We start from the raw sequence: 57671 nt of genomic DNA, 5'->3' as shown, positions 1-57671 counted from the left end.
CGGCCCGACTTCGCCGAGCCACCCGCGGAGTCGCCCTCCACGATGTAGACCTCGGACTTCGACGGGTCGGTTGACCGGCAGTCGGCCAGCTTGCCCGGCAGGCCGCCGATGTCGCCCGCGCTCTTGCGCCGCACCAGCTCCCTGGCCTTGCGCGCCGCAGCCCGCGCCTGCGCCGACTGAACCGCCTTGTTGACGATCAGCTTGGCCTCGGCGGGGTTGCGCTCGAACCAGTCGGCCAGCCACTCGTTGCTGACCCGCTGCACGAACGACTTGACCTCGGTGTTGCCGAGCTTCGTCTTGGTCTGCCCCTCGAACTGGGGCTCCTTGACCTTCACCGACACGATCGCTGCGAGACCCTCACGGATGTCGTCGCCGGACAGGGCCGGGTCCTTCTCCTTGAGCAGCTTCTTGTCGCGCGCATAGCGGTTGACCGTGGTGGTGAGCGCCGAGCGGAAGCCCTCCTCGTGGGTGCCGCCCTCGTGGGTGTTGATCGTGTTGGCGAACGTGTAGACGGACTCCGTGTAGCCGGAGTTCCACTGCATCGCCACCTCGACGGCGTGGCCCTCACCCTCGGCGGTGTAGGCGACGAGCTTCTTGTGGATCGGGTCCTTCGACTTGTTCAGGTGCGCGACGAAGTCCTCGAGCCCGTTCGGGTAGCAGAACGTGTACTCCTTGACCTTCGCCACGTAGCCCTCGGCGTCGGGCTCCTCCGCCTCGCCGTTGTCGCCGTTGCGCTCGTCCCGCAGGACGATCGTGAGGCCCTTGTTGAGGAAGGCCATCTCCTGCAGGCGGCGGCGGATCGTCTCGATGTTGAACGTGAGCGTCTCGAAGATGTCGCCGTCCGGCCAGAACGTGACCGAGCTACCGGTGCGCTTCGTGGGCTCGCCCTTGCGCAGCGGACCGGGCACCGAACGCGCGTAGTGCTGGCGCCAGACGAACCCGTCGGTGTTGATCTCGACGTCGAGCGCCACGGACAGCGCGTTGACGACGGAGACACCGACGCCGTGCAGGCCACCCGACACGGCGTAGGACTCGCCGTCGAACTTGCCGCCGGCATGCAGCATCGTGAGGACCATCTCGACGGCGGGCCGCTTCTCCACCGGGTGCATGCCGACCGGGATGCCGCGCCCGTCGTCGACGACGCGCACGCCGCCGTCATCCTGCAGCGTGACCTCGACGCGCGTGGCGTAGCCGGCCATCGCCTCGTCGACGGCGTTGTCCACGACCTCCCAGATCAGGTGGTGCAGACCGCGTTCGCCCGTGGACCCGATGTACATGCCGGGGCGCTTGCGAACCGCCTCCAGCCCCTCGAGCACAGTGATGGATGACGCGCTGTAGGCGTTGTTCTTCTTCTCCGGCACGGGCTGCCTGTCTCCTCGCCACGAGGGCCCGTCCACCGGGAACGCGCGGGGAAGCGCCGTCCGGCGTCGGGGCCTTTCGACCGGGCGATCGGGGAGCGCCCGGAACACGTCTCCCATCATACCGGTGCGCCAGCACAGAAACGCGCCTAGGAGACCCCTCAAATCGTCTCAGACAGCCGATCGTGGACTTCGACGGGTCATGAGCGCGGCCCGGGGGTTACGAACGGGCTCCGGCGCAGTCACGCGGCGCTGAGTGGCCGCGTGCCGCTCGTACGCCTCCGGTCCGCCTCGCGCGCAGGTCAGCCGTACGTGTCGCGCGGTCCGCGTCCCCGCACGTGCCGGGGGCCGTGCCGCCAGCTGGGTCCCGACGGCGCCACGACGCGGATCCGGCGGACGACGTCCTTACCCACCGCGCCCGCGAGACGGACCAGCAGCTGGCGTTGCAACGTGCGCAGCTGAGTGGCCCACGCCGTCGACTCCGCCTGGAGCACCAACTCACCGTCGCGCAGCGACAACGGCGTGCAGTGGTCGGCTATCTCCGCGCCCACGAGGTGCGGCCAGCGGCCCAGGACGGTGGCATCCGTGAGCCGGGGCGACCACCCACGGTCCAGGGCCACCCGGGACACCAACCGGCCGAACGGCTGCGGGTCGCGGTCGTCGGGGCCCGGGCCCGACCACCGCCTGCGCCTGCCCCGGGACGCGACCGGTTTGCGCCCCTGCCGCTCCGTCGCGCGCTGCGCCGCCCGTTCCGCCGATGCTGCACGCGCGGCACGCAGGGCCTCACGGGCGATGTCGGCCCCGTGCCCCGCCTCTCCCGAGCGCCCAACGGTTTTCCCCGATTCATCCCCAGGGCTGGGGACAACTGACCTCGAAGGGGGCGCGGCGGGCGGTTCCCGATGCACGCCGGGCGGTCGTTTCCGCTCGTCATCACCAGTGGAGGCAGAGTTATCCACAGTATCCACAACCTTGTTCACAGGTGTTGGAGATCACACGGACGGCGCTGACGTGGCCTCTTGCGGAAGGCGATCGACAGTACCGCCGCCCACCGCAAAGCGAACGCCCGACAGACCGGTAGGAACGTCCTCCGGAACGGCGGCCGTGATGAGCACCTGCTCGGCCCGGAGCGCCACATCGGCGAGCGCGCTGCGGCGGCGCGAATCCAGCTCGGCGAACACGTCGTCGAGCACGAGGACCGGCTCGACGTCGTCGTCGCGGAGCAGGCGGTAGGAGGCGAGCCGCAGGGCGAGCGCGATCGCCCACGACTCCCCGTGGCTGGCGTACCCCTTCGCCGGCCCGTCGCCCAGGCGCAACTCCAGGTCGTCGCGATGGGGGCCGACCAGGCAGACGCCGCGCTCCACCTCCTGCCGGCGCACCGCGGCGAGCGCGTCGAGGAGCCGGATCTCGAGCTCGGCAGCCGAACCCGGCAGGTCCCCGTCGAGGCTCGAGCGGTACACCAGGTCGATCGGGTCCGACGTCGGGGCGACGTCGGCGAACGCCTCGACGGCGAGGGGGGCGATCGCGGCCACCAGCTCCAGCCGGCCGGCCAGCAACGCCGACCCGTTCCGGGCGAGGTGCCCGTCCCAGACGTCGAGCGTGCTGAGGTCGGCCCGCCCGTTGCGCGCGGTCTTGAGCAGCGCCGACCGCTGGCGCAGCACCCGGTCGTAGTCGCCACGCACGGCGGCGTACCGGGGATACCGCGACACGAGCAGGTCGTCGAGGAAACGCCTGCGCTCCCCGGGATCGCCGCGCACCAGTGCGAGGTCCTCCGGCGCGAACAGCACGGTTCGCAGGATCCCCAGCACGTCACGCGGCCTGGGCACCGGTGCCCGATTCACCCGCGCGCGGTTGGCCTTACCTGCCGTGATCTCCAGCTCGACGCTCAACTCGCGCCCGTGGTGCACCACCAACCCGCGCACCACGGCACGATCCGCGCCGCGGCGGATCAACGGCGCATCGGTGGCGACACGGTGCGAACCGAGGGTGGCCAGATACCCCGCGGCCTCGACGAGGTTCGTCTTGCCCACCCCGTTGGGGCCGATGAGCACCGTGACGCCGGGCTCCAGCTCGAGCTCGGCCGTCTCCCACGACCGGAAGTCGGCGACGGCTAGTCGCCGCAGGTGCATCAGCTCTGGGTCGAGCCCGGGCCCGAGCTCGGACCCGCGTGCTCGCCCGGCGTGCCGGACGGCCCGGCGGCCGACTTCACGGCGTGCCCACCGAACTGGTGGCGGAGCGCGGCGACTGCCTTGAGGGCGGGCGAGACCTCCTGGCGTGAGGCGAACCGGGCGAACAGCGCCGCGGAGATCACCGGCAGCGGCACCGCGTGCCGGATCGCTTCCTCGATCGTCCAGCGACCTTCACCCGAGTCCTCGACATAGTCGTCGAGCTCGGCGAGGGTGGGATCGTCCTTGAGCGCGTTGACCAGCAGGTCGAGCAGCCACGAGCGCACGACCGTGCCGCGCGACCACGCCTGCAACACTCCCGGCACGTTCGTGACCAGCGGAGTGGCCGACAGCAGTTCGAAACCCTCGGCGTAGGCCTGCATCAGGCCGTACTCGATGCCGTTGTGCACCATCTTCGAGAAGTGCCCGGCCCCGACGGGACCCGCATGCACGAAGCCCTCCTCGCGTGGCCCCTCCGGCCGAAGGGCGTCGAAGATCGGCATCGCGCGCTCGACGTCCTCCGCCGACCCGCCGGCCATCAGCCCGTAGCCGTTGGCCTTGCCCCATACGCCACCGGACACCCCGACGTCGAGGTAGCCGATCTGCTCGGCGCCGAGCAGTTCGGCGTTCGGCCCGTCGTCGGTGTAGCGGGAGTTGCCGCCGTCGATCACCAGGTCACCTGGTTCGAGGACCTCGGCGAGTGCGCGCACGGTGCTCCGTGTCGGTTCGCCGGAGGGGACCATCACCCACACCACGCGGGGGGCTTGCAGCGTCTTGACCAGCGCGGCGAGCGATTCGACGTCGCTGACATCCGGCCGGGGGTCGTACCCGACGACCTCGTGGCCGGAGGCCCGAAGCCGGTCGCGCATGTTGCCACCCATCCGGCCCAGACCGATCAGTCCGAGTTGCACGGTTCCACTCCTGGTGTCGGTGTCGGGGAGCTCGCCCGCGCTCGGACCGGTCAGCCGGGGAGGCGGACGGGCATCAGGAGGTGCAGATAGCCGGGCAGGGGCTCTGCAGTCTCCTGCCCTGCATTGTCCTCCGCAGGCGGGGCAGGCACAGGGCGGACCAGCGCGGGTCGGTTGGGAGTGGTGAACGTCAACTGGGCGCGGGCCGTGTGCAGAGCGCCGAGCGAGTCGAGCAGGTAGCCGGGGTTGAACGCGATCGTGAGCGGTGCCCCGTCGAGCTCACAGGGCAGCTCTTCCTCGGCGCTGCCCACGTCGTCGCCACCTGCGGCGAGACGCAGTCCGTCCTCGCCGAACTCCATCCGGACCTGGGCCACGCGGTCGGTGACGAGAGCCACGCGCTTGATCGCCTCGACCAGGGAGGCCACCTCGATGACGGCGGCGCTCGTGTGCTCGGCCGGGATCAGCTGGCGGAACCGCGGGAACTCCGCGTCGAGCAACCTGGTGGTGGCGCGCCGGCCCGCACCGGTGATGCCGAGCATTCCGTCGCCCGCCGACAGGGCCAGCTCGACCGTGCCCGCCCCGGCGAGTGTCTTGGCGACCTCCGCGAGCGTGCGTGCCGGGATCAGCACGGCGCTGGACTGCGCCTCGTCCTCCGGAGTCCAGTCCAGCTCGCGGACGGCCAGCCGGAACCGGTCGGTGGCGGCGAGTGTGAGCCGGGATCCCTCGATCTCCAGCCGGATGCCGGTGAGCATCGGGAGCGTGTCGTCCCGGCCGGCCGCAACCGCGACCTGAGCAACGGCCTCGGCGAGCTCGCCCGCCGCCACGCTTCCCGCGAGCTGCGGCATGGCCGGCAGCTGCGGATAGTCCTCGACCGGCATCGTCGGCAGGCTGAACCTGCTGTTCCCGCACGTGATCGTGGCGCGCGCCCCGTCGATCACCAGGTCGACCGGCTTGGACGGCAGCGCACGAGTGATGTCGGCCAGAAGCCGCCCGGACACGAGCACGCGGCCGGGGTCACCGATCGTCGCGTCCAGCTCGACGCGAGCCGACGTCTCGTAGTCGAACCCGGAGACCGTCAGCCGCTCACCGTCGGCGCCACCGGACGCCTCGACCAGGACGCCACCCAGCACCGGGACCGGTGGCCGCGCCGGAAGGCTGCGAGCCACCCAGGCGGCAGCATCGGCCAGGACGTCGCGTTCGACCCGGAACTTCATGAGGGGACCTCTCGCACTGGCGGTGTGGGAACGAGCTCACGTGGACCCGACGGCTGGGGAGCCGAGGGGGTCATGCCGGGTCGGAACGCCGGGCACCGATCTGGTTCAGCCCGGAACTGTCTGAGCCGGAAGACAACCGTAGAGCCTCCGGACCGCGGGTGTCATCCCGGCCAGGCGGGACCCGATCCGGGCCGCGGTCGGCTCCATCCACGCCGTTGTTCTTTTTGAAGTTCTTCATGAAGAGATCCACAGCAGTAGTACTAGGGCCTGTGCACAGTGTGGATGGACGCCGTTGTCGCAGGTCAGACGGCGTGGCGGGGTGTGGAGCGATCTGAGGGGCCAGCGGTGGGTGCTTTGGCGGTCCGGTGGATGGCGGTTGACGAACCCCATCTGTCCCCGAGATGAACACCGGTTGTCCACCGTTGCGGGCCGATCCGTCCACGGCCGCTGAACGGACCATCCACAGAGTTATCCCCAGATGTGGGTGAAGAGTGGTCGGGTGGGGACGCAGTGCGACGGGTTTTCCTGCGAGAACACAGCTCTCGTGGATGGGCGGAACTCACAGAGTTCCCTCGCGACACAAGACTGAGAACTCTCCGTCACGGTCTTGGCCAGTTTGAACACGGCGCGTCATCAGACGGAACGCTGACCGACTGCCGTCGCGCGCCGAACGGCTGTGGATGAGCGGACGACGGTCGCGCCGCAAGGCCCGAATCTCGGCGCGCCTCCACCGCCAGTACGACTCTCCGCACCCGCCGGCGCCCTGCGGCGTGCACCTTCATCACCTGCCGAGGGGTCGATGGGCACGACCGGTGGCGGGGACGAACGCGTCCGCACCGCCGGGAGCGCACCCCGAGACGGCCGACGAAGTCGACGGAGAGGCATCCGTCGTCGGCAGACGGCACCTCATGACGATGAATCGCGCCGGGCCCCGGGTTCGTTTCGAGCCCGTGGTCGCGGTCGGTCACAGCGGTGACGCCGACAGCAGTTCTCTCTCCGCTGTCCTCTGTCGGCGGCAGCACCTACTTCTCTGCCGCGGGCCGGCGCCGTCGCGGCCTCGGTCGGCCACTCGCGCCCCCGGCGCAGCCATCACCCGTGACGCGTGCCCGCGGGCCGGGAACAGTCGACTCCGGCGATGGACGCAGCGGCTCCCGGCGAACTGGTGGCGTCGTACGGCCTCGTTAACGCGGCGCGAGTCGTCCCCGTCCGGGGTGGGAGCTCAAGCCCTACTGCTTCGTACGCCGTCCGCGGCCGTAGGCCGTGTTACTGCCGGGCGCGCTGCTTGATCCGCGCCGTCAGCTCCTGGACCTGTTCGAAGGTCTTGCGCCGCTGTGCGATCTCGTTGCGGATCTTCTTGTCCGCGTGCATGACAGTGGTGTGGTCGCGGCCGCCGAAGGTCTGGCCGATGCGCGGCAGCGAGAGGTCGGTCAGCTCACGACACAGATACATGGCGATCTGACGGGACTGGGCGAGCGCCTTCGTCTTCCCCGGCCCACACAGCTCGTCCATGGAGACACCGAAGAACTCGGCGGTGACCGCCATGATCGTCGGCGCCGTGATCTCGGACGCCGCCGAGTCGGGGATCAGGTCGCGCAGCACGATCTCGGCCAGCTGCGTGTCGACCGGTTGCCTGTTGAGCGACGCGAACGCCGTGACCCGGATGAGCGCGCCCTCGAGCTCGCGGATGTTGCGCTCGATGCGCTCGGCGATGAACTCCAGGACGTCCCCGGGTACCGCGAGCCGGTCCTGCGCGGCCTTCTTCCTGAGGATGGCGATGCGCGTCTCGAGCTCGGGCGGCTGGATGTCGGTGATCAGGCCCCACTCGAACCGCGTGCGCATCCGGTCCTCGAGCGTCTCCAGCCGCTTGGGCGGCCGGTCCGAGGACACGACGATCTGCTTGTTCGCGTTGTGCAACGTATTGAAGGTGTGGAAGAACTCCTCCTGGGTGCCTTCCTTGCCCTCCAGGAACTGGATGTCGTCCACCAGCAGCACGTCGACGTCGCGGTAGCGGCGCTGGAAGGCCACCTTGCGGTCGTCGCGCAGCGAGTTGATGAAGTCGTTCGTGAACTCCTCGGTGGACACGTACCGCACGCGCATGCCGGGGAACAGGCGCTGGGCGTAGTGCCCGACGGCATGCAGCAGGTGGGTCTTGCCCAACCCGGAGTCGCCCCAGATGAACAGGGGGTTGTACGCACGAGCCGGCGCCTCGGCCACAGCGACCGCGGCGGCGTGGCTGAACCGGTTGGACGCACCGATGACAAAGGTGTCGAAGGTGTACTTCTCGTTCAGCCGTGTCTGCGACCGCGGAGTGACCTGCTCGCCCGCGGGTGGACCCGAATAGGTCGGCCACACCTCGGGCGCGCGGCCGTCGATGCCGGAGCCGCCGTTCGGCATCGCCATGTGTGCGCTGCTCGGGTCGCGAAGCGCGAGCGGTCCGGTGATCGGCAGCACCGACCCGTCCGATCCGTTGACCTCGTCACGAGGCTGCTCGTTGATCCGCGGATCCGTCGGCGGCCCGTCGATGGAGGCCGGGCTGCGCACCATCGCTCCCGGAGGATCCGGCACCTCCGTGCCGCCGGACGCCGCCGAGGCGTCGACGACGACCGCGAGGTTCACAGCGACCCCGAGGTGCCGGCCGAGCGCATCGCTGATGGGACGGCGCAGTATTCGCTCGATCGCGTCCTTTGCGAATTCACTCGGGGCGGCGAGGAGCGCGGTGCCGTCGATCAGACCCAACGGGCGGGTGAGTCGCAGGAACGCCCGCTGCTGCGGGGAGAGCGTGTGGATGCCGGAGCCGGACGAGGCTCCCGAGAGGTCGGCGATCACACGGTTCCAGACCTGACCAAGGTCTCCTGGCTGGTCGGGCACCGGTCCGGGCTCCCCTCCGGTCGTCGCTCCGGACGTGCTCGCGCCCGATCGATCGATCATCCCCAGGCTTGTCCACACCTGTGAGCAAGACGCTACGCGGACACGCAGCGACGAATGCGCGCGGGCCCGCGAAGGTGGTGGTGGCCGTGTTTCGGCGATCCCCCCGGATCGAACTTTGAAGGGCGCACGCTAACAATCAGAGCGGCTTGCCACAAGCCGCCTGATCGCGCAAGGCTGCATCGGGATGACGAGGCGTGACCTGGTTTGACCCTCTGTGCGGCGGCTGCGTACCCTGGAATCAACCGCGCCCGCGCAGGTGAGCCGCGTGCTGTCCTAGGACCGCCGTCGGTTCGTGCGGGTGTCGCAGCACCACCGCACCACCAGTCCGAACCCGATGCACGATGATCACCGACGGTCGGCTTTGCCGCGCCGTCGACCAGGAGAGCCGACCGTGAGCAAGGGCAAGCGCACCTTCCAGCCGAACAACCGCCGCCGGGCCCGTACCCACGGCTTCCGGTTGCGCATGCGTACCCGCGCCGGCCGAGCCATCATCGCGGCCCGCCGCGGCAAGGGCCGCGAGCGGCTCTCGGCCTGATTCGGCCGTCCCGGTGTTGCCGGCCGGATCCCGGCTAACTCGCCGGGACGAGTTCGCTTCCGTCGTTCGGCGGGGCCGGCGCAGCGGACGGTCACGGCTTGTCGTCCACATCTGTGGCGGGGCCGGAGACGGTGGGCCGCGGGCGGGGTTCGTCGTGAGCAGAGCAGTGGGAAACGCCGTCGTCCGGCACCGGGTGACGCGCAGGCTCCGCCATCTCGTCGCACCCCGGCTCACACAGCTCCCGTCGGATGCCCTCCTCGTCGTCAGGGCGCTGCCACCGGCTGCTGACGCCTCGTCGGCCGAGCTCGCCGAGGACCTCGACGCCGGTCTGCGGAGTGCAATGCGAAAGCTTTCCGGGAGCCCACGATGACTGACGGCGCGCGCCGCTCCGTCGTGACGCGGGCGCTCATCGGCCTGTTGCACTTCTACCAGCACTGGATCTCTCCGGCGCTGCCCCCGACGTGCCGCTTCTACCCCTCCTGCAGTGCCTATGCGATCGAGGCGCTGCAGGTGCACGGCGTACTGCGTGGATCGTGGCTCACGCTTCGTCGGCTGCTGCGGTGTGCGCCGTGGCACCCTGGCGGTATCGACCCGGTGCCACCGCGCCGTTCCCGCTCGGCCCGGAACCACCTCGAGGAGCAAGCGCCGTGCTGAACTTCATCTACTACCCGGTCTCGTTCATCCTCTGGGTATGGCACAAGGCGTTCGGCTACCTGTTCGGTGAGTCCAGCGGCATCGCGTGGGCCCTGGCGGTGGTGTTCCTCGTCTTCACGTTGCGCGCGATCCTGTACAAGCCGTTCGTCGGCCAGGTGCGCTCGATGCGCAAGATGCAGGAGTTCCAGCCGGAGATCGCGAAGCTCCGCAAGAAATATGCGAACGACCGGCAGAAGCAGGCCGAGGAGATGCAGAAGCTCCAGAAGGAGCACGGCGTCAACCCGGTGGCCGGCTGTCTTCCCGTTCTCGTCCAGGTGCCGGTCTTCATCGGCCTCTTCCACGTGCTGCGCGAGTTCGGCCCCGTCCTGCCCAACGGCGCACCGCGCACCGAGAACTACTACTTCGACGCGAGCGGCGTTCAGTCGTTCAACGACGCCAACCTCTTCGGCGCCAAGCTGGGCGCCTGGGTGACACAGGGCGAAGCGGCGTTGCGTGCGCTCCCCGGCGGCGGCACCACCATCGCCAACATGCTCATCGTGATGATCCCGTTGATGATCGCGGCGGGCATCTTCACCCACATCACGGCACGGCACTCGGTGGCCCGCCAGACCGCGGCGCAGGGTGAGAACCCGCAGACCGCGATCATGAACAAGTTGATGCTGTACGTCTTCCCGATCGGCGTCGTGGTCGGTGCGCCGTTCCTGCCGCTCGCGGTGCTCCTCTACTGGGTATCCAACAACCTGTGGACGCTCGGCCAGCAGTACGTGGTGTACCGGCGTATCGACGCCGAGGAGAGCACGAAGCGCGAGCAGGCGGTCGCCAACAGGCAGGCGCTGGCACCGCGCCCCGGCCAGAAGCCGGTGCGGCCCGAGACCCAGCCCGAGGATGAGCCGACGAAGCGGCCCGGCGCGAAGCCGGTCACCCGCAAGCCGAGCACGTCCTCCACCAACGGCACCGCGAACGGCACCGCGAACGGCACGGCCAACGGTTCCGCGACGCCGGCCGCCACCGGGGAATCCTCCGCCAATGGCGCCACCAAGAGCACGAACAGCACAGCAGGCGACTCCGCGAGAAGCGCGCGCAGCGGTGGTGGCTCTCGGCCGCCCGCGCGGCGCCCGCGCAAGCGCCGCTGACGACGAGCCATCCGCGGTCGCCCTCGCCGGCGACCGCAGCGGTGTGCCGGGGTGCCCCGGTGTCATCGCAACCGTTTGGGAGAGGAGACGCATCGTGCCGAAGACTGCGCAGGACGGGGCCACCGAGAGCGTCGCTGCGAGCAGCGCCGAGGACCAGCTGGTGCGCGAGGGCGATATCGCTGGTGACTACCTCGAGCGGTTGCTCGACGTGCTGGACTACGACGGGGACATCGACCTCGACGTCGAGGCCGGCCGGGCGATTGTGAGCATCGACGGCGGCGAAGACCTGGACAAGCTGGTGGGCGAGCGCGGCGCGGTGCTCGAGGCCCTGCAGGAACTCACCCGGCTCGCTGTACAGCAGGCGTCGGGAAACCGCAGCCGGTTGATGCTCGACATCGCCGGCTGGCGAGAGGCGCGGCGCGACGAGCTCACCAAGCTCGGCACCCGCACGGCGAAGGACGTGCTCTCGTCCGGGGAGTCCGTGCGGCTGCGCCCGATGACACCCTTCGAGCGCAAGGTCGTCCACGACGCCGTCGCTCGCGTCAAGGGAGTGTCCAGCGAGAGCGAGGGCGAGGAGCCGCGGCGGCAGGTCGTCGTCTTCCGCGGTGCCTGACGTTCCGGCCACCCCCGTCTCCAGCGAGGGGGTGGCCGGTTCCGTTTTCGGGGATCGGTTACCCCTCGCCCAGCGGTTCGCCGAACACCTCGTCACGTCCGGTGTGGAGCGAGGTCTGATCGGGCCGCGAGAAGCCCCGCGCGTCTGGGATCGGCACGTTCTGAACTGCGCCCTCGTCGCGGAACTTGTGCCGAATGGCGCGCGTCTTGTGGATGTGGGTTCGGGAGCGGGGCTTCCCGGGATACCGTTGGCGCTGGCCCGGCCGGATCTCCGCATCGTCCTCATTGAACCCCTCGCGCGTCGTGTCGAGTGGCTCCACGAGGTCATCGCGGATCTCGGCCTGTCGATAGCGGTTGAACGCGGTCGGGCCGAGGAGACTGTGGTCCGGCGGCGATGGGAGGGAGCCGACGTGGTGACCGCTCGCGCCGTTGCGCCCTTGGCACGGCTCGCTGGTTGGAGCCTCCCATTGCTGCGGCCGGGCGGGTTGATGCTCGCCATGAAGGGCGAGAGCGCCCCGGCCGAGGTCGAGCGGGATGCGGCGGCAGTCCGCAAGCTCGGCGGCGGGATCCCACGAATCGAGCGGGCCGGGGTCGGAGTCATCGATCCCCCGAGCACGGTGGTCGTCGTGGAGCGGGTACGGGGAGCCGGCAGCCCCGAGCGCTCGCGGCGCAGGAGAGGGCAGGCGTGACGTTCCAGGTGTCCCAGCACGAGATGTCCCAGCGCGAGATGCTCCATAACGTTTCACGTGAAACACCGGGATGGACCCCCATCGCGGAGGAGGCGGAGCGAGCGGCTCGGGTACTCCATCCCGACCGGCACCGCATGCCGCGGCCGACGCACCGGCGCGTCCTGACCGTGGCCAACCAGAAGGGTGGGGTCGGCAAGACCACCAGCACTGTCAACATTGCCGCGGCGCTTGCGATGCACGGTGTTCGCGCGATGGTGATCGACCTCGACCCACAGGGCAATGCCAGCACCGCCCTCGGCGTCGAGCATCGGCTGGGCACGCCGTCGGTGTACGAAGCGCTGCTCGGCGAGATCCGTCTCGCCGATGCGGCGGTGCGGAGCACTGCTTCGCCCGACCTCCTGTGCGTTCCGGCCACCATCGACCTCGCCGGGGCGGAGATCGAGCTCGTCAGCATGGTGGCGAGGGAGAACCGGCTGAAGCAGGCGCTGTACGACGGATCGCTCGCCGAGTTGGGGGTGGACTACGTCTTCGTCGACTGCCCGCCCTCACTCGGGCTCCTCACCGTCAACGCGCTGGTGGCCGCCAGCGAGGTGCTGATCCCCATCCAGTGCGAGTACTACGCGCTCGAGGGTCTCGGCCAGTTGCTGAGCAACATCGACCTCGTGCGGTCGCACCTCAACACGGCACTGCACGTATCGACGATTTTGCTGACGATGTACGACGGCCGCACTAAGCTGGCCGACCAGGTCACGAACGAGGTGCGCAGCCACTTCGGCCCCACCGTGCTGCGTACAGTCATTCCCCGCAGTGTCAAGGTCTCCGAGGCACCCGGGTACAGCCAGACCGTGCTCGCCTACGACCCCGGCTCGCGTGGAGCGATGAGCTACGTCGACGCGGCCCGTGAGATCGCCGAGCGCGGAGCGCGCATGGACGTACCCATCGACCGAGACGGGCGGTAAAGGATGAGCGAGCGGGCAGGTCCAGCGGAGCGGGTGGCAACCCAGCGCAAGGGCGGGCTGGGACGTGGCCTGGCGGCTCTCATCCCCACCGCACCGCCTGGTGGCGCCCCGGTGGCGTCGGCACCCACGGCAGTCCTCACCGCCGCACCCGCCCCCTCGGCAGGCTCATCATCCACGCCGCGTCCGACCCACTCGGTCGAGCTCTCGTCCGTACCGGTGCCCACCTCTGTCGCCGGCGCCGTTTATCGCGAGATCGACCTAGCCGCGATTCGGCCCAACCCGCAGCAGCCGCGCACCCAGTTCGACGACGAGAGCCTCGCCGAACTGGAGCACTCGATCCGTGAGTTCGGGCTCCTGCAGCCGATCGTGGTTCGCGAAGCCTCCCCCGGTTCGTATGAGCTCGTGATGGGCGAGCGCCGGTGGCGCGCCGCGCAGCGAGCCGGTCTCGTTCGGCTGCCTGCGATCGTCCGGCGTACGAGCGACGACGCGATGCTGCGTGACGCCCTGCTCGAGAACATCCACCGGGTACAGCTCAACCCGCTCGACGAGGCGGCCGCCTACGAGCAGCTGCTGGCGGAGTTCGGCGTCACGCAGACCGAGCTCGCCGACCGGTTGGGCCGTAGCCGTCCGGTCGTCACCAACACGATCCGACTCCTGAAGCTGCCGGTGTCGGTGCAGCGCCGCGTCGCGGCAGGAGTGCTCTCCGCCGGCCACGCTCGCGCGCTGCTCGGGCTGGACGACGTCGAGCGGCAGGAGGAGCTCGCGGCGCGGATCGTCGCCGAGGGCATGTCCGTCCGCGCCACGGAGGAAGCCGTCGTGCTCCTGCGGCGGGAGGCTCCCGCGTCCGCCAAGTCGGTGCGCCGCAAGACGATGCAGGCGCCCGGAATCCAGGATCTGGCGGATCGCCTGTCCGACACGTTCGACACCCGTGTGAAGGTCGAGCTCGGCCAGCGCAAGGGGCGGATCGTCGTGGAGTTCGGGTCCGTCGAGGACCTGGAACGCATCGCGAAGCTCATGGACCGCCCCACCGAGGAGTGAGCCTGCCGTCGTGTTTCACGTGAAACACGACGGGGCTGCGTTTCACGTGAAACGCCTCAGCGTCGCGCCACCGCCCGCTCCACCAGAGCGGCGTACAGGTCGCCGAGCTTCATCCCGGCTGCCCGCACGGCGGTAGGCAGCAGCGAGGTCTCCGTCAGGCCGGGCGAGACGTTCACCTCGAGGATCTGCACCCGCCCGTCGCCGTCGACCACGGCATCCATCCGGGAGACGTCCCGCAGCCCCAGGAGTTGGTGCGCGGCCAGAGCGTTCTCCGCCAAGGCAGCGAGCGTCATGTCGTCGAGCCGTGCCGGGCAGTGGAACGTCGCGGCGCCGGGCGTGTAGCGCGCCGTGTAGTCGTAGACGCCGCCGGCGTCGACCTCGACCGGCGGCAGCGCGCGTGGCTCGTCGCCGTCGTGAACGACGGACACGGCTACCTCGGTGCCCGCGACGAAGCGCTCGGCGAGCACGGTGTCGGCGTACGCGAGGCAGCTGACCATCGCGGCGGGAAGCTCCGCCCGCTCCGTCACCACCTGGGAGCCGAGCGCGGAGCCTCCCTGGTCGGGCTTGAGCATCAGCGGGAGACCGAGGCGATCGACCATCGCGTCGAGCACCGCCTGCGCGCCGAGCGCACGGAACGTCGTGTGCGGGAGCGCCACCCAGTCCGGGGTGTCGAGCCCCGCACGGGCGAGCTCCGCCTTCGCGGTCGGCTTGTCCCAGGCACGTCGGCACGCCTGCGCCGGCGTGCCGACGAACGGAACCCCGAGAAGCTCGAGCACGGCCTGGACCGAACCGTTCTCCCCTTCGCCGCCGTGCAGCGCGATCGCGACGGCGTCCGGCGGGTCGGTGCGGAGTCGCTCGACAAGGGCGGCGTCGACGTCCCACTCCCGGACCGAGGCGCCCGCCTCCGAGAGAGCGGTCGCGAGTCGCCGCCCGGACCGCAGGGACACCTCGCGCTCGTGGGAGAGGCCTCCGGCCAACACAGCCACAGTTCGTTCGCTCACGGCCGCATTCTGCGGCACGACGATCTCAGGCGCCGTCTCGGCTCAATTCCCTCGCCGGCGTGGGCGGCATGCCGGTGGGCACGGGGTGCAGCAGGACCTCGGCTGGGCGAGGCTGGTCCGGCGTTCAACGGCGTGCACGGCACGAGCCCTCCGGCAGCGCGGCTGAACAAGCGACCGCAACCGCCGGCACCGGCGAGCCACCGCGAGCGGCGGCGGGCGGTGATGGGACCGCGGTCCGGCTCGCGGCCGCCGTCGCCTGTTCCCTCCGCTCGGCTCCGCCCCGCAGCGTGCTGCAGAGCGAGCCACCTGGTTGGAGGCGATGCCCGATCGTTCACGCAGGAGCGGTCCAGCGCAGACGGAGTACCGCGAGGAGCAACGAACGCTGCCGGGAGTCCCCCGCCTGCGATGACCCGCCGTGTGCCACGGCCGGACGGGGCCAACGCCTGCCGAGCAGCCTGCATCCGACTGCGACGAGAACCTGGCTCGATACGTGGGTGCGTCGCCGACGCCCTCCGCGATCTCGGCGCTGGGCGAGCGCACGTTCTCCGCCGGGATGCACCTCGACGCCGTGACCTCACGCCGATCACTGTGCGGCGGCTGATCGCGAGAGTGGCCGACTTCCTGCGCGCCGTCCGGCTCAGTCCGGTGCTGACAGTGGCGATGCTCAACGGGGCGTGCCTGGGCGCCGGATCGCGCACCCGGCTGTCCGGCTCGGGCTTCCCGAGGTGAAGCTCGGAGCGCGGCTCCGGTCGTAGGCCGCCGGCTCACTCCTTGATAGCGGGGTGCGTTGCGGTCGCGGCGCAGCTGCCGCTCGCGCCGGAAGCCACCGCGCTCTGGCGCACTCGTAGGCCGGCTCACGCATGGAGTTCCTTCGAGAACCGGGTGCGGGCCGACGCGGTGCGGATGTTCCGGCTGGACCTGCGGCGGCTCCGGCCAACCCGCCGCTCTGGCGAATATCGCCGCGGCGTCCGCCGGACCGAGCGGAGACGGCAGAGCTGACGAACCGGTGGCGTGCGCCTGGGCGAGTCCCAGAACCGGAGCGCGAAGCACGGGCCAGGTCGGCGGCCGACCGGGATCGTGTTTCACGTGAAACGGCATAGCGCCAGCTCTGCGATGAGCACGGCCGGCACGCAGATGACCACCCATTCCTCGCGTCCCGCCACAGACGTAGTGCAGGCGCCGAGTCTGCGCGCCGGGCCACCGGTATCTGGGAGGACCACGAGAAGCGCCTGAAGTGAATCAGCCCCACTCCCGCACGAACATGGGGGCAGGTATCCGGTCCGCGCACCGGCTCCGTTCCGCGGAGGAGTCCCACGGCGGCGGTGCCACGAACACCGACGGCGGCGCCGAGGCGGACACGACCGCCTGGATCGTCGGCGCGGGATCCGCGAGCCAAGCCAGCAGGACGGTCGGTCGCCGCGATAGCGGCCGTCGACCGCCGTGAGGCGCCGGCTTCGGCAAGCGCGCGAAGCGGCAGACGACCAGGACGGCAGGAGGAAGCCGACGATGATCGCCTCGTCGATCCGCAACCGCGCAGGGGACTCGATCGCCGCGTACCCGGCGACGCCCTGGAACGGCGACGCCATGCGGCGTCCCGGGCAACTGGGATCCGATAACCCGGCTCGCCCGGCATTTCGCTGACGGGCGACTCCCTGACTCGCGGAATGGGAAAGCGGGTCGCGGACCGGTGGCGGGAAGGACGACGTGTCTGCCGGCGGCGCGAGCTAGTCGGCGGCAATAGGAGCGCTGACCGTGCGAGCGGACCGCGCCGATGCAGATCCGCCGGCGATGTCAGTTGCCCGTGGACTGCCCGACGGCGCTGTGAAGGTGGAACCCGGATGGCGACCGCGTGACGGAGCCGTCGACGGCGTTCCGAGCGAGCGACTGTTGCGACGGAACGGGGTCGGGGTGCCTAGCGAGCGCCCAGGCGAGGGAGCCATTGACGGCGCGCCCATTGAGCGAGCGCGCCCGCTGATGACGTGCCCGATGGACGCCGTGCGAGCGAACCGCCGTCGGGCCGGTCGGTATCGGGCCGGCTCGCGCTAGCGAACTGTGACCGCGTTAGCGCCGCCGACTGAGTCCCGACAGTCCCGGCGGCGGTGGCGACAGGCGGCGAACCGTGCGTGGGAGCGGCGGTCGACCGGTTCGGCCGATCGCGCAGATGTTCGCGGGTTCCCGCGACCGGCTCAGCCGCCACTCGCTCGCCGCGAACTTTGCCCCAGCAGCGGTGGGGGCGCGGAGCGAGGCGACAGAGCTGGGGCGGGCAGGCGCAGGATCGAGGTTTCACGTGAAACACCGCGCCTCAACCTCTGGGCTCGGACTGAACAACGTGGGGCGGATCAGACGGATCACCCTGTCAACGGTCGACTCGTGCCGGCCGCGCCACCAACCACCCGGGAACAAGTGGCGGCTCCGCGGCGGCGGTTCGCTCGCCCCCGAACGACGACGGTGCGATCAGCAGCCAGCCGGTCTCGCTGCGTCGTACCGCCGGAACGGATGACGCGTCTGGCGCGCTGCTGACTGTCTCGCGCCGCTCCACGCTCGCAGGTCGAACCGACGCAGGAGGTTGGCGCGCCCAGTGCTGTTCGTTGCCGAGAAGCTCCGGCGAGAAGTCGGCTCCGCCGCGCAGGGCGCCCGCCCCGCCTCTCCCGACGAGGCGGGGGCGGCTGGCGGGTGACACATGTTGCGGGGTCAGCTGAATCATCCCGGCCGCCAGTCTGATGTCCTCGGACCGATTGCGCGCTTTCCCATGCTCGCGGGACGCGGGCGTGGGAACCCTCCGGCTCGGCCAACAGCGGACGGCCCACGTCCACCCTCTGCAGCGGAACGTCCGAACCACGACGCCGGCGAAAGCGTCGCCGCCCCTGCCGCCCTCACCGGCGCATCCTTCCCAGCGCCTGCGGACCTCGCGCGGTTCTCGTGCTGGTCGAGACCGAGACGCCTCAGCCGTGCCGGATCGATGATTCATGCCTGGGACGAGCGGCAGCGCGCGGAGCGACTGCCGACCGGGTGCCGCGGAGTTTCGAGCCGCGGTCCGGGGGCTGGTCCGCTCGGTCCTCGGACGGACAAGCCGCGAGCTGGGCTGCCCGGGATCGAGTCGCGGCTGTGGTTTCACGTGAAACAGGCGTGGGAGCGCCAGTGTCGGCCTGGGTGCACGTCACCCCGCTCGGCATCGTCCAGTCCGTGCGCCAGCGGATGAGGGGAGCCGCCGAGTCGGCCGATTCGTTCTGGGTCTGGTCGACCCGGCGGGACCGCGGGCGCTGGCGCCGTGTCGAGTATGTAGGACCGCCGATTGGCGCTGTGGCATATCGAGCGCGGCGTGGTTTCACGTGAAACAGGCGTTGGAGGCTGTCGCCGGGCGGAACCCGTCGCGCTGCGCGGCACCGTCCTGTCCGTGCGTCGGGGATGAGGGGCCGCTGAGTCGGCCGTTTCGTTCCGGGGTTGGCCGACCGCGGCGAGACCGCGGGCGTTGGCCTCCGGTCGAGTGTGTAGGGACTGCCGAGTGGCGCTGTGCCTTATCGAGCGCGGCGCAGTTTCACGTGAAACGAGGCGTCTGGAGTGCGGGCACCGGGGCCGGGTCCCTCGTCCTGCGCGGCACCGTCCAGTCCGTGCGCCGGTGGACGAGGGGCCGCCGAGTCGGCGGATTCGTGGCGGACTCTGGTCGACCGGCGGGACCGCGGGCGCTGGCCTCGTGTCGAGTATGTAGGACCGCCGAGTGGTGCTCATTTCACGTGAAACAGGCGCGGGAGCGTCGGTGTCGGCCTGGTTGCGCATCGCCTTGCGCGGCACCGTCCGGTCCGGCCGCCGGCGGACGAGGGGCGCCAACCGTGTCGGGCCGTTCGCCGCGGGGCTGACCGACCGCGCCGGGGTCGCGACTCGCCTCGGGTCGTGCGTGTGTACGACGGCCGACTGGTGCTGTGGATTGCCCTGCGTGGCGCGGTTTCACGTGAAACAAGGCGTCCGGCGTGCCGACGCCGGGGCGGAACCCATCGCCGTACGCCGCACCGTCGAGTCCGGCCACCCTGCGGGCGGAGGTGCGCCCGCCGAGCTGACCCACTCGTTCCGAGGCTTGGCCGCCCGTGCTGGACGCCGGCGCCGGCACCGGGTCGATCCGTGCGTGTGGGGCTGCCGACTGGTGCCGTGGGGGGCGATCGGGCGTGGCGGGGGTTTCACGTGAAACAGGTCTTCGGAATGCCTCGCGCTGGGGGTGGGAGCAGGTCGCCTGCGCGGCACCGTCCAGTCCGTGTGCCGCCGGGACGAGCGGAGCCGGTCGAACCGACCGACTCATGCCGAGGGCTAGCCGACCGGTGGATGGCGGGCCGCCGCGCCGCGCAAACGATGCGTTCGAACCGCTCACCTTCGTGGGCGGGGCTGGCCAGCGGCCGCAGAAGGTGACCGACGCCAGGGTCGTCGGCGGCACCTCCGCCCGCCCCGTAGCCATTCGTTGCTGCCACGCGGTTCTCCCCTACGACGGTCCGCGCGACTCCGACCGGCGTCGGGCGTTCTCGGAAGCCAGAAGCGCGACGCCAGAACGAACGCTCAGCGGTTGCGGCGCGGTGTTTCACGTGAAACACCGCCCAGCCGATCCTGGCCAACCCGCCGGGCAGAGAAGGATCTCTTCCCGAGGCGCCACCCACGGCTCGCGCTAGTCGAAATGGGCGTGCGTAAGGCGCCTGCTGCCAGGCGCCTGCGTCGCCCTGAACGGTCGACACGAGATAGGAGCACCAGGGCCGGGCGAGCGGTGGGCGGTCCGGGGTAAACGTGCGGCGGGGCGCGGAGCCGAGTCACGGCTACTTCGTCTGCGCGTGTCGGAGCCCGCCGGGCGAGGTGTGCGAAGGGGCCGAGTGAGCAGCGGGAAGGATCGGGCCGCCGGTCACCACCGGGTCGAGCGGCCATCGCCGACCGCTCGTTTTCGTCGCCGAGGACGAGGGGCATCACCGCCGGCGGGTTCACGCAGCGGCTCGGGCCGCAGGCCGTCGGTTCGACGGCGTTCGCGTACTGCCCGAGCCAGTCGCCGACGATCTCCTCGGCATGCGGGAAACGGGGAGCAGTTCCCCCCGGCAACCGACGACGGTGGCAGGGGGCGCGCAACGTCGCGAGCTACGGGCGAGCAGAACGAGCTGCGTGGGCAGTGTCGCAGCGCCCGCGGGGCCACCGACAACCCGAGTCCCGCACCGGTGGAGCCGTCGCGGTAGTTCGGCCAGGCTCCGCCCAGTTGCGCGCGAGCGTGCGGGACGGGTGAAGGTGGATGGGGCTGGGCGACTGTGGGATAAGCCGAGCAGGCAGTGTGTCGCGGGACCGGCTGATCCGCGCTCCAGTACTGGCTCCCTCATGACGCGAAACCTGGCCCGGGTACTCGCAGCCGCTGGCCGGTGGATCGCATCGCAGGAGCGCCCACGGACCAGCAGGAGGCGCTCGGCGACCGCCCCATGCCCGAGGTGACCGACCTCTACTGCGTCGAGGCCGACGTCCTCGGGGTCGGCGACGAGCCGGCGGACGATCTCCGCGCTCGTGCCCGGATGCTGCTGGACGGCGGAGCCCGTTTCGGCCCGGGGCCGGTTGGGTCACGCCGCCGAACCGCTCGGGACCTCCGTTGCGGGTCGGCTCGTCGTTTCACGTGATCGGCTTACTCATGCCGCGGGGCGACCGTGTGAGATCGCCGAAGCGCGGATCCGCCCATCGCCTACCGCTGTGCGGGCAGCCGGGCCACGGGACTGACAAGCTCGCGGGGCGGCGCGAAACGTGGCCACGCAGGAGCCTCCTGACTCCCGCCGTTGGAGAAACCGCGGACAGCCACTGGAGTGCTGGCCACCCGCGAGATCTCGAGCCGGCCGTCACCTGCAGGGCGGGTCCACGCCTTCCGCAGGCGCGCCAGCGACCCGCTGACTCGGCGGCTTGGTTCAGGGAGTGTGGGGGCTGGGTGACTGGGGGCCGTTGCGAGCCGGCGCCGGGCCGAGCGCCGGGCGGGTGGGCGTGCCGAACGTGCGCATGACGTCGAGCTCCGCCTCGAGCACTCCTGCGAGCCGCCGCACGCCCTCCGTGATGCGCTCGGGCGTCGGGTAGCAGTACGACAGTCGCAACTGTCGGCTGCCGAACCCGTCGGCGTAGAAGCCGGTGCCGGACGCGTAGGCGACGCGTGCGGTGACCGCGCGCGGCAGCATCGCCTTCGTGTCGACTCCCTCGGGCACCGTCAGCCAGACGTAGAAGCCGCCGTCGGGCACGTTCCACGTGCAACCGTCGGGGAGATAGGTCTCGAGGGCGTCCAGCAGGGCGTCCCGGCGGTCGCGGTAAGCCTCGGCGAACGTCTTGATCTGGCTGTGCCAGTCGTGGCCGGAGAGGTAGCGCGACACGAGCATCTGCGTGAAGCTCGGCGGGCAGAGGGTGGCCGACTCCGCGGCCAGGACGAGCCGGTCGCGCACCGCGGGTGGCACCAGCGCCCACCCGACGCGCAGCCCGGACGCGAACGTCTTGGAGAACGACCCGAGGTAGACCACCGACGAGTCGAGGGAGCGCAGGGCCGGGTAGGTGCGGCCGCTGAAGCCGAGGAGGCCGTACGGGTTGTCCTCCACGACGCCGACGCCGTAGGCGGCGCAGATCTCCAGTACTTCGGCCCGGCGCTCGACGGCGAGCGTGACGCCGGCCGGGTTGTGGAAGTTCGGGATCGTGTACAGGAACTTGGGGGTGATGCCCTGCGCGGCAAGCGTGCGGAGGGCATCGCGCAGCAGGTCGGGCACCAGGCCGTGCTCGTCCATCGCAATGTGCACCACGCGGGCTTGGTAGGCCGCGAAGCTGCCCAACGCGCCGACGTAGGACGGGCCTTCGGCGAGCACGACGTCGCCGGGGTCGCAGAAGATGCGCGTGACGAGGTCGAGCGCCATCTGCGACCCGACGGTGACGACCACGTCGTCCGGGTCGGCGCGGATGCCCTCGAGCGCCATCACCTCGCAGATCTGCTCTCGCAGGGCGGGCACTCCCTGCGCCGAGCCGTACTGCAGCGCCACCTCGCCCTCTCGCTGTACGAGGTCGGCCACCTCGGCCGCCAGTGCGCCGAGCGGCAGCGCGGCGAGGTTCGGCATACCGCCCGCGAGGGAGACGACCTCCGGCCTGCTGGCGACGGCGAACAGGGCGCGGATCTCCGACGCCGTCATGCCCGCTGTGCGAGCCGCGAACCGCTCGGTAGGTGCTGCCGCTGCTGCCGCGTGGATGCCGGAGGGTCGAAGAGACGGGGGCGTGTCCGACTGCGGCACGGTGGATCCTCCCGGAAATTCCTCGGCAGTGGGGATGTCGTTCAACCAAGCAGGCTGGCCGAGTGTAACCGGGAAGGGGGAACATTCTTCAGTTCGTCGTGGGTGAGACACCGGTCGCAGTACTTGGGGTGTCCTTCCATGCTGGATCGATCTATCGTCGAGAAGTCGGCGCGAGGGGCGGCGGCATCCCGATGATGATCTTGGCGCCGGAGGTTGCTCTTGTCCTGGCATGTGGCGCCCCTCACCCTGGACAATCTCGACGATTTGCCCAAGCGGTGCCGTAGGTGCGTGTTCTGGGAGCTGTCGGAGCACCTGGGTAAGCAGGCGGCCGACTTCGGTTCCACTGAGCTCGAGAAGGAAGCCTGGGTCTCCGAGGTACTCCTCGAGTGGGGCTCGTGCGGACGCATCCTGCACATGGACGGCGTGCCCGCCGGCTACGTGATCTACGCACCACCCTCGGCGGTGCCGCGCGCCGCGGAGATGCCCACCGGCCCGGTCAGTGCCGACGCCGTGTTGCTCACCACCATGCAGGTGATGCCGGAGTTCGCCGGCGAGGGTCTGGGCCGGATGCTCGCTCAGGCCGTCGTCCGTGATCTCACTCGTCGTGGCGTCAAGGCCATCGAGGTGTTCGGCGAGCAGCGTCCCGGCAACGAGCCCGCCTGCCTCATCCCCGCCGACTTCCTCCGCCGTGTCGGTTTCAAGACCATCCGGCCGCATCCGCGCTACCCGCGGCTGCGGATGGAGCTGCGTTCGGCGATGACGTGGAAAGAGGACGTGGAGGCCGCGCTGGAGCAACTGCTCGGCACGATCACGATCCCGATGCAGGCCAGCAGTGTGACCCAGGAGTCCTACCGTCAGGTACCCAGCCGCTCGTGATCGCCGCTCACAGCGGCGTACAGGGCGCGCTGTACGCAACGCTGGCGGCCTGTGACGACCACCCTGGGGCGATGGGCCGATGGTGGGTATTGCACGCCCCAGGTTGGCGTACGTCGTGATTTTCCGTTCCGGAAGCCCGGATCAGATGGCTTGTGCGCCGCGTTCCAGCTCGCGAGCCAGCACATCCGAGAATGTGAACGTGCCGGTGGGCTGATCGTCCTGGCCCAGTAGGTAGAGCCGCTTCACGGCGACGAGGATGCCTTCGGCAACGACGTCACGGAACGCGGGATCCAGCAGCCGCCTGCGGTCACCGATGTGGGACAGGTAGCCGATCTCCACACGAACGGTGGGCATGCGCGTCAGTCGCAGCAGTTCCCACGTGCGGCCCTGCGTGCGGCAGTCGTTCATCGCGGTACGGGTGAGCAGCTCCCGCTGGATGAACCCGGCGAGAGCCTCACCGACGGTGGACGTGGCTCCAGAACCGTTGCCGAAATGAAACGTGGCAAGGCCCTGGGCGTGCATGCTCCGGTTCGCGTCGGTGTGCAGCGAGAGCACGAGGTCGGCGCCCGCGTTGTTGGCGAAGGCTGCACGCTCGGTCTCAGCGGGGCAGGTGTCCTCCTGCCGGGACAGCATCGCGTCCATCCCGGTGGCCGACATCCTGCCGACCAACCGGCGCGCGAGGTCCCACATGAGGTCGGCCTCCGCGACGCCGGCGGCGACGATGCCGCGGTCGGGTCCACCGTGGCCCGGGTCGACGACGATTCGCTTGCCCCGCAACCGAGGCCCGGCCTGACGCAGCAGCTCCTGTTCGCGCAGGAGGTGCGGACGACCGCCTGTGACCTTCCGCCCGAGCTGACGCAGGGACCGCAGCGTGGCGGGCCCGCAGAGCCCGTCGGGCAGGAGGCCGTACTCGCGCTGGAACTTCCGCAGCGCGGCCTCCGTCTGCTCGTTGAACACCCCGCCGGGGCGGCCGGGGTCGTAACCGAGCTCGAGGAGCCGCTCCTGCAGGGCGACGACGTCGTCGCCGCTCATCGGTGCAGAGATCATCAGGGCGAGCATGCGGTCGCCGAGGCTCCATCCGGCCTCACGTAGTGCCCGGTAGGTGGCCGGACCGACGATGCCGTCGGTGATCAGACCCCGCTGTTGCTGGAAGGCCCGTACGGCCTGCTCGAGGGCGGCGTCGAACCGGTCGTCCTCCGGGGCTGGACCGCCCGTACTCTCACCGAGCAGGCCGAACCGTCGCAGCGTGGACCGGATCTCGACAACGTTGGGACCGCTGTCACCTCGGCGCAGCAGCTGCATGCACCCCTCGCTCGCTCGTCAGGCACCGACGTTTCGGTGCTGGGCCGTCGCTCATTGTGCCCTGCCGGTTCCCCGATGGGGGACGGCGGGCCGTGTCCACCGAATTTTGTGTCGTGATAGACAAGTACCCCGCTTCCGGCTTCGGAAGCGGGGTACTTATGGGTGGTTCTGGGCTCAGCCCAGGTAGTCGGCCAGGTCGGAGAGCAACGCAGCCTTCGGCTTGGCGCCGACGATCTGCTTGACCGGCTTACCGTCCTGGAAGACGATCATCGTGGGAATGGACATGACCTGGTAGTCACGGGCAGTCGCCGGGTTGGCGTCGATGTCCAGCTTGGCCACGGTCAGCTTGTCCTTGTTCTCACCAGCGATCTCGTCGAGCACCGGGGCGACCATCTTGCACGGGCCGCACCAGGTGGCCCAGAAGTCGACAACGACCGTTTTGTCGCTCTTGAGGACGTCGGCGTCGAAAGAGTCGTCGGTGACGTTCACCGTGTTGGCCATTCTGATCTCCGTTCTCGGGAAAGAAACTCGTGAATTCGATTCAGCCGCTGACTACGGCGACCTGTTCGGCCGCCTGCCCGTATCCACCGCCCGCCAGTTCGCTGGGGACGGGGCCGTCGGCCAGCCAGCGCTCTGCATCGATCGCGGCCGAACAGCCGGTGCCGGCGGCGGTGATCGCCTGCCGGTACGTGCTGTCGACGAGGTCGCCCGCGGCGAAGACGCCCGGGATGCCCGTGCGGGTGGAGGGAGCCTCGACCTGGACGTAGCCGGCCTCATCGGTGTGGACCTGACCCCGCACGAGCTCGCTACGGGGGTCGTGGCCGATCGCGACGAACATGCCGGACACCTCGAGGACGGACTCCTCTCCGGTGACCGTGTCGCGCAGCTTCAAACCCGAGACGCTGCCCTCGCCGAGAACTTCGACGACCTCGGTGTTGGTGCGCCAGTGAATCTTCGGCTCGTTCTGGGCGCGCTCCAGCATGATGCGGGAGGCGCGGAACTCGTCGCGGCGGTGCACGATCGTGACCGTGCGGCCGAAGCGGGTGAGGAAGAGGGCCTCCTCCATCGCCGAGTCGCCGCCGCCGATGACGGCGATGTCCTTGTCGCGGAAGAAGAAGCCGTCACAGGTGGCACAGGCGCTGACGCCACGCCCTAGGAGGAGTTGCTCCCCCGGAACGTGCAGGTAGCGTGCGGCGGCACCCATCGCGAGGACCACGGCACGGGCGCGGTAGGTGACCCCGTTGGCCACGACCGTCTTGACCTCGCCCTGCAGCGACACCTGCTCGACGTCCTCGGCGCGCAGTTCGGCGCCGAAGCGCGTGGCCTGATTGCGCATCTGCTCCATGAGCTCAGGGCCCATGATTCCGTCGGTGAACCCCGGGTAGTTCTCGACCTCGGTCGTGGTCATCAGAGCGCCGCCGAACTGGGTGCCCTCGAAGACCAACGGCCGCAGCTGCGCACGCGCAGCGTAGACCGCTGCGGTGTAGCCGGCCGGCCCGGACCCGATGATGATCAGTTCACGCACCTCGTCGGTGGTCACTGGCGCGTCCTCCCTGTCGTCTCTGCCTGTCAACACGATCCCAGGGACGGGCATTCCTACTGCTACCGGGCGGCAACCGAGGGTGAGACGGGTCACCCTCCAATCACGATTGACTTCAACAGCATGCCGTGGCCAGGGCCGCATTCCGAGTCGACGACAACGACGTCGAAGGATCCCAGCCGTCCGGTGACGAGCACGAGTAGCACCGCCTGCCGTCCACCCACCGTGACCTGGCGGCCCCCCACCAGCGGGGCGTCGGGTGCCAGCGCCGGGGCGGCGGCTCGTAGGCAGCCGGCGCGTCGTGCGGGATCTGCCAGCGCGCCGGCGTCCACCGAGCCGATCGCGGAACGGGCGACCGCGGCCAAGTTCACCCGGTCGATGGACGGCGCGGGGGTGGGTCGAGACGACAGCACACCGGCGAGGACGAGCACGGAGAGCAGGGCTGCGGCGCCGACGGCGGCCAGCGGCCGGCGCCATGAAGACCTCGTGGCAGTCGTCCGCCGCGCAGCCCGAGGGGGCCACGGGCGCCGCGGTGCGGGCCGCCTCCGATCGAGAGAGGAGCGGGGTGGCCCGACCTCGACATCCGGACTCGGTTCATCGGTCGCGGCCTCAGCCTCCAGGGCCGCCGCCCATCGAGCGGCGAACTCAGGTGGTACGGGAGGTGCGGGCAGCTCCGCGAGCTCGCCGCGGGTGACGGCGAGGGCGTGCAGTACTGCGGCCGACTCGGGGTGGGCGGCAGCGGCCGCGCGCACCTGGGCTGCCTGCGTCGGCTCCAGCACACCCGCGTCCAGGTCGGCGAGCTGCGCGAGGTCGGGGCGTGGAGTGGTCATCGCTCCTCCTCCCGCAGGTGTCCGAGCAGCACGGCCAGGCGTGCGCGGCCCCGTGCGCAGCGGCTCTTCACCGTGCCCACCGGCACCTCCAGCATCTCGGCGGCTTCCACCACCGGCCAACCCTGGACGTCCACCAGCACCACCGCCAGGCGCTGCTCGACGGGGAGCGCCGCGAGTGCGGCGTCGACGGACAGGCGCGTGACCAGTTCCGTGGCGAGGTCGGGATGCCTCGCCGGCAGCTCGCGCTCCGGCAGCGGGACCGTGCTGCGCCTGCTGTCGTGCCGGATCCGGTCGATGCACGTGTTGACGAGGATCCGGTGCAACCACGTGCGCACCGAGGCCTCGCCGCGGTAGGAGCCCGCTCGGCGGTAGGCGGCGACGAGGGTCTCCTGCACGGCATCGGCGGCGTCCTCGGGGTGGTGGAGCGTGCGCAGCGCCACCCCCCACAGCCGGGACCGGTACCGCGCCGCCAACTCGGTGAACGCGCTCGGATCGCCCTCTCGGTGCGCGGCCAGCAGCTCCGCGTCGGTGGGAGCCGGGGAGCGCACGACGCGGAGATTAGGTCGAGATGCCCGTCCCCCGTGGCCGTTCCGGAGAACTGGTGGCGATCAGGAGCCCGCGCGGTGGAACTGGACCTCGTTGATCTGGGTGACGTTGGCGTCGCCCCCGCCGCTGAGCTTGGTGATCCACAGCAGCACGTGGGTGACGGGCTGGCTCCCGGCGAGCGAGACGGGCGTGGTGCCGTCCCGGAGGGTGACCTCGGTGATGGGCGAGGTGTCGCGGAAGGACGAATCCGCGTCGGGAGCCGAACGCACCTCGACGACAGTGCCCGCGCTCGGCGAGTCGATCTCGAGCTGGGAGAGCTGCACCGCCGAGGCGAACGACACCATCACCCCGACGCCGGGCTTGAGCGCCGGGAACTGCTGCTTGTAGATGAAGGTGCTCCACCCGCTCGAGGGGTCGCCGTCGATCACGCGGGACACGCGGCTCGAGTTGTCGGCGTCACCCACGGGGTCATAGACCTTGACGCCTGCGACTGCCGCGATGCCGCCGTCGCCGCTGACTTGCGGGCCGCCGTCGGCCGGTGCGCCGCCCGACGAAGCGGACGGGCTGTCGACGACGATGGGCGGCCCGTTGCCGTCCGAGAACACCGAGCCCAGCTGCATGCTGATGTAGCCGATGACGAAGACCACGGCCACGGCGAGTGCGGTCAGTCCGATCGCGAGCTTGCGCTTGCGCCGGGGGTCGGGTGCGGCGGTGGCACGGCCGCCGTCCTGCCACACGTCTCCCGGGTCGGACGGGACGCCGTCGTGGGCCGGGGGGAACAGGGCCATGCGGTCGTGCTCGTCGACCACCTCGGTGAGCAGGCGGTTGACCGCCGCGGCGGTGTGGACGTGGCCGGGGGCGCCGTCGGGACCGAGGGCACCGTGGGCGAGGGTATCGAGCTCGACGGGAACGCCCGGGCGCTGCTGCGACGGCGGCAGGAGTGCCCCGGCCGGGGTGCGCTCGGCCGGGCTCAGGCCGGCGAGGGCGGCGTCGGCGCTCGACAGCGGCCAGCGGGCGGTGAGCAGGGTGTAGAGGACGGCTCCGAGTCCGCGCACGTCGTCGGCCGGGGTGACGTCGGGGCGAGGTAGGACGAAGGACAGCTGCGCGCGCCCCTCCGGGGTGATCCGTACCCGTTGGGGGTGGTCGCAGCCCAGCACGAGGCCGTGGCGGTGCGCCTCCTCGGCAGCTGCGGCCAGTGGGGCGACCGCGCGGGCTGCCGCGATCGGCTTGATGAGCCCCTCGGCCATCACCTCGGCGAGGCTGCGCCCGGGTACCCATTCGGTGACGGCGACTCCCAGCACGTCGTGGGGCATGCCGCCGGTGCCGGGAGTGAGGACGTCGAGCAGGCGGGCGCAACCGCTGTGCTCGAAGCTGCCCGCGCGCAGTGCGCGGGCCACGATCGCGTCGGCGCGTGCCATGGCCTCGTGCTCGGATCCGCGGTCGGCGGGGAAGCGGCGCAGCACGGTGGCGCCCACGTCACGGCGCAGGATGGTGTCCTGGGCACGCCAGAATTCGGCGCCTGCCGCCGCGTCGGATCCGACGCGCGTGCGCAGGCGGTAGCGCCCGGCGAGCTCGGTGCCCGGGGTGGTGCCGGGCGGGACAGCAGGAAGGGTGGGGGCGTCCGAAGGTGACACGTTGTTGGCCGGGGTTCTGTCCTCGGGGCGCATCTGTTCCGGAACAACCGGTGCGGGCGCCTTGGTGGGTGGCGCGCCCCCCGCCGATGGCGCCGCCGCACCCGACGGTGGGCTCGCCAACTCACTCACTGCCAGACCTCCCCGCACACCACGAAACCACTCCCGCCCCTGTTGAAGAGTACGTCAGCGGGTGGTGTCGCGCCGAGGTTTGCGCCGGTCGACGAGCCGTTCGAGGCGTCCGAGTGCTGTGTCGATTTCGCGAACTCGCAGCAGCTTCATCGCGATGAGGGTGATCACTCCCATGATGACGGTTGCGACCACGAGTTCGATCCACGCCCTCCCCAAAGGCGAGAGGCCGCCGAGTGGCCCGTCGAGCAGGGTGATCGCTCCGAAGGCAACCAATCCGCCGACGATCGAGGCGAGGAGCGCTCGTCCGATGGAGGCGAGCACCTCCCGAGTCGGGATCCGGCCCAGCCTGCGCCGCAGCATCACCTGACCGACCACGGCGCCGGCGATGAAGGACACCGCGTTGGCGGCGGCCAGCCCGAGCACGACGTCCTCGGGTGGCAAGAGGGCCGGGCACGCCAGCATCAGCGGAATCTTGACTGCAACGGTGAACAGCTGGATGAGGGTGGGGGTCCTGCTGTCGGTGAGCGCGTAGAAGACCCGAAGCTGGAGCATCGAGATCGCGAACGGAAGTAGCCCGAACGCCGACACCGCGATCGCCGTTCCCACCCGTGCGGCACCGTCGAGGTTCGATTCGCGAAGGCCGAACAGGGCGACACCGATCTCGGTGCCGAAGAGCGTCAGCAATACCGAAACCGGAACGAGCAGCACCGAGAAGAGCCTGCTGCCCAGCGACAGGTCCGCCACGACGTCCCGCATGCGGCCCTCGGCGGCGGCGCGGCTCATCCGGGGCATCAGCGCCGTGACCAGCGAGACGCCGAGCACACCGTAGGGCACCTGGAGCAGCAGCCAGGCGTACGAGTAGACCGCGACGGACCCGGCGGTCGAGGACGAGGCGACGCGGGTGGTGACGACGAGGCCGGCCTGTCCGACCAGCACGTACGCCACCACCCACACCGCGAGCCCGCCCGCGGTCGTGAGTCGTGGGTCCCAGCCCCACGTCGGGCGGTAGCGGAACCCGGCCCGACGCGCCGCCGGGATCAGCACCACAGTCTGCGCGGCGATCCCGAGCGTGGTGCCGATGCCGAGCACGAGCAGGCGGGCCGAATCCGGCACCAGCACGTAGGCCCCGGCGACTCCGATGACGACGACGTTGTTGAGCACCGGAGCCCAGGCGAACGCGCCGAAGGCACCGCGGCTGTTCAGGATCGCGCCGAGCAGGGCGTTCAGGCCCAGGAAGAAGACCAGCGGGAGCAGCATGTAGGCCAGCTCGGTGGCTAGCTGCGGGTCGGCCGAGCCGGTGGTCTCACCACCGAGATAGAGCCTGGTCAGCAGCGGGGCCGTGAGCATTCCGATGGCGGTCGCCACCAGCAGCGCGATCCCGGCGATCGTGAGCAGCTTGCGGGTGTAGGCCTCCCCGCCGTCGCGGTCCTCGGTCTGGGAGCGCACCAGCAGCGGGATCATCACGCTGGAGAGCACGCCGCCGATCAGGAACTCGTAGACGATGCTCGGCAGCGTGTTCGCGACGGTGTAGGAGTCGTTGAGGATCGTGTCGCCGAGCACGGTGAACAGCGCGACCTGGCGCAGGAAGCCGGTGATCCGGCTGACCAGGCTGGCCACGGCCATCAGGCTGCTCGAGCGCCCGAGCGACTGCTCCTTGCGCGGCACGACGACCAACCGCTCCGTCGGGCTGTCGTCGGGTGCGGGACCGCTCATGGGCTCGGGACGCGGGGCGGCGGCTGGGGCCCCCGGCCAGGGGGGCGGGGCGGCCCGTCCGGTCGGCGGCGGGGCAACGGGAGACGGTCGGTGGGGTGGAGGGGGTCCGGGAACGGGTCGCCGGTCTTCGCCGCCGGGCCATGGCCGGGCGGGGCCGGGCTGGGGTGCTCCGGGCTGAGGGGCACCGCCTGGTCCGGGGAACCCGGCGGGGGGCCCGTCGCCGGGCCGACCTGGGCGGTCCGCGCCGGTTCGCCGCGGACCCGTCGGAGCACCCGACGGACCGCCAGCACCACGAGCAGTGCCCCCGCGCTCGCCGTCAGCCACACGGTGATGGTGCCGTAAGCGGTGGAGCGGACGCGCAGGCGGCTAGGTGGTCCGAGAAGTTCCCCGTTCGGGGTGCGCACGGCCGCCTGGACGATGAACTGGCCCGAGCGGGTGACCTCGGCACTGACCCGGATCTGTCGCCGCCCGAGCGGGGGCACCTGCTGCGGCGGGATCGGCGCCACCCGCAGGCCTGCGGAGGGCAGGATCTGGACGTTGACCTCTACCGTGACCGGCAGCCCGTTGGCCACGGTGATCAGGATCGGGGCGTCCGACGTCCCGAGCGAGTACGGGCTGGGCGGCTCGAGCACCCGCACCGAGGCACGCAGATCCGCCACCCGCCCTGCTGCGGCACTCGCCGCGGCGACCGCTTCGGCCGGCCGCCCCCGCCATGCGGCTGAGACGGGCCGCGCGAGGCCGCGTCGCAGTGGACCGAACGCCTCCTCCGGAGTGGCGCCGACACCCGAGTCCGGGACGGCCGCGGAACTCAGGTCCTCGATCTGCTGCGCCGTCTTCCGGACGATGTCGACCGCGCTGGTGGGGGTCTCCTGACCGCCCGAGCGCAGCGGGTAGGCGGGGGCCAACGGGGCCGTGCCGGCGGACGGGCCGGCCTCGAGCACCCCGTCGAGCGCGCTCGGCACGATCCGGCCCTCGCCGATCAACTGGTTGACCGTGGTCAGCAGAGCCGCTGCACCGTTCCCCTCCACCGCCCACTGGTGCGGCGGTGCGAGGACGAGGGGGCCTGCCGGGGCGGTCGGACCACCGGCGATCGGGCCGGCCTCGATACGGAAGACGAGCGCGCCGATCAGATCCTGAGTGGACAGCGCGCCGACCGTCCCGGCGGGAGTGGACGATGCCACCGCTCCGCCGGTGCTGGGATCCGGACCCGATGCGGCGCTGGGCCCGGCGGCGGCACGGGTGAGCAGCGGGTCGGTCAGCACCGCGAACTGTGGCAGGCGCCCACCCACGAGCGGGACCACACCGCTGTGGCGCTGCACCCGGCCCTGGTCCACTCCGTCGGCTGACAGCAGCACCGATCGACCGTCGGCCGATGCGATCTCGTCGAGCGTGGCGTCGTCCGCGACCCCTCCGACCGGCCAGGTGACCCCGGGCGTGACGGGGACGTCGAGCACGTCGGAGAGGATCTGGCGGCCGTCCCGGATGGTCCGGGTCGCGAGCTGCCCGAGGCCACCTCTCGTCAGAGCGACGAGATCTGCGTCGGCGTAGGGCAGCGCCATCACACAGCCGCCCTTTGCCACTGCCGCGAGGCTGTCCAGCCACTGACCGGCCGCCGCGGCGCCGGTGCCCGGTACGGGCGGGCCGCCGCCGGGTTGCTGGACCTGGTAGCCCGCGCGCATCAGGGACGCGGTCTCCACCAGGTCGGGGTCGATGGCCAGACAGGTGGCGGCCCGCACCCGGGAGCCGGGGGGCGCGTCCGCGGCGAGCGCGGCGACGAGGCTGCCGAGCCGTCCGCCGGGAGCCATCGACGCGGCGAGGTCGTCGTCGGTGAGCAGCGTGGGCTCGCCCGGGACGGTCGAGACCCGCCGCGGCGTGTCAGTGATCGGGAACAGCATGGAGAACGGCGTGGCCGGCGGGGGCGGGGGTGCCTCTACGGCTCCGGCCCGGCCCGGGCCCGGTGGCAGTGACAACACCGGCAGCAACATCCGCACCGCGGCCAGCCGTGCCCGCCTGCCGTCGCTCGGCACTCCGTTGACGTTGATGAGCAGCTCGTGCACTCCGGTCTCTGCGAGCGCGAGAGTCGAGTCGGGTGCGCCGCGGAGCGGGACGGTGAGCCGGACCGGCATCTGACCCCGCGGTGCGAGCTCCCCGGGAATGGGCGTGAACTGCGGGGTGATGGCGTCGGCTCTCCCGTCGCCGTCCAGAGCGTCGCGCAGCGCACCCTCGGTCTGGAGCGCGTTGCCGCGCTGCATCCGGATCACCAGGTCGTCAATGGGCTGGTCACCGGTATTCGTCAAAGTGCCGCTAAATGTGAGCGTGGACGGCCCGGTCGAGGTGACCACGCGCGGAGAGAGCTGCGTCAGGTCCAACCGGAGCGGGCCGGTGTTGTCGCCCGGCTGCTGGAACGGCTCCGGCAACGATGCGGCCGGACTCGGCGCGGCGTTCGCGGCCGTGGCCCCCGGGTCGCCGGGGAGGAGCCCGATGAATGTCAGGCCTGCCAGTATCAGCCCCGTCAGCGTCAGCGCTGTGAGCACCCGAACCGGGATCGCGACCAGGGTCGCGATCCGTTTCACGCCGTCTCCTCCAACAGCTCCGTGGCCCGCCTGATCAAGCGGCGCTCGTCGGCGTAGGCCAACCGTGACTCGAGCTCGTGGAGTGGCACCCAGGCCACCTCGGAGACCTCGACGTCGGAGTCCGAGAGCTCGCCCCCCAGGGCGCGCAGCAGAAAATGATGCACGGTCTTGTGCACGCGCCGATCCTCGGCGACGAACCAGAAGTCGATGGTGCCCAGTGGTGCGACCACGCGGCCGATGATGCCGGTCTCCTCCTCGACCTCTCGCACCGCCGCCTCCTCGGCCGTCTCACCGGCTTCGATATGGCCTTTCGGCAACGACCACAACAGACGTCCCCGCCGGTCCAGGCGCCCGATCACCGCAGCCGTGCCTGACACAGGGTCGACAACCAATCCCCCGGCCGACGTCTCGTCGACAGTCCGCAGCCGCCGCCTCCGGTCCGTGGGGCGGCTCGCTCGGCGCCCCCCGGAACGGCCGCGGGATGTGGACATGCGGCGATCGTATCGACCAGACCGGTTCCGGTGCCCGGCCAGCGCGTCGCGGGCAGCATCCTCGTCGCTGCTCGCAATAGGGACGCCTACACTGGCCCGCCGTGTCCGCAGCAGCCCTGGCGCCCGGCGCCGTCCCCCCCGATCTTGTGCGCGCCCAGGAGAATGCGGTCGTGGAGATGGTGCAGATCGGGGCCGTCGCCGAGGAGCTAGCCGACCGCTTCGCCCTGGCGGGGCACCGGCTCTACCTCGTCGGCGGCAGCGTTCGCGACGCCTTGCTCGGTCGCGAGTCGGGCGACCTCGACTTCACCACCGACGCGCGCCCCGACGCGATCCTCGAGATCCTCTCCGGCTGGGCCGAGGCGGTCTGGGACACCGGCATCGCCTTCGGCACGGTCGGTGCACGCCGCCACGGCAGCACCGTCGAGATCACCACGTTCCGCGCGGACGCCTACGACCGGGTCACGCGTAACCCGATCGTGGCCTTCGGCGACAGCATCGAGGACGACCTCGTCCGCCGTGACTTCACCGTCAACGCGATGGCCGTGGAACTCACCGCGGACGAGCGCCGGTTCGTCGATCCGCACGGGGGCCTGGCGGCGCTCGCTGCCGGTGTCCTCGACACGCCTGCCACCCCCGAGGAGTCTTTTGCCGACGACCCGCTGCGGATGCTGCGCGCCGCGCGGTTCGTCTCCCAGCTGGGCCTCTCGCCCGCGCCGCGGGTGGTCGCGGCGATGACGGCGATGGCGGGCGAGCTCTCCCGGATCACGCGCGAACGGGTGCAGGTCGAGCTGACCAAGCTGATCTGCGGCACGCATCCGCGCCGCGCCATCGAGCTGATGGTCGACACGGGCCTCGCCGACCAGGTGCTGCCGGAGGTGCCGGCGATGCGCCTGGCCATCGACGAGCACATGCAGCACAAGGACGTCTACACGCATTCACTGGTGGTGCTGGAGCAGGCGATCGACCGGGAGGAGCCGGGCAGCCCCGACCTCGTGCTCCGCCTCGCCGCGCTGCTGCACGACATCGGCAAGCCCGACACGCGCCGCAAGGAAGCGGACGGGCGGGTCAGCTTCCATCACCACGAGGTGGTCGGGGCGAAGATGGTGCGGCGGCGGCTGCGCGAGCTGCGCTATCCGAAGGCGATCATCGACGACGTCGCCCAGCTGGTGTTCCTGCACCTGCGCTTCCACGGTTACGGCAGCGGCGAGTGGACCGACAGCGCGGTGCGGCGCTACGTCGCGGATGCGGGTCCCCTGCTCGACCGGCTGCACAAGCTCGTGCGCTCCGACTCGACCACCCGCAACCGGCGCCGTGCCGCCGCGCTGCAGCGCAGCTACGACTCGCTCGAGGACCGGATCGCGCAGCTGCGCATGCAGGAGGAGCTCGACGCCATCCGGCCGGACCTGGACGGCAACGCGATCATGGAGCTGCTCGGCATCCCGCCGGGTCCGCTCGTCGGCAAGGCCTACAAGCACCTGCTCGCGCTGCGCATGGAGCGCGGGCCGGTGTCGCGCGAGGAGGCGGAGGCCGAGCTGCGCGCCTGGGCCGCCGAGAACGGTCTCGGCTGATTCGCCGTCAGGTCCGGCGGGTGCGGCGCATCTGCTGGTCGTGCGCCAGCAGGCCGAGCACGTAGAGAGCTGCCGCCGCGGCCAGTAGCCACGGGGCGTAGCCGTTGGGTGGGCTGAGCAGCGCGGCCGCGGCTACCGCCAGCACGTACCCGACGTTGAAGACGACGTCGTAGAGGGCGAAGACCCGCCCGAGCACCCCGTCGCCCGCCTCGCTCTGAACGGCGGCGTCGGTGCACAGCTTGACGATCTGCCCTGTGGCGCCGAGCACGAAGGCCGCCGCCAGAACGGCAGGCATGGACAGCAGCGCGGCGAGTGCGAGCTGGGTGAGCGTGGCGACGATCATCGCCACGCGGATCGTGCGGGGGCGACCCCAGCGCCGCACCATCCACGGCGCGATCAGGGCCGCGACGCCGAGGCCTGCCGCAGCGAGCAGGACGGCCTCCCCGATGCCCGCGAGCCCGGCCCGGAACGGTCCACTGTCGATGAACGAGTACCGGAACAGCAGCAGCGTGAGCAGCGTCGTGATGCCGACCGAGAACCGGTGGGCCGCCAACGCCAGGAAGCTCGCGGCCACCGAGGGGGTGGCGGCGGTGGCGCGTGCTCCGTCGGCGAGCCCGTGCAGCACGGTGACGGCTGTGCGCCGGGCCGGATCGGTGCGGTCGGGGCCGAGAGCACCACGCCGGAACCTGGAGGCCAACGCGGCGGCGAGCAGCGAACCCACGACGGCGACCGTGGTGGTGATGGCCGAGCCCGTGTCGTCGGGGCCGACGATCTCGCGGAGCCCGATGGCGCAGGCCCCGCCGATCGCGGTCATGGCGGCGCCCACGGTGACCGCGAACGTGTTCGCCTCGACGAGGTGACGGCGCTCGACGACGTGCGGCAGCGCCACCGACAGGCCGGAGTTGACGAACCGGCTGACCCCGGCCACGGCCAGGGCGGCCAGGTAGAGGCCCGGCCCGGTGACGCCGGCGAAGACGACGGCGGCGACGACGACGATGAGCACCGCCCGGACGAGGTTGGCCCCCATCAGCACGCGCTTGCGGTCCCAGCGGTCGAGCAGCGCCCCTGCGAACGGGCCGATCAGCGAGTAGGGCAGCAGCAGCACGGCCAGACCGGCCGCGACGGCGAGTGGGTCGGCCTGCCGCTCGGGGTTGAACAGCACAGCTCCGCCCAGAGCGGCCTGGAACACGCCGTCGGCCCATTGTGTGGCGAAGCGCACTGCGAGCAGACGCCGGAGCCCGCGCGTCCGGACGAGTCGGACGAAACCCAGCCGCTCCCTCTCCGCCGTGGCGGGCGTCCCCACGGCGACGGGCGGTGTCGGTCCCGATGTCGGCACGGGCGAAGGCTACGCGGCCCGTCGGATGCAACGATGGAACCTGTGGTGGACGACCGCTCCGGCTCTGGCAATTCCTCCGGGTCCGAGCCGGCGCCGGGCAGCCTGCTCGTCGCCGCGCCGGGCCTGCTTGATCCCAACTTCCTCCGCACTGTGATCTTCATGATCGAGCACCGGGAGCGGGGCAGTCTCGGCGTGGTGCTGAACCGCCCGAGCGAGGTGACGGTGCGCGACGTCCTGCCCGCCTGGGCGGCGCTCTCCGCGGAGCCCCGTTCTGTGTTCGTGGGCGGCCCGGTGGAGGGCGAGACCGCACTCTGCCTCGGAGCCGTGCGCACCGGTTACGACCCGACCGCCGTGGAAGGGTTGGTGCGGGTGCGGGGCCCGGTGGTGCTGGTCGACCTGGACACCGACCCCGCCGTGATCGCCCCGAGCTTGCGCGGCATGCGGGTGTTCGCCGGCTACTCGGGCTGGGACGCAGGTCAGCTCGCCGGAGAGATCGAGCGCGGCGACTGGATCGTCGTGCCCGCGTTGCCCGACGACGTCATCTCCGAGAACGACGCGTTGTGGGGCCACGTGCTGCGCCGTCAGGGCATGCCGCTCTCGTTGCTCGCCACGTACCCCGCCGACGTCCGGCACAACTGACCGCGAAGGGATCAGCCGAGCTCGGACCCGGCCGGGAGCGATGTGGTCGCGTCGCGGCAGCCGGCCACGAGGTCGCATCCCGCGCACGAGCCCGAGCAGACGGGCCCGGGCGGTGGCAGTGCCACGGCGCTCGCGGCGCGGTTTCCCACCATCCCGGCGACACCGGCGAGGCCGAGCATCCCGACGACCGCCACGGCGAGCACGACCCAGCCCAGCGCACCGCCGGGGCCGGTCAGCAGCGCCGCCCCGCCGGCGACGGCCACCACGCCCGCGGCACCGGCCGGCACCGCCGCCGCGGCGTTGCCGACGGCGAACGCGTGCTGCGACCGCAGTGTCGTGGCCGTCCGGACCCCTACCCAGGCGTTGCGGCGCAGCCGCCCACGGGCGCCGAGCACCGCGACGACAAGGAGTGCGACACCGGCGAGCACGAGCACCGAACCGAGAACCAGACGCAGTGACAGCGGCACATCGACCAGCGTAGGTGAACCCGGAAGCGAGCCCGCAGCCAGCGGAGCTACCCTGGAGACGTGGCCCAGCGACTTCTTGTCTAGGCCGCGTCGCAGTCTCAGTACCCGGCGCGGCCGACCCCTCATGCCCGAGCGGCAGGGGGGTCTTCTGGTTTTCGGGCCGATTAGAGACCTCCCAGGAGTGGGGACATGAGCACGGACACGACCGCAGTGGCACCGGAGCGCGCCGACGGCCCGGCCGACGACGCTGAGCTGCCCTACCGGTACAACGCGGTGCTGGCCGCGCAGATCGAGGATCGCTGGCAGGAGCGGTGGGAGCGCGAGGGCACCTTCCACGCTCCCAACCCGTCGGGTCCGTGGGCCGACCCGTCCGCAACGGCAGGCGACAAGGTCTACCTGCTCGACATGTTTCCGTACCCCTCCGGGTCCGGGCTGCACGTCGGCCACCCGCTCGGCTTCATCGGCACGGACGTGCTGGGGCGCTACCTGCGGATGACCGGCCGTACCGTGCTGCACACGATGGGCTTCGACGCCTTCGGCCTGCCTGCCGAGCAATACGCGGTGCAGACGGGCACCCACCCGCGCAAGACCACCGAGGAGAACATCCAGCGGTACAAGGCGCAGCTGCGCCGGCTGGGCCTCGGCCACGACGAGCGCCGCTCGGTGGCCACCACCGATGTGGAGTTCTACCGCTGGACACAGTGGATCTTCCTGCAGATCTACAACTCCTGGTACGACGAGGAGCAGCTGAAGGCTCGGCCAATCGCCGAACTGGAGGCGGAGTTCGCGCGCGGCCGGCGGCACACGCCGGACGGCCGTGCCTGGAACGAGCTGACCTCTGTGGAGCAGCGCCGCATCATCGACTCCCACCGGCTGGCCTACATCTCCGAGGCGCCGGTGAACTGGTGTCCGGGCCTGGGCACGGTGCTGGCCAACGAGGAGGTCACCGCCGACGGGCGCAGCGAGCGGGGCAACTTCCCCGTGTTCCGCCGCAACCTGAAGCAGTGGATGATGCGGATCACCGCCTACGCCGACCGGCTGGCGGCCGACCTGGACCGGCTGGACTGGCCCGACTCGGTCAAGGCGATGCAGCGCAACTGGATCGGCCGTTCCGAGGGTGCGCAGGTCCGCTTCCCGGTCACCGGCGTCGACACGCCGATCGAGGTCTTCACCACCCGCCCCGACACCCTGTTCGGCGCCACGTACATGGTGCTCGCGCCCGAGCACCCCCTGGTCGACGAGATCACCCCCGACGCCTGGCCCGCGGACGTCGACGCGCGCTGGACCGGCGGTGCGGCCACCCCGCGCGAGGCCGTGGCCGGCTACCGCAATGCGGCGGCCCGCAAGTCGGAGCTGGACCGGCAGGAGAACCGGGAGAAGACCGGTGTCTTCACCGGCGCGTACGCCACCAACCCCGTCAACGGGCAGGCGATCCCGGTCTTCGTCGCCGACTACGTGCTGATGGGCTACGGCACCGGCGCCATCATGGCCGTGCCCGCCCAGGACCAGCGCGACTGGGATTTCGCCACGGCGTTCGGCCTGCCGATCGTGCGCACCGTGCAGCCGAGCGAGGGCTGGGACGGCGAGGCCTACACGGGCGACGGTCCGGCGATCAACTCGGCCAACGACGAGATCAGCCTGAACGGGCTGGGGGTCGCCGAGGCCAAGCGCGCGATCACGGAATGGCTGGCCGCCCGCTCGGCCGGTTCGCCGGTCGTCCAGTACAAGCTGCGCGACTGGCTGTTCTCCCGGCAGCGCTACTGGGGCGAGCCGTTCCCGATCGTCTGGGACGAGGACGGCCTGCCCGTCCCGCTGCCCGACGACCAGCTGCCGGTCGAGCTGCCGGAGATCGACGACTACTCACCGAAGACCTACGACCCGGACGACGCCGACACCGAGCCGGAGCCGCCCCTGTCGCGCGCGAACGAGTGGGTGGAGGCGGAGCTGGACCTGGGCACGGGCCGGGGTCCGCAGCACTACCGCCGCGAGACCAACACGATGCCGCAGTGGGCAGGCTCCTGCTGGTACTACATCCGCTACCTGGACCCCGAGAACAGCGAGCGGTTCGTCGATTCCGAGGTCGAGCAGTACTGGCTGGGCAAGGACCCGTCCCGCGGCCCGTCCGACCCGGGCGGCGTCGACCTGTACGTCGGCGGTGTCGAGCACGCGGTGCTGCACCTGCTGTACGCCCGGTTCTGGCACAAGGTGCTGTACGACCTGGGCCAGGTGTCGTCCGAGGAGCCGTTCCGGCGTCTGTTCAACCAGGGCTACATCCAGGCGTTCGCCTACACCGACGCCCGCGGCGCGTACGTGCCGGCGGAGGAGGTGGTCGAGGTGACCGCGGCCGACGGATCGGTCGGGTACTCGTGGAAGGACCAGACCGTCCGCCGCGAGTACGGGAAGATGGGCAAGTCGCTGCGCAACGTGGTGACTCCCGACGAGATGTGCGAGCGCTACGGCGCCGACACGTTCCGCCTGTACGAGATGTCGACCGGTCCGATGGACGTGTCCCGTCCGTGGTCCACACGCGACGTCGTGGGGTCGCAGCGGTTCCTGCAGCGCGTGTGGCGCAACCTGGTGGACGAGCGCACGGGCGAGCTCCACGTCACCGACCAGGAGCCCGACGAGACCACGCTGCGCCTGCTGCACCGCGCGATCTCGGGCGTGCACGTCGACTTCGCGGCGCTGCACTACAACACGGCCGCGGCCAAGCTGATCGAGCTGAACAACCACCTGACCAAGGCCTACGCCGGCACCGGAGTGCCGCGCAGCGTGGCCGAACCGCTGGTGCTGATGATGGCCCCGCTGACGCCGCACGTGGCTGAGGAGCTGTGGTCGCGCCTCGGCCACGATGGCTCGCTCGCCCACGGCCCGTTCCCGGTGGCCGACGAGCGCTATCTGGTGGCCGACAGCGTCGAGTACCCGATCCAGGTCAACGGCAAGGTGCGATCCCGCGTCACCGTGCCTGCCGATGCGGACACCGACGCGGTACAGGCCGCTGCGCTGGCCGACGAGAAGGTCGCGGCGATGCTCGACGGCCGGGAGCCGCGCAAGGTGATCGTCGTACCCGGACGTCTGGTCAACGTGGTGCTCTGACGACGCCGACCGGGCCTCCCGCGCCGCCGTGGCGGGTCAGCGGGGGGCCGGGCGCAGCACGAGTTCGGTGAGGGCGGCGTCGTCGGGAGCTGTCACGGCCAGCAGCACGGCTCCGGCCACCGACTCGGGCCGTAGATAGGTCTCTGCCTGGTACTCGCCGCCCTCCTGGGCGACGACGCTGCGCTGCATCTCGGTGTCGACCCGCCCGGGGTGCACCGAGGTGACCCGCAGGCCGTTCGGCCCCTCCTCGGCCCGCAGGGCGTCGGCGAACGCCCGCAGGGCGAACTTGCTCGCCGCGTACGACGCCCAACCGGGCAGGGCGTTCAGGCCGACCCCGGCGTTCAGCAGCACGACGCGCCCCCGCGCCGCCCGCAACGCGGGCAGCAACAGCCTGGTCAGCTCGGCCACTGCCACGACGTTCACCTCGAACTGGCGGCGCCATGTCGCGACCGGGGTCTCGGCGATCGTCCCGAGCGCGCTCATGCCCGCCGAGTGAACCAGGACGTCCAACCGCTCCACACCACCCGCCGCCTCGGCGAGCGCCGCGGTGTCGGTCAGCTCGACGGGCCACGGGCGCGCGCCCGGCAGCTCTGCCGCGAGCGCCTGCAGTGCCTCCGTGTCGCGGCCCCCGAGCAGCAGGTCGTGCCCGGGCGCGAGCGCCCTCGCCACGGCGGCGCCGATTCCGCGGGACGCCCCGGTGACCAGGGCGAGGGGACGCAGGTCGAGCTCCGTCACGGGCGCGCACTCTACGCGGAACGTGATCGAGCTCGCGTTCACGTCCACAAGTGACAGCGTCCGCCCGGCCTGCGGGCCCTCGGGAAGGTTCGGCCGGGCGGAGCTGCCCTGGTCAGACCCGGCGCGCCGAGTTGAACGGCATGCCGCTGATGTTCGAGACCTTGACGGGAGTGCCCGGCTGGCTGGCGTTCACGACCTTGCCGCCACCGATGTAGATGCCCACGTGGCTGACGGGCGTGTAGAAGAAGACCAGGTCACCGGGACGCAGGGCGGACTTCGCCACCGGCGTGCCGACCCTGGACATCGCCCGGCTGGTACGGGGCAGGGAAATGCCGACCTTCTTGTAGGCCCAGGTCACCAGGCCCGAGCAGTCGAAGGCGGAGGGGCCGGCCGCGCCCCATCGGTAGGGGGCACCGAGCTTGCTCATCGCGTGGCTGACAGCGGCCGAACCGGCCCTGCTGGGAGCGGACAGGGCAACGTGCCTGACCGGCAGATCGACGGTCGGTGTCGTACGCGCCGGGGTTGCGCGTGCTGCCTCGGGGGCCAGCGCCTCGGGTGCTGCGTCGGGTACTGCTGCGTCGGGAGCTGCTGCTTCGGGGGTCGAGCGGACTGCCGTGTCGGTGGCGTTGGGGAGAACGCCGACCAGTGCTGCTGCAGCGGCAGCAGTCGCCGTGATGGCGAAGCGGGTCGCCAGGGCAGGCATGTGCTTGGACACAGGTGTCGTTCCTCGGGGTGAGCACCGCCTGACGACCGCCGCCGAGGGGGGAGCAGGCGGCGCCGAAGGGGAGCGGATGTAGCAGGTCCTCGACTTTCGAGGGGCCGTGCCACATCCCGCCAGTCAGGCGGTGACCCGGCGCTCGCAGCTCCGGTTGAGCGGCGATGTTCGCAGGGCCATCGCTGACGCTACGAAGACGTTTCTTGAATTTGTCATGACGCAAATCTCAGTTTCCGACGTGGGTCCCGGTGATTGAGATCACTTGATCTTCCACTCGGAAAGAGCAGCAGCGTACGAGGGTCATCCGGTCGGTTACCCGCATTGGCGGCGTATTTATCGACGTCACAGTATGGTAGGGAACCCGGAGCGCGACCGGGTCTGCGACGCAAGAGTGAATTCGTTTGCGGAATGGAAGGGATCGTAAGTAACGAAAAGGTTGTCGCTATGGAATGAAAAGGACCCGGACAGCAGGCGGCCCCGGTCGCGGCGAAACGCCCACGACCGGGGCCGAGAAAAACTTGCCGGCTGGATGCTCGGCGGTCAGCGCTCCCGCTCGCCGCGGATGAACTCCTCCACGGCCTGGCGGGCCACGTCGTCGCTGTACTGCTCGGGCGGCGACTTCATGAAGTAGCTCGACGGCGACAGCAGCGGGCCGCCGATGCCGCGGTCCTTGGCGATCTTCGCGGCGCGCACCGCGTCGATGATGATGCCGGCCGAGTTGGGTGAGTCCCAGACCTCGAGCTTGTACTCCAGGCTCAACGGCACGTCACCGAACGCCCGGCCTTCGAGCCGCACGTACGCCCACTTCCGGTCGTCGAGCCACGCGACGTAGTCGGACGGTCCGATGTGGACATTGTCCCGACCGAGGTCGCGGTCGACCTGGGACGTGACGGACTGGGTCTTGGAGACCTTCTTGGACTCCAGGCGCTCGAGCTCCTTCATGTTCAGGAAGTCCATGTTCCCGCCCACGTTGAGCTGCATCGTGCGGTCGAGCTGCACGCCGCGGTCCTCGAAGAGCCGCGCCAGCACCCGGTGGGTGATGGTGGCTCCGACCTGGCTCTTGATGTCGTCACCGACGATCGGGATGCCCGCCGCGCGGAACTTCTCGGCCCACACGGGGTCGGAGGCGATGAACACGGGCAGCGCGTTGACGAAGGCCACGCCCGCGTCGATGGCGGCCTGCGCGTAGAACCGGTCGGCCGCCTCACTTCCCACCGGGAGGTAGGACACGAGCACGTCGGCCTGGGTGTCCCGCAGCACTTGTGCGACGTCGACCGGCTGCTCGTCGGACTCGGTGATCGTCTCGCGGTAGAACCGGCCCAACCCGTCGAGCGTGTGGCCGCGCTGGACCGGCACGTCGAGCGGTGGCACGTCCGAGATCTTGATGGTGTTGTTCTCGCTGGCGCTGATGGCCTCGGAGAGGTCGCGGCCCACCTTCTTGGCGTCCACGTCGAACGCGGCGACGAAGGTGATGTCCCGGACGTGGTAGCCGCCGAAGTCGACGTGCATCAGCCCGGGGACCCGCGTGGCCGGATCGGCGTCCGCGTAGTAGTGCACACCCTGCACCAGCGATGCTGCGCAGTTCCCGACGCCGACGACGGCGACACGGACCTGACTCATGGCCGGCTCCTCCTCATATTCCAGTGTGCCCAGGCCCCGGCTCACGGGTCCCTGGGTCGATCTGCGGGCGATGGTCGGCTTCGTCGCCGGTGGCACCTTCCTGTTGTGCCCGCTCGGTGGCGATCAGCTCGTTGAGCCAGCGCACCTCGCGCTCACTCGAGTCGAGGCCGAGCTGGTGCAACTCCCGGGTGTAGCGGTCGATCTGCGCGCCTGCCTTGGTCAACGCCGACCGCAGCCCCTCGCGGCGCTCCTCGACGGCGCGCCTGCGGCCCTCGAGGATCCGCATCCGGGCCTCGGCCGGCGTGCGGGAGAAGAAGGCGAGGTGCACGCCGAAGCTCTCGTCGTCCCACGACTGCGGGCTCGACTCGCTGAGCAGCTCGGCGAGGCGCTCCTTGCCCTCGGCGGTGATCCGATACACCCGTCTGGCCCGCCGCGACCAGGCGCCCGGTTCGGGAGTCGGCTGGCCTGGATCCTCGACGATCAGGCCGGCGCGTGTCAGGCGGCGCAAGGCGGGGTAGAGCGAGCCGTACGAGAAGACCCGGAACCCGCCCAGCCGCAGCCCGAGCTGCTTGCGCAGCTCGTAGCCGTGTACCGGTGCTTCGTGGAGCAGGCCGAGGATCGCGAGTTCGAGCACGGCGACCCTCCTTCTGCTCCCGCCACCATGGCGTCGCTGATTATATCGGCTCGATACATCTGATCGCTGTGTCGAGCTGCACCCTGCCCAACTGATCGGGTAGTCCGGAGGCGTTCTCCACGGGGGTGGTGACAGCCCGCGTACCCTGACCGGGTGCGCACCCAGCGACAGGTGGTCGACTACGCGTTGCAGCGTCGAGCGCTGCTCGCCGAGGTCCACTCCGGTCGGGTCGGGGTTGCCGAGGTCTGCGACGCCAGCCCGTACCTGCTCCGCGCGGCCCGGTTCCACGGCGAGCCGACCGACCAGACCTGCCCGGTTTGCCGCAAGGAGCGGCTCACCCAGGTCTCGTGGATCTTCGGCGACGCCCTCAAGCACGCCGCGGGCTCAGCCCGCAAGCCCGAGGAGATCGAGCAGCTGTCGAACTCCTACGCCGATTTCTCCGTTTATGTAGTGGAGGTCTGCCGCACCTGCAGCTGGAACCATCTCGTGCTGTCGTACGTCATGGGAACTGGTGATGCTCCCCACACCAGTGGCCGCAGGTCGGATCGACGCCGGACCGCCGCCGAGTGACCGACTCCCCACCCCCGAACCTCCGGAGCACCGGTGAGTGATCAGCACCACCCCCGGCCCGGCTCGGTCGGGGGCCCTGGCCGTATTCCGCCGGGCGCCCCCGGTCCCCGATCCGGCCTTCCGCCACGCCCACCGATGCCTGCAGGCCCGCCCCCCGGGGGTTGGGCCGCGCCGCCGCCGGGTGCTCCCCACGCACCCCACCGTCCCGGACAGCCGTATCCGGCTGCGCCTCCGGGCGCGCGTGGCCGCGGCGGCCCGCCCGTGCCGCCGGGCGCGCCTGGCAACGGTCGTGTTCCCCCGCAGCGCTACCGCGCGGACGGTCCTCCGGTCACGCAGCAGGGCGGTGCGCAGCGGCCGCCGTACAGCTCCGGCGACATGCCGCTGCTCACCCACGACGAGACCGGTGCCACTTCGGTGGCGCGGGAGGGCGCGCTGGCCGTCGCCGAGCGCACGGAGGTGGTCTCCGGCGCTCCCGGGATGCCGCAGAAGCCGGCTCGCAAGGGCAGTCCGTGGCGGCGGGTGCGACGGATCCTCTATGTCCTCCTCGGTCTGGCGGTGATCGGGCCGCTGCTCGCCTTCGTCATCGGCTGGATGATCTTCTCGGTGCCCAGTTCCGATGAAGCGGCGCTCACCCAGGTCGCCACGTTCACGTTCGCCGACGACCAGCCCCTCGCCACCGTCCGCCCGGAGAACGTCAACCGGGTCAAGGTCACCCTGGACAAGGTTCCCCAGCACACCCGGGAAGCGGTGCTGGCGGCCGAGGACGCCACGTTCTACTCCAACCCGGGCTTCGACATCACCGGCATCGCCCGCGCGATCTTCAACCAGCTCACCGGGGGTATCGGTGGTGGGTCGACGATCACGCAGCAGTACGTCAAGGTGTCCACGGGCCACGACGAGAGCTCCCTGTGGCGCAAGTACAAGGAAGTCGTGCTCGCGGTGAAGATCTCCCGCGAACAGAGCAAGGACCAGATCCTCGAGAACTATCTGAACACGATCTACCTCGGCCGGGGGGCCTACGGGGTTCAGGCGGCCGCCAAGGCCTACTTCGGCAAGGACGTCCAGGACCTCACCATCGGCGAGGGCGCCATGCTGGCGGGCACCATCCAGTCGCCGTCCAACTGGGACCCCGCCAAGAGCCGCCCTGACGCCGAGCGCCGCTGGAACTTCGTGATGGACCAGATGGCCGAGCGCGGGTGGATCACCGCGGCGGAACGCGCGCAGCCGTTCCCCACCAACTGGCTGCCCGAGGCTCCCTCGCTCGGCGGCGTGCCGGACGACGATCGCTACCACATCTACGAGAAGGCGATTCAGGAGCTCGCGGCCAAGGGGATCACCCAGGACCAGATCGACACCGAGGGCCTGACGATCACCACCACCGTGCAGCAGCCGAGGCAGGCGCAGGCTGTCGAGGCGATCAAGAAGGTGATGAAGGGCCAGCCCGACAATCTGCGCACGGCGCTGGTCTCGATCGACCCCAAGACGGGCGCGATCCTCGCCTACTACGGCGGCGCCAACGGTCTCGGCACCGACTACGCCAACGCGATGCGTCAGCCCGGGTCGTCGTTCAAGCCGTTCGTGCTGGCCGCCGCTCTCCAGAGCAACAAGGGCATCGGGCTCGGCTCCCTGTACGACGGCTCGTCGCCGCAGGTGTTCGAGGGCCAGTCCGTCAGCAACTCCGAGGGCTTCAACTGCGACAGCTGCACAGTGCAGACGGCCATGACGAAGTCGATCAACACGATCTTCTACCGGATGGCTGTCGACGTCGGTACGCAGCGCGTGGCCGATGCCGCGCACCAGGCCGGTATCCCGTCCGACGTGGAGCTCGCGGCCCGGGGCGGTATCGCCCTCGGTGACTCGGAGGTCCACCCCGTCGACATGGCGTCCGCGTTCGCGACGTTCGCCGACGACGGGGAACGCCACGAGCCCTACATCGTCTCGAAGGTGGTCGCCGCCGACGGCCGGGTGCTCTTCGACCGCGGTGACGCCGCCGGTGAGCAGGCGGTCCCTCAGCAGGTGGCGCGCAACGTCACCGAGTCGATGATCGACGTCGCGAGCAGCTCTCGCATCGCGCTGTCCGACGGCAGGCCCGTCGCGAGCAAGACCGGCACCGTGCAGCTGAACAAGACCAACCAGAACAAGGACGCGTGGACGGTCGGCTACACGCCGTCGATCTCCACCGCCGTGTGGGTCGGCAGCGACTTCAGCGATCCGATCAAGAACTCGGCAGGCCAGCCGATCTTCGGGCGCATGCTGCCCGGGTCGATCTGGCAGGAGTTCATGAACAGCGCCCTGCGGGGCACGCCGAAGGAGCAGTTCTCCAAGTTCGTGCCGATGGGCGTGCCGCCGGCCGCCGACCCGGCGCTCAACCCGAACCCGTCCGGCTCCCTGTCGCCGTCCGATACGCCGGGGGACAACTCGGACGAGAACGACGGCCGCGGCGGTCGTGGCAACGGGAACGGGAACGGCCGGGGCAACTCGGACGACGGCTCGAACGGAAACTCCGACGACAACTCGGACTCCGGTTTCGGGGGTGGTGGCGGACTCTTCGACAGTAACGATGGCAACGGCGGAGACTCGTCCGACAACTCATCGGGGAACAGCAACGACAACAGCAACTCCGACAACGGCACCGGGAACAACGACTGATGACCGGAGGCGGCGCGCAGAGGCGTGCGACACCGGCTGACGACACGGCCGGGTTCGCGCCGCAGTCCGGCCCAGCGGGGTGAGCAGGGCCGGGCGCGGGGCGGGGCCACCCACTCTGTCCCGCGTGGTGCCCACCTGGACCGAGCCGCTCGCCGCCTCCGCGAGCCGGATAGTCGGCGGTCCGCTGGGGCGCCACGCTCTGATCGGACGCAGCTCGTTCTGGACGCCGCTGCGCGTCGTGCTGCTCCTCGCGGTGATCGTGTTGGCGCTGGGCTGGCTGGGCAAGGCCCCGTGCCTGCAGCAGGGCCCCACGGCTGACGGCGGGCTGATGCTCGACTGGCGCAACGGCCGTCAGTACGTGGCGATGTGCTACTCCGACACCGTCCCGCTGTACGGCGTGGAGGGCCTCGACAGCGGGGCGTTGCCGTACCGGGACTCGTGGGTGGAGGGTGCGGGCACTCCCGACGAGCAGGTCCGCTACATGGAGTACCCGGTACTCACGGGCTTCTTCCAGTACGCCAACGCCCGCCTCGCCGATGGCTGGCTCTGGCTGGTGGAGCAGGTTCCGGCTCTGCCGACTGCCCTGCCTGTCGTCGTGTACTTCGACATCTCCGCGGCCTGGCTCGCGATGGCCTGGCTCGTGGTGGTGTGGGCGGTGCGGATGCTGCGGCCCGCGCGTCCATGGGACGCCGCGCTCGTCGCGTTGTCGCCGCTGGTCATCGTGCACGCCTTCACCAACTTCGACACGCTCGCCGTCGCGTGCGCCACAGCCGGCTTTCTCGCGCTGGCCCGGCGCCGCCCGGTGCTGGCCGGGGTGCTCATCGGGCTGGGCGGGGCGTTCAAGGCCTACCCGCTGTTGTTACTCCTCCCTGTCGTGCTGGTCGCGTGGCGCCGCCGCGACATGCCCACCGGCGTGCGCACGATTGCCGCGGCCGCCGTCACATGGTTGGTGGTGAACGCGCCGGTCGCGGTGGCCTTCACTCCGGGCTGGTGGGAGTTCTTCCGGCTCAACCAGACACGGCCCGCCGACCCCGACTCGCTCTACTTCGTCGTCTCCTATTTCACGGGCTGGCCGGGTTTCGACGGTCCGCTGGAGCCCGGCCAGGCCGCGGTGGTGCTCAACGCCGTGAGCGCATCCCTGTTCGTGTTGTGCTGTGCGGGATTGGCGGTGCTGGCGTGGCGGGCGCCGCAGCCGCCGCGGCTCGCGTCGCTCGGCTTCCTGGTGGTGGCGGCGTTCCTGCTGGTCAACAAGGTGTGGAGCCCGCAGTACTCGCTCTGGCTGGTGCCACTCGCGGTGCTCGCGCTACCGCGCTGGCGACTTCTGATCGCGTGGATGCTGATCGACGCCGTGGTCTGGGTGCCGCGGATGTTCTATTACCTGACCCCAGCGCAGAAGGGGCTGCCGCCGGATTGGTTCCTCGGCGCGGTCGTGCTCCGCGACGCCATGGTCGTGCTGCTGTGCGTGCTGATCGTGCGGACCATCCTGCGGCCCGAGACCGATCCGGTGCGGACGGCACGGTCGCGGAGCCGCTCCGACGACCCGGACTGGCCTGCGCCCCGGCCGTCCGGCACTCGTGAGGGGCCCCCGCTGCGGTCGGGTTCCGGAGTCGCCGCCGACGCCGACCCCGTCCGCAACGGGTCCTGATCCCCCTGGGATCACGCCAGTACGACAGCAACCTGGCCGGCGGCTCCCGGGGCCGTGGGGAAGCGCTCGCGCGTGCGGGCGTCGTGACCCGGCACGATCGTGGCTCCGAACTCCTTGCCCATCCGGTTGATCAGCGCCAGGCCGTCGCGCATCTCGTCGATGTCGGTGAAGGCGAAGAACGGCCACCCGTGCTCGATCTGCTCGTAGAAGTGTGCGGCGTCCGACGCCAGTACGAGCGGGCCGTTCGCCGTCTGCACCGTGACGACAAGCTCGCCCGGGCAGTGACCTCCCACCGGATGCACGGCGATCGAGGGGGCGACGGCGGCGGGTTCGCGCACCAGACGGAGCCGGCCTTCGTCCTCGGCCCGTTGCACGACGGCGAGGTCGGCCTCCGTGGTGAACTCGCCGTTCAGGGCGCCGGAGGCGCGCTTGCCGAACCAGTAGTCGTATTCGCGGCCGCCGGAGACCACCTCGGCCGCGGGGAACAGCCCCAGGTGGCCGATGTGGTCGTAGTGGAAGTGGCTGGTGACCACCCGCGCGACCGAAGCGGGGTCGATCTGCAGCAGCTCGAGGCACTCAGGAGGCGCGGTGACCGGCACCTCGCCCAGCCAGTCGCGCGCCGCGACGTCATAGCCGGTGTCGACCAGGGTGATCCCGTCGTCGCCGTGGATGACCCAGAAGTTGTAGTCCATCTCGAGCCAGCCGTCGGGGACGCCGTAGGCGGCGTAGTCGTGGAACACGTCGCTGCGGCGGACGCGGCGCTCCGCGTACTTCACCGACAGAACCTCTCGCGCGGGAGCGAGCACAGCCGGATCGATCAATTCGACCTCCACGTCCGATCATCAGACTGTCCTACAACCGATCGCAGCCTAGCCGACCGGGATCGTTAATCTCGGCAGATGCTCGACGAGCGACCAGCCGATGTTCTCGCCGCCTACCGGGAGTTCTTCGAGGGTGCGGAGTCCGGGGGCGAGGAGCGGGTCCTCAGGCTCTTCCACGACGTGGCCGGCTCGGTGCCGGCCTACCGGGAGTTCCTGCGGGATCACGAGGTCGACCCCGACTCGATCCGTTCCCTGGCCGACTTCCGCGGTCTCCCGCTGATGACGAAGGACACCTACCTCCGGTGTCATCCGCTGCCCCGGCTGTGCCGGGACGGCCGGATCGACGACAGCGACATGATCGCGGTGTCCTCCGGCTCGACCGGCCGCCCGACGATCTGGCCGCGGTCGCTCGTCGACGAGCTGCACATCGCCCGCCGGTTCGAACAGATCTTTCGCGACGGGTTCGGCGCGGCGGCCCGCAGCACGCTCGCCGTGGTGTGCTTCCCGCTGGGCACCTGGGTGGGCGGCTTGTTCACCGCCTCGTGTGTGCGGCACCTCGCGGCCAAGGGCTACCCGATCACGGTGGTCGCGCCCGGCAACAACAAGGGCGAGATCCTGCGTGTCCTGCCGGAGCTCGGGCCGCACTTCGACCAGGTCGTCCTGCTCGGCTACCCGCCGTTCGTCAAGGACGTGATCGACACCGGGGTGGCCGAGGGCCTCGACTGGTCCTCGTACGCCATCAAGCTCGTTCTCGCGGGCGAGGTGTTCAGCGAGGAGTGGCGCGACCTCGTCGCCCGGCGCGCCGGGATGGCGAACCCCGTGACCGACTCGGCGTCGCTCTACGGCACCGCCGACGCCGGCGTGCTCGGCAACGAGACTCCGCTGTCGGTGTCGATCCGCCGCTTCCTGGCGGGCCGCCCCGACCTGGCGAGCGAGCTGTTCGGGGATCTCCGGCTGCCCACGCTGGTCCAGTACGACCCCGGCAGCCGGTTCTTCGAGGCGCAGGACGGCACCCTGCTCTTCTCCGGGGACAGCGGCATCCCGTTGATCCGCTACCACATCGCCGATGAGGGAGGCGTGCTCCCGCATCGGGAGCTGCTCGACGTCTGTGTGCGCCACGGGTTCGAGCCGGTGCCCGGTCCTGCGCTGCCCTTCGTCTACGTCTTCGGGCGGTCCCTGTTCGCCGTCTCGTTCTTCGGTGCGAACGTCTACCCGGAGAACGTGGCGGTTGCGCTCGAGCAGCCGGTGATCAGCGATCAGGTCACGGGCAAGTTCGTCCTGGAGACGGTGGAGGACGAGGATCGGAACCGCCGGTTGCGGATCACCGTCGAGCTCGCTCCCGGCCGCACGGTCGACACGGACGCCTTCTCGTCGGACGTGGCCGAGTCCGTCCGGCAGCAGCTGCAGCGGCGCAACAGCGAGTACGCCCACTACGTGCCTGCGGACCAGCAGCTGCCGCAGGTGCAGCTGCGGGCCACGGGCGACGCCGAGTACTTCCCTGTAGGCGTCAAGCATCGCTACACGCGCCAGAGCGCTGGCAACTGACGGTGCTGCCCAGGATCGTTTCCGTGAGGCACGATCGGGACGTGGACAGCATGCGCTCGCGGGTGGCCGATGCCCTACGCCGGTTCGACCGTCGTCCTGCCGAGCGGCCGGACCTCAAACGCGCCTCGGTGGCGATCGCGCTGATCGAGCCGGGCCCGGCGTTCCTGCTGACCCGTCGTGCGCCGACACTGCGGGGCCACGCAGGCCAATGGGCGCTGCCCGGCGGACGCAACGAACCCGGCGAGTCGCCAGGGGAGGCGGCGAGGCGCGAGCTCGCGGAGGAACTGGGGCTCGTCCTGGGTGCGGACGCCGAGCTGGGCATGCTCGACGACTACGCCACGCGGTCGGGCTACGTGATCACGCCCGTGGTGCTCTGGGCAGGGGCCGACGGGGACCTGCAGCCGAACCCCGCCGAGGTGAGCGAGCTGCACCGCGTTCCGCTGGACCTGATCGACGTCGAGCCGCGGTTCCTCACGATCCCGGAGTCCGACGCACCCGTGATCCAACTCCCGTTGTTCGGCCGGTTCGTGCACGCACCCACCGGTGCGGTGCTCCACCAGTTCCGGGAGGTGGTGCTGCACGGGCGCCCCACTCGCGTGGCGCACCTGGAACAGCCGGTGTTCGCCTGGCGCTAGGCGGGCGACGGACGAACGGCCCCTGTGAGCGCAACCGGGCGGTCTGCCTCGTCGGCGGCCAGCCGGTCGGGCAGGCGGAGGAACACCACGAACAGGACGACGAGGAGCGCCGCCCGTCCCCAGACGCCGATGGCCACGGCCTGCGCCGCGAAGCCCTCGTAGATGCCGATCCCCACGCCGGTCTTCAGCGCGTAGAACCAGCGGAAGATGCCGATGCCCATCATCAGGTCGACGATCAGGTAGCCGACGACCCACCGCCAGGGCACCTGCAGCAGCACGAAGAACGGCAGGAGCCACAGCGTGTACTGCGGCGAGTGCACCTTGTGCAGCAGCAGGAAGCCGCACAGCATCGCCGCGCTCACCGCGACCCAGGGGTAGACGCCGCTGCGGCGCCACCGCCACCAGCCCACAGCCGCGGCCACCGCGAAGGACAGCAGCACGAGGCCGGGCGAGAGCCAGTTGATGACGGCCTGGAAGGCGACGTTGTCGGGCTCGGACTCCGGCCGGAAGCCCCAGTACCAGATGGAGTTGGTGGTGAGGTCGACCTTGCGCAGCTCCTGGAACGTGAAGGACGCGCGCCAGCCCTCGTACCCGGCCACCGCGAAGGGCAGGTTCACCAGGATGACGGTGCCGGCGGAGGCTAGCGCGACCCGCAACGCGGCAGCCCAGTGCAGCACGCCCGGCCGCGATGCGGTGAGCACGTAGAGCGCGAGCGGGAGCACGAAGGCGCCGGGGTAGAGCTTGAACGCGAAGCCGAGCCCGAGCAGGACCCCCGCCACGACGCCCCGATCGACGAGGGACCGCGAGGTGCGCCAGCCATGCATCACGAACACGGCCCCGACCGCGCACGCCACCACGGGTAGGTCCCAGTTGTGGAACGCGTAGAGCACCAGCGGCGGGCCGAGCGCCCACACCAGCGCGCGCCACCGGGACAACCGGCCCAGCATCCAGCCGGTGAGCAGGCCGAACGGGGCCATCAACAGTGCGGAGCCGAGCAGGAAACCGGCGTCGTCATGCGCGAACAGCGCCCCGGCCCAGATGAGCATTCCGGTGAGCACCGGGTACTCGACCGTGCCGCCGGTGAGCTGGCCGTCCGGGGTGATCGACCCGCTGAGGTACGGGAAGACGTGGTGGTTGATCTCGCGGCCGAGCCACAGGTGCTGGATGTCGGAGTAGCAGACGTCTCGGTCGATCCGGATGTCGTAGTCGGGCTCGCTGCGGCCCGCCGAGTCGAACTCCGGTCCGGTGCAGCGGGCCTTGTTGACGTAGCCGAGCACCAGCACGAGGCCGGTGAGCAGCACCAGCACGACCAGCATGGCGCGGCCTGCCCGGGCTACGGGAACGGCTGCTGGAGCGGACCGGTCCGTGCGGACGGGGCCCACTGCGGAGCGTGTCACCGGCCGGCCCCGGCGCCGTCCGGTTCGTCCTGCGGACAGTTCACGACCCCAGCCGCTCGCGGAGGAACGCGATGTCGTCGGACTGACCCTCGGCCGGCGTCTCGACGACGACCGGCGCGCCCGCGGCGGCGCACACGGCAGCCAGCTGCTCGGGCTCGATGGTGCCGTCGGCGATGTTGGCGTGACGGTCGCGGGCGGAGCCGAACTCGTCGCGGGAGTTGTTGAGATGCACCAGGTCGATCCGGCCCGTGATCGACTTCGCCCGGTCGACGACGTCGACGAGATCCTCACCGGCCGCGAAGGCGTGGCACGTGTCGAGGCAGAACCCCATCCCGAACTCGCCGACGGCATCCCAGAGGCGGGCCAGTGCGTCGAACCGGCGCGCCATGGCGTTGTCGCCGCCTGCGGTGTTCTCGATGAACACCGGCACGGCGAAACCACCATCGTCCATCTGCCGCTCGACGAACTTGCGCCAGTTCTCGAAGCCCTTCGCGGCGTCCTCGCCCTGCGTGACGTGGCCGCCGTGGACCACCAGGCCGATCGCACCGACCTCGGCGGCCGCCTCCGCATGCTGGATCACGAGCTTGCGCGACGGGATGCGGATGCGGTTGTTCAGCGACGCCACGTTGATGACATACGGTGAATGCACCACGACGGCGAGCGGGCCCGTGCGGAGCTGCTCGGCCTGCGGGTGCGTCGGCGGCTTCTTCCAGCCCTGTGGGTCGGCCAGGAACATCTGCACGATGTCGGCCCCACGGTCGGCCGCCGTGACCAGCGGGTCGTCCTCGCGCACGTGGGCCCCGATGAGCATGCGGGCAAGCGTAGTGACCGCCCCCGACAGTCGTTCCCTGGCGTGGTCCGCACGGCCCAACAGGGGCGCGGGGCCGACCGGAGCTCCACTCGTTCGCCCTGGTAGCCTCGTCATGTCGACCCGACCGGCGTCCTCCGGATGCCGCACGCGCAGCCCATTTGCGGCGGCCGTTTCTGTCGGGGCTTCCTGAGAACCTCCTGTCGCGGATGGACCGCGACCGTTCCAGTCCATAGGAGGTGAGTGGTTCTCATGCGTCATTACGAGCTGATGGTCATCCTCGACCCCAGCCTGGACGAGCGCACTGTGACGCCGTCCCTGGAGACGTTCCTCAACGTCGTGAAGAACGACAAGGGCACCGTCGAGAAGATCGAGGTCTGGGGCAAGCGCCGCCTGGCCTACGAGATCGCCAAGAACGCGGAGGGCATCTACGCCGTCCTCGAGGTCACCTGCGAGCCGGCCACCGTCGCCGAGCTCGACCGCCAGCTGGGGCTCAACGAGTCCGTGCTGCGCACCAAGGTGATGCGCCGCGAGCCGAAGCGGGCCGTCGAGCCGAAGCGGGCGCCCGCGCCTGCTGCCGCCGCGAGCTGAGGCGATAGCCATGGCCGGCGAGACCGTGATCACCGTGGTCGGCAACCTCACCGCCGACCCGGAGCTGCGCTTCACCCCGTCCGGCGCCGCGGTCGCCAACTTCACCGTGGCGGCCACCCCGCGCACCTTCGACCGCCAGTCCGGCGAGTGGAAGGACGGCGACGCGCTGTTCATGCGCTGCAACGTCTGGCGGCAGGCGGCGGAGAACGTCGCCGAGACGCTCACCCGCGGTATGCGCGTGATGGTGCAGGGCAGGCTGCGGCAGCGCAGCTTCGAGACCCGCGAGGGCGAGAAGCGCACCGTCGTCGAGCTCGAGGTCGACGAGGTCGGCCCGTCCCTGCGCTACGCCACGGCCAAGGTCAACAAGGTCAGCCGCGGTAGCGGCGGCGGTGGCTTCGGCGGTGGTTCCGGCGGCGGCGGTGGTGGCGGTGGCGCCCCGATGGATGACCCGTGGGGATCCGCCCCGCCGGCCGGCAGCGGCCCGGCGATGGACGACGAGCCCCCGTTCTAACCCAGAGACCACTCTCCGCCCGCGTGGCGGTATCGAGCACAACCAGGAGCAACCCCTATGGCCAAGCCCGTCCTGCGCAAGCCGAAGAAGAAGGTGTGCGCCTTCTGCAAGGACAAGGCCCAGGTGATCGACTACAAGGACACCGGCCTGCTGCGGAAGTTCATCTCCGACCGCGGCAAGATCCGAGCCCGCCGGGTCACCGGCAACTGCCGTCAGCACCAGCGTGATGTCGCGGTCGCGGTGAAGAACTCCCGCGAGGTCGCGCTGCTGCCCTACACCTCGACCGCCCGCTGAGCGAGCTCGCGAGCGAACCTCAGTACAGCGGAGGACCCACACCATGAAGCTCATCCTCACCGCCGACGTGCCCAATCTCGGTGCACCCGGCGACATCGTCGAGGTCAAGGACGGCTACGGGCGCAACTACCTGCTGCCCCGCTCGCTGGCCGTGGCGGCCACGCGCGGCGCGGAGAAGCAGGTCGCGGCGATCAAGCGGTCCCAGCAGGCCCGTCAGATCCGCGACCTCGGCCACGCCAAGGAGGTCGCCGGCCAGCTCGGCGGGCTCTCGGTCACCGTCCGGGCCAAGGCGGCGGGCGACTCGGGCCGTCTCTTCGGCTCGGTCACCGCGGCCGACGTCGTCGAGGCCGTCCGTGCGGCGGGCGGCCCGCCGCTCGACCGGCGTGCCGTGGAGGTGCCCGGTCAGATCAAGACCGTCGGCACCCACGCCGTCACGGTGCGCCTGCACCCGGAGGTCACGGCAGAGCTGGACATCGCCGTCGAGGCGAGCTGAGCCACCGCGCTCACCGTCACCAGCAGTAATCAGGGCGGAACGCGGGCCACGTGCCCGCGTTCCGCCCTGTTCTCTTTCTGGTTGATCTCGGGCGCTCTCTACCTTGTGCCTGCCCGCGGGTTCGCGGAAAGGTGACGGAGGCATCGCCGAGTGACCGTCCGGACGCGCCAGGGTGTGTGCTCCGCGAGCGTGCCCGACACGCCGAAACAGTCCCGTCGGCGTGTCGTGACGAGAAAGTTGTCCACATTTGCGATCATGCCGGTGAACTGCGGAGACGCCGCGTAGAAGCCAGTTGTCCCCATGTGGTCCACAGGCCGCTCCCTACTCGCTCCTGGGCGGCGCTCGATCCGTCCCCACCCCGTCCCCAGCTCCGTACACAGGGCGGTTTTGAACCGTCGGTGGAGCCCCATAACCTGCTCGCTCGGGGTCCGAGAACGCCTGCCCGGCGACAACTTCGGTTCACCGGAGCGTCACCCCGGGCCGAGGAGGCGCTTCGAACGCATGTTCGATATGATAGTGACTGGGGGTGACGCTGCGTATGGCACTGGCTGACGATCGTCCCGCAGGCAGACCGCGCCCGGTGCGCGCGGCGGGCGAGGCAGCTCCGGAGCAGGGTGGCAGTGCATTCGACCGTCAGCCCCCGCAGGACCTCACGGCCGAGCAGTCGGTGCTCGGCGGCATGCTGCTGAGCAAGGACGCCATCGCCGACGTGGTCGAGGTGCTCCGGCCCGACGACTTCTACCGCCCGGCCCACCAGACGGTCTACGACTGCATCCTCGACCTCTACGGCCGGGGCGAGCCTGCCGACGCCGTCACGGTGTCGTCCGAGC

General features: G+C 70.7%; 50 protein-coding genes (2 of these 50 running past the window's edge). 24 read left to right on the top strand and 26 right to left on the bottom strand.

Annotated elements, in window-relative coordinates:
• The 6 genes from gyrB to dnaA form a co-directional block, all read right to left on the bottom strand.
• Window positions 1-1361, bottom strand: the 5' portion of a protein-coding gene (gene gyrB, locus ABD743_RS08365) for a DNA topoisomerase (ATP-hydrolyzing) subunit B (RefSeq protein ID WP_344720415.1). Its footprint begins 622 nt before the window's first position; 1361 of the gene's 1983 nt are visible here — the first part of the coding sequence; it begins with the start codon at window positions 1359-1361; its stop codon lies beyond the left edge, outside the window.
• Between the two features lie 299 nt (window positions 1362-1660).
• Window positions 1661-1987, bottom strand: a complete 327-nt coding sequence (locus ABD743_RS08360; RefSeq protein ID WP_344720413.1) for a DciA family protein — start codon at window positions 1985-1987, stop codon at window positions 1661-1663.
• A gap of 360 nt (window positions 1988-2347) precedes the next feature.
• Complete coding sequence (recF, locus tag ABD743_RS08355; protein WP_344720411.1) at window positions 2348-3484, bottom strand: DNA replication/repair protein RecF; 1137 nt, start codon at window positions 3482-3484, stop codon at window positions 2348-2350.
• Window positions 3484-4431, bottom strand: coding sequence for a phosphogluconate dehydrogenase (NAD(+)-dependent, decarboxylating) (gene gnd / locus ABD743_RS08350; RefSeq protein WP_344720410.1), 948 nt, complete (start codon window positions 4429-4431; stop codon window positions 3484-3486). Before gnd ends, recF begins: the two co-directional genes overlap by 1 nt.
• 50 nt (window positions 4432-4481) lie before the next feature.
• Window positions 4482-5642 (bottom strand): DNA polymerase III subunit beta, encoded by a 1161-nt coding sequence (gene dnaN, locus ABD743_RS08345; protein ID WP_344720408.1) that lies wholly within the window; start codon window positions 5640-5642, stop codon window positions 4482-4484.
• Window positions 5643-6905: 1263 nt separating this feature from the next.
• Window positions 6906-8510: a chromosomal replication initiator protein DnaA gene (gene dnaA / locus ABD743_RS08340; protein ID WP_344720406.1), complete on the bottom strand. Its 1605-nt coding sequence runs from the start codon at window positions 8508-8510 to the stop codon at window positions 6906-6908.
• 451 nt (window positions 8511-8961) lie between these two features.
• Between dnaA and rpmH the strand changes: the two genes are divergently transcribed.
• The 8 genes from rpmH to ABD743_RS08300 all read left to right on the top strand — a co-directional run bounded on the left by rpmH (window position 8962) and on the right by ABD743_RS08300 (window position 14190).
• Window positions 8962-9105: a 50S ribosomal protein L34 gene (rpmH, locus tag ABD743_RS08335; RefSeq protein ID WP_241041616.1), complete on the top strand. Its 144-nt coding sequence runs from the start codon at window positions 8962-8964 to the stop codon at window positions 9103-9105.
• Window positions 9106-9118: 13 nt separating this feature from the next.
• Complete coding sequence (gene rnpA, locus ABD743_RS08330; RefSeq protein ID WP_344720404.1) at window positions 9119-9475, top strand: ribonuclease P protein component; 357 nt, start codon at window positions 9119-9121, stop codon at window positions 9473-9475.
• Window positions 9472-9759 carry a membrane protein insertion efficiency factor YidD gene (yidD, locus tag ABD743_RS08325; RefSeq protein WP_241041618.1) on the top strand — a complete coding sequence of 96 codons (288 nt, stop codon included), beginning with the start codon at window positions 9472-9474 and terminating at the stop codon, window positions 9757-9759. Before rnpA ends, yidD begins: the two co-directional genes overlap by 4 nt.
• Window positions 9753-10892 carry a membrane protein insertase YidC gene (gene yidC, locus ABD743_RS08320; RefSeq protein WP_344720402.1) on the top strand — a complete coding sequence of 380 codons (1140 nt, stop codon included), beginning with the start codon at window positions 9753-9755 and terminating at the stop codon, window positions 10890-10892. The genes yidD and yidC overlap by 7 nt, the downstream gene beginning before the upstream one ends.
• Before the next feature lie 94 nt (window positions 10893-10986).
• Window positions 10987-11505: a Jag family protein gene (locus tag ABD743_RS08315; protein ID WP_344720400.1), complete on the top strand. Its 519-nt coding sequence runs from the start codon at window positions 10987-10989 to the stop codon at window positions 11503-11505.
• A gap of 31 nt (window positions 11506-11536) precedes the next feature.
• Window positions 11537-12193 carry a 16S rRNA (guanine(527)-N(7))-methyltransferase RsmG gene (gene rsmG / locus ABD743_RS08310; protein ID WP_344720757.1) on the top strand — a complete coding sequence of 219 codons (657 nt, stop codon included), beginning with the start codon at window positions 11537-11539 and terminating at the stop codon, window positions 12191-12193.
• 23 nt (window positions 12194-12216) lie between these two features.
• A complete protein-coding gene (locus ABD743_RS08305) occupies window positions 12217-13152 on the top strand; it encodes a ParA family protein (protein WP_344720755.1) in 936 nt (311 codons plus the stop codon).
• Window positions 13153-13185: 33 nt separating this feature from the next.
• On the top strand, window positions 13186-14190 hold the full coding sequence (locus ABD743_RS08300) for a ParB/RepB/Spo0J family partition protein (protein ID WP_344720398.1): 1005 nt from the start codon (window positions 13186-13188) through the stop codon (window positions 14188-14190).
• A gap of 56 nt (window positions 14191-14246) precedes the next feature.
• Here ABD743_RS08300 and ABD743_RS08295 read toward each other — a convergent pair whose 3' ends face one another.
• Complete coding sequence (locus ABD743_RS08295) at window positions 14247-15191, bottom strand: D-alanine--D-alanine ligase family protein (RefSeq protein ID WP_344720396.1); 945 nt, start codon at window positions 15189-15191, stop codon at window positions 14247-14249.
• 588 nt (window positions 15192-15779) lie between these two features.
• On the opposite strand from ABD743_RS08295, the gene ABD743_RS08290 reads away from it, so the two are divergent.
• Entirely contained in the window at window positions 15780-15920 is a 141-nt protein-coding gene (locus ABD743_RS08290; protein ID WP_344720394.1) for a hypothetical protein, read from the top strand.
• 4643 nt (window positions 15921-20563) lie between these two features.
• Window positions 20564-20812, top strand: a complete 249-nt coding sequence (locus ABD743_RS08285; RefSeq protein ID WP_344720392.1) for a hypothetical protein — start codon at window positions 20564-20566, stop codon at window positions 20810-20812.
• Between the two features lie 279 nt (window positions 20813-21091).
• Here the strand turns inward: ABD743_RS08285 and ABD743_RS08280 are convergent, their stop codons facing one another.
• A complete protein-coding gene (locus ABD743_RS08280; RefSeq protein WP_344720754.1) occupies window positions 21092-22396 on the bottom strand; it encodes an aminotransferase-like domain-containing protein in 1305 nt (434 codons plus the stop codon).
• A 261-nt stretch (window positions 22397-22657) separates the two neighbouring features.
• Here ABD743_RS08280 and ABD743_RS08275 point away from each other — a divergent pair, with 261 nt between their 5' ends.
• The gene (locus ABD743_RS08275; RefSeq protein ID WP_241036536.1) at window positions 22658-23314 is read left to right on the top strand and encodes a GNAT family N-acetyltransferase; all 657 of its coding nucleotides are present in this window, start codon (window positions 22658-22660) and stop codon (window positions 23312-23314) included.
• Window positions 23315-23455: 141 nt separating this feature from the next.
• Here the strand turns inward: ABD743_RS08275 and ABD743_RS08270 are convergent, their stop codons facing one another.
• From ABD743_RS08270 to ABD743_RS08230, 9 genes are all read right to left on the bottom strand, one after another.
• On the bottom strand, window positions 23456-24616 hold the full coding sequence (locus ABD743_RS08270; protein ID WP_344720390.1) for an N-acetylmuramoyl-L-alanine amidase: 1161 nt from the start codon (window positions 24614-24616) through the stop codon (window positions 23456-23458).
• Window positions 24617-24790: 174 nt separating this feature from the next.
• On the bottom strand, window positions 24791-25117 hold the full coding sequence (trxA, locus tag ABD743_RS08265; RefSeq protein ID WP_241036538.1) for a thioredoxin: 327 nt from the start codon (window positions 25115-25117) through the stop codon (window positions 24791-24793).
• Window positions 25118-25157: 40 nt separating this feature from the next.
• Window positions 25158-26156, bottom strand: a complete 999-nt coding sequence (gene trxB, locus ABD743_RS08260) for a thioredoxin-disulfide reductase (RefSeq protein WP_344720388.1) — start codon at window positions 26154-26156, stop codon at window positions 25158-25160.
• A gap of 92 nt (window positions 26157-26248) precedes the next feature.
• Window positions 26249-26986: a hypothetical protein gene (locus ABD743_RS08255; protein ID WP_344720386.1), complete on the bottom strand. Its 738-nt coding sequence runs from the start codon at window positions 26984-26986 to the stop codon at window positions 26249-26251.
• On the bottom strand, window positions 26983-27534 hold the full coding sequence (gene sigM / locus ABD743_RS08250) for an RNA polymerase sigma factor SigM (protein ID WP_344720384.1): 552 nt from the start codon (window positions 27532-27534) through the stop codon (window positions 26983-26985). The genes ABD743_RS08255 and sigM overlap by 4 nt, the downstream gene beginning before the upstream one ends.
• A 60-nt stretch (window positions 27535-27594) precedes the next feature.
• The gene (locus ABD743_RS08245) at window positions 27595-29295 is read right to left on the bottom strand and encodes a protein kinase family protein (RefSeq protein WP_344720382.1); all 1701 of its coding nucleotides are present in this window, start codon (window positions 29293-29295) and stop codon (window positions 27595-27597) included.
• Between the two features lie 54 nt (window positions 29296-29349).
• Window positions 29350-31008: a murein biosynthesis integral membrane protein MurJ gene (murJ, locus tag ABD743_RS08240; protein WP_344720381.1), complete on the bottom strand. Its 1659-nt coding sequence runs from the start codon at window positions 31006-31008 to the stop codon at window positions 29350-29352.
• Window positions 31005-33581: a DUF6049 family protein gene (locus ABD743_RS08235; protein ID WP_344720380.1), complete on the bottom strand. Its 2577-nt coding sequence runs from the start codon at window positions 33579-33581 to the stop codon at window positions 31005-31007. The genes murJ and ABD743_RS08235 overlap by 4 nt, the downstream gene beginning before the upstream one ends.
• Window positions 33578-34072 carry an NUDIX domain-containing protein gene (locus tag ABD743_RS08230; RefSeq protein ID WP_344720379.1) on the bottom strand — a complete coding sequence of 165 codons (495 nt, stop codon included), beginning with the start codon at window positions 34070-34072 and terminating at the stop codon, window positions 33578-33580. The genes ABD743_RS08235 and ABD743_RS08230 overlap by 4 nt, the downstream gene beginning before the upstream one ends.
• Before the next feature lie 101 nt (window positions 34073-34173).
• Between ABD743_RS08230 and ABD743_RS08225 the strand changes: the two genes are divergently transcribed.
• Window positions 34174-35640: a CCA tRNA nucleotidyltransferase gene (locus tag ABD743_RS08225; RefSeq protein ID WP_344720377.1), complete on the top strand. Its 1467-nt coding sequence runs from the start codon at window positions 34174-34176 to the stop codon at window positions 35638-35640.
• Window positions 35641-35647: 7 nt separating this feature from the next.
• On the opposite strand, the gene ABD743_RS08220 is transcribed toward ABD743_RS08225, so the two are convergent.
• The gene (locus tag ABD743_RS08220; protein ID WP_344720375.1) at window positions 35648-36976 is read right to left on the bottom strand and encodes an MFS transporter; all 1329 of its coding nucleotides are present in this window, start codon (window positions 36974-36976) and stop codon (window positions 35648-35650) included.
• A 33-nt stretch (window positions 36977-37009) separates the two neighbouring features.
• Here ABD743_RS08220 and ABD743_RS08215 point away from each other — a divergent pair, with 33 nt between their 5' ends.
• The gene (locus tag ABD743_RS08215; protein WP_344720373.1) at window positions 37010-37615 is read left to right on the top strand and encodes a YqgE/AlgH family protein; all 606 of its coding nucleotides are present in this window, start codon (window positions 37010-37012) and stop codon (window positions 37613-37615) included.
• Between the two features lie 11 nt (window positions 37616-37626).
• Here the strand turns inward: ABD743_RS08215 and ABD743_RS08210 are convergent, their stop codons facing one another.
• Window positions 37627-38082: an SdpI family protein gene (locus ABD743_RS08210; protein ID WP_344720371.1), complete on the bottom strand. Its 456-nt coding sequence runs from the start codon at window positions 38080-38082 to the stop codon at window positions 37627-37629.
• 189 nt (window positions 38083-38271) lie between these two features.
• On the opposite strand from ABD743_RS08210, the gene leuS reads away from it, so the two are divergent.
• Window positions 38272-41178: a leucine--tRNA ligase gene (leuS, locus tag ABD743_RS08205; protein WP_344720369.1), complete on the top strand. Its 2907-nt coding sequence runs from the start codon at window positions 38272-38274 to the stop codon at window positions 41176-41178.
• A 36-nt stretch (window positions 41179-41214) separates the two neighbouring features.
• Here leuS and ABD743_RS08200 read toward each other — a convergent pair whose 3' ends face one another.
• The 4 genes from ABD743_RS08200 to ABD743_RS08185 form a co-directional block, all read right to left on the bottom strand.
• Window positions 41215-41913, bottom strand: coding sequence for an SDR family oxidoreductase (locus tag ABD743_RS08200; RefSeq protein WP_344720367.1), 699 nt, complete (start codon window positions 41911-41913; stop codon window positions 41215-41217).
• 112 nt (window positions 41914-42025) lie between these two features.
• The gene (locus ABD743_RS08195; protein ID WP_344720365.1) at window positions 42026-42628 is read right to left on the bottom strand and encodes a C40 family peptidase; all 603 of its coding nucleotides are present in this window, start codon (window positions 42626-42628) and stop codon (window positions 42026-42028) included.
• Window positions 42629-43168: 540 nt separating this feature from the next.
• The gene (locus tag ABD743_RS08190) at window positions 43169-44248 is read right to left on the bottom strand and encodes an inositol-3-phosphate synthase (protein WP_241036550.1); all 1080 of its coding nucleotides are present in this window, start codon (window positions 44246-44248) and stop codon (window positions 43169-43171) included.
• A 13-nt stretch (window positions 44249-44261) separates the two neighbouring features.
• Window positions 44262-44882, bottom strand: a complete 621-nt coding sequence (locus ABD743_RS08185; RefSeq protein WP_344720363.1) for a PadR family transcriptional regulator — start codon at window positions 44880-44882, stop codon at window positions 44262-44264.
• Between the two features lie 153 nt (window positions 44883-45035).
• Here ABD743_RS08185 and ABD743_RS08180 point away from each other — a divergent pair, with 153 nt between their 5' ends.
• The 3 genes from ABD743_RS08180 (at window position 45036) to ABD743_RS08170 (ending at window position 49746) form a co-directional block, all read left to right on the top strand.
• Window positions 45036-45452 carry a DUF5318 domain-containing protein gene (locus ABD743_RS08180; protein ID WP_241036552.1) on the top strand — a complete coding sequence of 139 codons (417 nt, stop codon included), beginning with the start codon at window positions 45036-45038 and terminating at the stop codon, window positions 45450-45452.
• Between the two features lie 261 nt (window positions 45453-45713).
• Window positions 45714-48101, top strand: a complete 2388-nt coding sequence (locus ABD743_RS08175; RefSeq protein WP_344720361.1) for a transglycosylase domain-containing protein — start codon at window positions 45714-45716, stop codon at window positions 48099-48101.
• 124 nt (window positions 48102-48225) lie between these two features.
• Window positions 48226-49746 (top strand): glycosyltransferase family 87 protein, encoded by a 1521-nt coding sequence (locus ABD743_RS08170; protein WP_344720359.1) that lies wholly within the window; start codon window positions 48226-48228, stop codon window positions 49744-49746.
• Window positions 49747-49757: 11 nt separating this feature from the next.
• On the opposite strand, the gene ABD743_RS08165 is transcribed toward ABD743_RS08170, so the two are convergent.
• A complete protein-coding gene (locus ABD743_RS08165; RefSeq protein ID WP_344720357.1) occupies window positions 49758-50579 on the bottom strand; it encodes an N-acyl homoserine lactonase family protein in 822 nt (273 codons plus the stop codon).
• 66 nt (window positions 50580-50645) lie between these two features.
• Between ABD743_RS08165 and ABD743_RS08160 the strand changes: the two genes are divergently transcribed.
• Both ABD743_RS08160 and ABD743_RS08155 read left to right on the top strand, forming a co-directional pair.
• Entirely contained in the window at window positions 50646-52112 is a 1467-nt protein-coding gene (locus ABD743_RS08160; protein ID WP_344720355.1) for a phenylacetate--CoA ligase family protein, read from the top strand.
• A gap of 50 nt (window positions 52113-52162) precedes the next feature.
• Window positions 52163-52747 (top strand): NUDIX hydrolase, encoded by a 585-nt coding sequence (locus tag ABD743_RS08155; RefSeq protein ID WP_344720752.1) that lies wholly within the window; start codon window positions 52163-52165, stop codon window positions 52745-52747.
• On the opposite strand, the gene ABD743_RS08150 is transcribed toward ABD743_RS08155, so the two are convergent.
• Together ABD743_RS08150 and ABD743_RS08145 are read right to left on the bottom strand one after the other, a co-directional pair.
• Window positions 52744-54144, bottom strand: a complete 1401-nt coding sequence (locus tag ABD743_RS08150) for a glycosyltransferase family 87 protein (RefSeq protein ID WP_425566900.1) — start codon at window positions 54142-54144, stop codon at window positions 52744-52746. The two genes, ABD743_RS08155 and ABD743_RS08150, sit on opposite strands and share 4 nt — an antisense overlap.
• 40 nt (window positions 54145-54184) lie before the next feature.
• Window positions 54185-54955, bottom strand: coding sequence for a deoxyribonuclease IV (locus ABD743_RS08145; RefSeq protein ID WP_344720353.1), 771 nt, complete (start codon window positions 54953-54955; stop codon window positions 54185-54187).
• A 249-nt stretch (window positions 54956-55204) separates the two neighbouring features.
• On the opposite strand from ABD743_RS08145, the gene rpsF reads away from it, so the two are divergent.
• The 5 genes from rpsF to dnaB all read left to right on the top strand — a co-directional run.
• Window positions 55205-55543, top strand: a complete 339-nt coding sequence (gene rpsF, locus ABD743_RS08140) for a 30S ribosomal protein S6 (RefSeq protein ID WP_241036557.1) — start codon at window positions 55205-55207, stop codon at window positions 55541-55543.
• A 10-nt stretch (window positions 55544-55553) separates the two neighbouring features.
• The gene (locus tag ABD743_RS08135; protein ID WP_241036558.1) at window positions 55554-56054 is read left to right on the top strand and encodes a single-stranded DNA-binding protein; all 501 of its coding nucleotides are present in this window, start codon (window positions 55554-55556) and stop codon (window positions 56052-56054) included.
• Window positions 56055-56111: 57 nt separating this feature from the next.
• Window positions 56112-56348 carry a 30S ribosomal protein S18 gene (rpsR, locus tag ABD743_RS08130; protein ID WP_241036559.1) on the top strand — a complete coding sequence of 79 codons (237 nt, stop codon included), beginning with the start codon at window positions 56112-56114 and terminating at the stop codon, window positions 56346-56348.
• 43 nt (window positions 56349-56391) lie between these two features.
• Complete coding sequence (gene rplI, locus ABD743_RS08125; protein ID WP_241036560.1) at window positions 56392-56841, top strand: 50S ribosomal protein L9; 450 nt, start codon at window positions 56392-56394, stop codon at window positions 56839-56841.
• Window positions 56842-57379: 538 nt separating this feature from the next.
• A protein-coding gene (dnaB, locus tag ABD743_RS08120; protein ID WP_344720749.1) for a replicative DNA helicase crosses the window boundary here: on the top strand, window positions 57380-57671 show its beginning. 1118 nt of this gene lie beyond the right edge of the window; 292 of the gene's 1410 nt are visible here — the first part of the coding sequence; it begins with the start codon at window positions 57380-57382; the stop codon falls past the right edge of the window.

This window comes from Pseudonocardia yunnanensis (assembly GCF_039534065.1).
Taxonomy (GTDB): domain Bacteria; phylum Actinomycetota; class Actinomycetes; order Mycobacteriales; family Pseudonocardiaceae; genus Pseudonocardia; species Pseudonocardia yunnanensis.
This window is presented reverse-complemented; position numbering and strand designations above follow the sequence as displayed.

What these genes read in the sequence shown, in the direction of transcription:
- recF (WP_344720411.1), bottom strand. Translation starts at nt 3,484, where the DNA reads ATGCACCTGCGGCGACTAGCCGTCGCCGACTTCCGGTCGTGGGAGACG.
- dnaN (WP_344720408.1), bottom strand. Translation starts at nt 5,642, where the DNA reads ATGAAGTTCCGGGTCGAACGCGACGTCCTGGCCGATGCTGCCGCCTGG.
- yidD (WP_241041618.1), top strand. Translation starts at nt 9,472, where the DNA reads ATGACTGACGGCGCGCGCCGCTCCGTCGTGACGCGGGCGCTCATCGGC.
- ABD743_RS08305 (WP_344720755.1), top strand. Translation starts at nt 12,217, where the DNA reads ATGTCCCAGCGCGAGATGCTCCATAACGTTTCACGTGAAACACCGGGA.
- ABD743_RS08270 (WP_344720390.1), bottom strand. Translation starts at nt 24,616, where the DNA reads ATGCAGCTGCTGCGCCGAGGTGACAGCGGTCCCAACGTTGTCGAGATC.
- trxA (WP_241036538.1), bottom strand. Translation starts at nt 25,117, where the DNA reads ATGGCCAACACGGTGAACGTCACCGACGACTCTTTCGACGCCGACGTC.
- ABD743_RS08255 (WP_344720386.1), bottom strand. Translation starts at nt 26,986, where the DNA reads ATGACCACTCCACGCCCCGACCTCGCGCAGCTCGCCGACCTGGACGCG.
- murJ (WP_344720381.1), bottom strand. Translation starts at nt 31,008, where the DNA reads ATGAGCGGTCCCGCACCCGACGACAGCCCGACGGAGCGGTTGGTCGTC.
- ABD743_RS08230 (WP_344720379.1), bottom strand. Translation starts at nt 34,072, where the DNA reads ATGTCCACATCCCGCGGCCGTTCCGGGGGGCGCCGAGCGAGCCGCCCC.
- ABD743_RS08215 (WP_344720373.1), top strand. Translation starts at nt 37,010, where the DNA reads ATGGAACCTGTGGTGGACGACCGCTCCGGCTCTGGCAATTCCTCCGGG.
- leuS (WP_344720369.1), top strand. Translation starts at nt 38,272, where the DNA reads ATGAGCACGGACACGACCGCAGTGGCACCGGAGCGCGCCGACGGCCCG.
- ABD743_RS08190 (WP_241036550.1), bottom strand. Translation starts at nt 44,248, where the DNA reads ATGAGTCAGGTCCGTGTCGCCGTCGTCGGCGTCGGGAACTGCGCAGCA.
- ABD743_RS08160 (WP_344720355.1), top strand. Translation starts at nt 50,646, where the DNA reads ATGCTCGACGAGCGACCAGCCGATGTTCTCGCCGCCTACCGGGAGTTC.
- ABD743_RS08155 (WP_344720752.1), top strand. Translation starts at nt 52,163, where the DNA reads ATGCGCTCGCGGGTGGCCGATGCCCTACGCCGGTTCGACCGTCGTCCT.
- ABD743_RS08145 (WP_344720353.1), bottom strand. Translation starts at nt 54,955, where the DNA reads ATGCTCATCGGGGCCCACGTGCGCGAGGACGACCCGCTGGTCACGGCG.
- rpsF (WP_241036557.1), top strand. Translation starts at nt 55,205, where the DNA reads ATGCGTCATTACGAGCTGATGGTCATCCTCGACCCCAGCCTGGACGAG.
- ABD743_RS08135 (WP_241036558.1), top strand. Translation starts at nt 55,554, where the DNA reads ATGGCCGGCGAGACCGTGATCACCGTGGTCGGCAACCTCACCGCCGAC.
- rpsR (WP_241036559.1), top strand. Translation starts at nt 56,112, where the DNA reads ATGGCCAAGCCCGTCCTGCGCAAGCCGAAGAAGAAGGTGTGCGCCTTC.
- rplI (WP_241036560.1), top strand. Translation starts at nt 56,392, where the DNA reads ATGAAGCTCATCCTCACCGCCGACGTGCCCAATCTCGGTGCACCCGGC.